Here is a 57,671-nt window from a genome sequence, read left to right as displayed (position 1 = left end):
CAATTCAATGGCTAAGAGATGGATTAAGAATGATTAATTCAGCGCCACAATCTGAAAATTATGCTGAACGTGTTGAATCAACAGAGGGTGTATATGTCGTGCCTGCATTTGTAGGTCTTGGTACACCATACTGGGACGCAAATGCACGTGGTGCAATCTTTGGATTAACACGCGGCACAGAAAAAGAGCATTTCATCCGTGCAACATTGGAATCACTTTGTTACCAAACACGTGATGTATTAGAAGCAATGGAAAAAGATTCTGGCATCAAAGTAAATAATTTACGTGTTGATGGTGGCGCAGTAAAAAATAATTTTATTATGCAATTCCAAGCTGATTTATTAAACTTAGGTGTTGAGCGTCCAGAAATTAATGAAACAACAGCATTAGGTGCAGCGTACTTAGCAGGTTTAGCTGTAGGTTTCTGGGATAGTAAAGATGAAATTGCTAATCGTTGGAACTTAGAAAAAGAATTCCAACCAGATATGATTGAAAAAGATAGAGAAAGATTATATAAAGGTTGGAAGAAAGCTGTAGAAGCAACACAAGTATTTAAATTAGAAGATGAGTAAAAAATTAGACTTAATATTGTTATATATGCTACAATACGGGTAAGTTAATAATATCGAGATGAGAAATGAGAGATTCAATTCGTACAATTATATATGTATGGGATGAATCTCTCTTTTTTTAATACTTTAGGAGGCGCTTGTTTATTATGAGTTTATCAACGTTGAAAAGAGAACAAATAAAAAAAGATTTAAAAGATCAAGAATTTGATGTCGTTATCATTGGCGGAGGTATCACTGGTGCTGGTATTGCTTTAGATGCAAGTGAAAGAGGTATGAAAGTTGCACTTGTTGAAATGCAAGACTTTGCACAAGGAACAAGCTCACGTTCTACGAAATTGGTACATGGTGGGTTACGTTACTTAAAACAACTTCAAGTTGGAGTGGTAGCTGAAACTGGTCGTGAACGTGCGATTGTTTATGAAAATGGACCGCATGTTACTACACCAGAACGTATGCTTTTACCAATGCATAAAGGCGGTTCAATGGGCAAATTCACTACTTCTATTGGATTAGCAATGTATGATAGATTAGCAGGTGTTAAGAAAGCTGAACGTAAAACAATGTTAAATGCTAAAGAAACATTAGAAAAAGAACCATTAGTTAAAAAAGCTGGTCTAAAAGGTGGCGGTTCTTATGTTGAATATCGTACAGATGATGCGCGTCTAACTATTGAAGTTATGAAACGTGCAGAAGAAAAAGGTGCGAAAGTTATTAATCATACAAAATCAGTACATTTCACTTATGATTCAAATGAAAAAGTCAACGGTATACAAGTTGAAGATCAAATCAGTAATGAAACGTATCCAATCAAAGCTAAAAAAGTCATTAATGCAAGTGGCCCATGGGTAGATGAAGTTCGCAGTGGAGACTATGCACGTAACAATAAACAATTACGTTTAACAAAAGGTGTTCACATTGTTATTGATCAATCTAAATTCCCATTAGGTCAAGCAGTTTATTTCGATACTGAAAAAGATGGACGTATGATTTTCGCTATTCCTCGTGAAGGTAAAGCATATGTTGGTACGACTGATACGTTCTATGACAACAATAAAACTTCACCATTAGCTAACCAAGAAGATAGAGACTATCTCATCGATGCTATTAATTACATGTTCCCAGATGTAAATGTAGCTGATGAAGATATTGAATCTTCATGGGCAGGTGTCAGACCGTTAATCTTAGAAGAAGGTAAAGATCCATCTGAAATTTCACGTAAAGATGAAGTATGGGAAGGTAAATCTGGTTTATTAACAATTGCCGGTGGTAAATTAACTGGTTATCGTCATATGGCACTTGAAATTGTGGATTTACTATCTAAACGCTTGAAATCAGAATTCGGTCTTAAATTTGATAAATGTGCGACGAAACACTTAACTATCTCAGGAGGAGATGTTGGTGGTAGTGCGAACTTCGATAAGTTTATTGAACAAAAAGTTGAAGAAGCAAAATCTTATCAAATTGATGAGTCAACTGCACGTCACTTTGCTTCAAAATACGGTTCAAATGCTGAAGAACTATTCAAGATTGCACAAACAGCACAATATCAAGAAACTGGTTTGCCTTTAGACATTTATACTGAATTAGTTTATTCAATCCAAAACGAAATGGTATATCGTCCAACAGACTTCTTTATTCGTCGTACAGGTAAACTATACTTCAAAATTGATGACGTCTTAAATTATAAAGAACAAGTTATTGATGTCATGGCTGGCTTATTAGGATACACAAATATTGAAAAAGAAGCTTATACAAAAGAATTACAAATTGCAATTGATGAAGCACAAACTGGTAATCATCAACCAGCAGTAAAAGAATAATTTAAAGTACTTTTTCAATAATATAATTTAAATAGAAATAGCTGCTAACTTTGCGAGGTTGGCAGCTGTTTTTTTAACCAAAAATGGTAATTTAAAGCATGATTAAAATTTGAAAATACTTTTATTAAAACAATGTTTGTACATACTGAGCTGATTGCGTACTATTTGATAACATGCTCATTTGAAGGTATATTGTATAATATACAAAAATATAAGTCGTAAAGTATGGGAGGCCTATAACATGAGTAAAAATGAATTTAAAATTACAGTTGCAGATGGCACAATGATAGAAGTTAAATTGAATAAAGCTAAAAAAACAACTATCGGTGTCGTGCATATACTTCATGGAATGGCAGAGCATATGGATCGATATGATCAGCTTGTGGAATCATTAAACCAACAAGGTTATGATGTGTTACGACATAATCATCGGGGCCATGGCAAAGATATAAATGAAGATGAACGTGGACAAATTGATGACCTGTCTCAAGTTGCGGAAGATGCATATGAAATTGCTGAAACGGTGTGTTCACATTATCAACATATCCCATATATTATTATAGGACATTCAATGGGATCAATTGTGGGACGTATATTCGCTCAAAGATATCCAGATGTAGCTAAAGGTATGATATTAACCGGAACAACGCAATACCCAACCTTTTTGAGCATTTCCATTTGTACATTACTAAAAATAATTACATTGGTGTTAGGAAAACATCGTAGATTAGATTGGTTAAACAAAATAATGTATAAATCGTTTAATAAAAATATTAATAACCAAAAAACGACAAGTGACTGGCTCTCTAGTGATGCGAATGAAGTAGAACAATTTATAAAAGATCCATATACAGGATTTTTAGTCTCAAATCAGTTGATTTATCAAGTTATGAAACAAATGGTATCAACAAGTCGAATGAAAAATATAAAACAAATGAACGCCAATCTTCCTGTATTGTTAATTTCAGGTAAAGATGATCCTCTAGGAGACTATGGTAAAGGGATTAGGAAACTGGGTAGATTATATAAAAAAGCAGGTATTAAACATATCACAGTACAACTGTATAAAAATAAAAGACATGAAGTACTTTTTGAAAAAGGCTATGTTGAAACATGGCATCATATGTATGAATGGATAGAAAAACAAATTTTAAAAAAGAAAAAGTAAATAGCAAATAAATAAAGAGAGATGATACACGTGGAAAATGACAAGCCCTTTATAGTTGTTCTTGTTGGACCAACTGCAGTAGGTAAGACTGAATTTAGTATTGAATTAGCCAAAAAATATAACGGCGAAATTATCAGTGGAGATTCAATGCAAGTTTATAAAAATATGGACATCGGCACAGCAAAAATAACACTTGATGAGATGTCTGGCATACCACATCATATGATAGACATATTAGAACCCGATGAACCTTTTTCGGCTTATGAATTCAAAAACAGAGCACAAAAATTAATCAAAGAAATTACTCATAGAGGCCGTGTGCCAATCATTGTAGGTGGCACAGGTTTATACATACAATCACTTATTTATGATTATGCCTTCGAAGATGAAACTATTTCAGAAGCGCATAGCGAAAGTGTAGAAACGCAGCTAGCGGAACTTGATCAACTATCAAATGATGAATTACATCAGTATTTGGCATCGTTTGATGAAATTTCTGCGCAAGATATTCATCCCAATAATCGAAAAAGAGTTAGACGTGCTATACAATATTATTTAAAAACAAAAAAACTTTTGAGTTCACGTAAGAAAGTACAACAATTTACAGAAAATTATGATACATTATTATTAGGGATAGAAATGTCGCGTGACATATTATATCAAAGAATTAATACACGTGTTGATATAATGTTGGAACGTGGATTATTAAGTGAAGTGAAACAGCTCGTTGAAAATGGTTATGAAACAAGTCAAAGTATGCAAGCCATTGGCTATAAAGAGATTGTACCCGTTATTAACGGACAAATCAGTCTAGATGAGGCAACTAATAAATTAAAGCAACATTCTAGAAATTATGCTAAACGACAAATGACTTGGTTTAAGAACAAATTAGACGTCTTGTGGTTAGATAGAGAGAAAATGTCACTTTCACTAATGTTAGATGAAGTTTCAGTCCAAATACAGAAAAGGAGAACATAAAATGAATACAACAGAAAACATCCAAGACAAATTCCTAGGACAATTTAAGGCTGATCAAACAAAAATAATTGTATTTTTAGTGAATGGTTTTCAAATGAAAGGTACGATTGAAGATTACGATAAATACATCGTATGTTTATTATCTCAAGGAAAACAACACCTTATTTATAAGCACGCCATAAGTACCTTCACTATTGACGAAGCAGCCACAACTGAAGAAAGGTAATTTACATTTAAAAATTATGAAAAATACTTAAGTAAAACCGAGGTTGGAACAAATAAATGTTTCAACCTTGGTTTTTTGTATAAAAAAAGCATTGCCGTGTTTAAGTAAGGATACGATAATGCTTTTTAATATCATATATGAAATTGTATTTTCAGTTATAGTAATGCTTCAATTTCTGATTCCAATTGACTTGGTTTTTTCTGTGGTGAAAAACGTTGAACTACATCGCCATTTTTATCCACTAAAAATTTAGTGAAATTCCATTTTATTTTTTCATTGAAAAATCCATTTTGAGCTTCAGTTAAAAATTTAAATAGAGGATGTTGTTGTTCACCTTTAACATCAATTTTTTCATGCATTGGGAAAGAAACACCGTAATTGATTTTACAGTTTTGAGTAGCTTCCTCACCTGTACCAGGTTCTTGGCCACCAAATTGATTACAAGGGAATCCTAAAATGATGAAATCTTGATCTTTATACTTATCATATAATGCTTGTAGCCCTTCAAATTGTGGTGTAAATCCACATTCACTAGCCGTGTTTACAATTAACATCACTTTGTTTTTATAAGCATCTAATTTATAAGCATCTCCATTTGGTTTTTGTACTTCTATGTCGTAAATAGTCATAATACTTCACCTCTTTTTATTAATTTAACATAATTTAAGTTTATAGTCTTTATTTTGGCACTATGATAGAATGGCAAAGAATACTTTGAAAAGAGGTGCATGTTATGACCCAACAACAAACATATACAACGGAACAGAGTTTAGAAACAGCAATATTAGTTGGAGTACATGCTCAAACGGATGAAGACTTTAACTTTGAGTCAACAATGGAAGAATTAGCGTCTTTATCTCAGACATGCCAATTAAACGTAAAAGCACAGTTTAGCCAAAATAGAACTAACGTAGACAATAAATTTTATGTTGGTAAAGGTAAATTGGATGAAATTAAAGCATATGTTGAATTTCATGACATAGACGTTGTTGTAGCCAATGATGAGCTTACAACTGCACAATCCAAAACTTTAAATGGTAATTTAAACGTCAAAATAATTGATAGAACGCAGCTTATATTAGAAATATTTGCTCTACGCGCACGTAGTAAAGAAGGTAAACTACAAGTAGAATTAGCGCAATTAGATTATCTTATGCCCAGATTGCAGGGTCATGGCCGAAGTTTGTCTCGACTAGGTGGCGGCATCGGAACAAGAGGTCCTGGTGAAACGAAATTAGAAATGGACCGTAGACACATCAGAACGAGAATGAATGAGATTAAACACCAATTAGAAACGGTAGTAGAACACCGTGAACGCTATCGTAATAAAAGAGAACAAAATCATGTATTTCAAGTAGCATTGGTAGGTTATACTAATGCTGGGAAATCGTCTTGGTTTAATGCATTAGCAAAGGAATCTACTTATGAAAAAAAACTGCTTTTCGCCACACTTGATCCCAAAACGAGACAGATACAGATAAACGACGGCTTTAATCTCATCATTTCAGATACAGTAGGATTTATTCAAAAACTACCAACAACACTTATAGCGGCTTTTAAATCAACTTTAGAAGAAGCAAAAAATGCAGATTTATTATTACATGTTGTCGATAGTAGTCATCCTGAATATCGCGCGCAATATGATACCGTTAATCAAATTGTAAATGATTTAGATATGGGACAAATACCTCAGGCCATCATTTTTAACAAGAAAGATTTGCATGATGGCTCATTACCAGCTACAAACAAACCTCATGTGTTTGTTTCTAGTAAAGATGAAAAAGATATAGAGAAAGTAAAATCATTGTTATTTAATCAAATTAAACAAGTGCTTACTTATTATGAAGAAAGTGTACCGAGTGCAAATGCAGATCGCTTATACTTTTTAAAACAACATACGTTGATATCAGAATTAGTATTTGACGAGATAAATGCTAATTATCAAGTTAAAGGATACAAAAAAGAATAGAAGGAAGTTATGAAAATGGAAGAGATGAAACAACTGATTGCGGACACAGAGGCTACATTAGCGCCATATTTTAAAGCAATAGAAGAAACCGCCTTTGTTAATCAGGAAAAAGTACTTAATGCGTTTCATGAAGTGAAAGCTACTGAAAGTGATTTACAAGGGACGACAGGTTACGGATATGATGATTTTGGTAGAGATCATCTTGAAGAAATTTATGCACACACGTTTAAAGCAGAAGATGCTTTAGTTAGACCTCAAATCATCTCTGGTACACATGCAATCACGATTGCGCTGCAAAGTACTTTGAAACATGGTGATGAGTTATTATATATCACTGGCAATCCTTATGATACTTTATTAGAGGTCATTGGTATCAATGGCAATGGTATTGAAAGTCTTAAAGAACATGGTGTCCAATATAATAAAGTGGATTTGAAACATGGTGATATAGATATAGAAACGGTAATGCAACAAATTCATAGTCGAACAAAAGTCATCGCTATCCAACGTTCCAAAGGCTATGACCAACGTCCTTCTATCAATTTAAATTTAATCGAAAAGGCCATACAACAAATTAAGGCGCAATATCCAGAAATCATTATTTTTGTCGATAATTGCTATGGTGAATTTGTAGAAGAACGTGAACCTATTGAATGTGGAGCGGATTTAATTGCAGGCTCATTAATTAAAAATCCAGGTGGCGGTTTAGCAAAAATCGGCGGTTATATTGCAGGAAAAAAAGATTTAATTGCACGTTGTGGTTATCGTCTAACTGCGCCTGGTATAGGTAAAGAAGCAGGTGCATCACTCAATTCGTTACAAGAAATGTATCAAGGGTTCTTTTTGGCACCACATGTTGTTAGTCAAAGTTTGAAAGGGGCTTTATTTACAAGTCTTCTTCTAGAGAAGATGGATATGCGAACAAGTCCAAGATACGATGAAGCGCGAACAGATTTAATTCAAACGGTTTCTTTTGAGAATAAAGAACAAATGATTCAGTTTTGTCAAAGTATACAACAAGCCTCTCCCATTAATGCACATTTCAGTCCTGAGCCAGCTTATATGCCAGGATATGAAGACGATGTAATCATGGCGGCAGGGACATTTGTACAAGGATCTTCTATTGAACTTTCTGCTGATGGGCCAATTAGACCGCCATTTGAAGCCTATGTTCAAGGCGGATTAACATATGAACACGTAAAATTAGCTGTCTCAAGAGCAGCGAGAAATCTAAAATCACAACAATTGATTTGATTTTTGAATGAACTTCCATATATGTTTTGTAAAAAGAGATAGTATATACATGCTATTTTAATTTATAATCCCATATATGGATTTTTTTGAATAAATTTAAGGAATTTTCTAATAATTATAGATTTAAGGCGACGAATTAACAGATGAAAGTAGTCATATCAAGGGATGAGAACTTCATGTTAGAAAACCTTACATATCTTTGAATTAATCTGATTATTATGCTAAATTTATTACAAGTTCAAAAGTAGAGGTGATCGGATTGAAGTCAAATGATACATTACGACGAAGTATGCCCGTTTTCCCTATGAGTGTTGTAACAAAATTAAGTGAATTGTCTGCTAGGCAAATTCGTTATTATGAAACACATGAACTCGTTAAGCCACAACGATCAGAAGGAAACAAAAGACTTTTTTCATTAAATGATTTAGAACGCTTACTTGAAATTAAGAAGTTAATTGAAAAAGGGTTCAATATTAAAGGTATTAAACAAATTATTAATGATGAACAAGATCACCTTACTGATGATGAACAAGAGACAAGAAAACAAATGATAGTTGAAGCTACACAGAAACCAGAGCGAGAAGCAATTCCAATAAATCGTGGTGACTTATCACGTTTTATTAAATAAAAATACGGGGGACATATATTATGCCAAAACGTTCATTTACAAAAGAAGATATTCATAAGTTTGCTAAAGAGGAAAATGTAAGATACTTACGACTACAATTTACAGATATATTAGGCGTTATTAAAAACGTTGAAGTACCAGTAAGTCAATTAGAGAAAGTATTAGATAACGAAATGATGTTTGACGGATCTTCAATTGAAGGGTTCGTACGTATTGAAGAATCTGATATGTACTTATATCCAGATTTAGATACTTGGGTTATTTTCCCATGGACTGCTGGTCAAGGAAAAGTTGCACGACTTATTTGTGATATTTACAAAACAGATGGTACACCATTTGAAGGGGATCCACGTGCAAACTTAAAACGTGTCTTAAATGATATGAGAGAATTAGGTTTTTCTGAATTGAACTTAGGACCTGAACCAGAATTCTTCTTATTCAAATTAGATGAAAAAGGAGAGCCAACATTAGAATTAAATGATGATGGTGGTTACTTTGACCTTGCACCAACGGATTTAGGTGAAAATTGTCGTCGTGATATTGTATTAGAATTAGAAGATATGGGCTTTGATATTGAAGCGAGTCACCATGAAGTTGCACCTGGACAACATGAAATTGATTTCAAATATGCAGATGCAATTACAGCATGTGATAATATTCAAACATTTAAGCTTGTAGTTAAAACAATTGCGCGTCAACATAACTTACATGCAACATTTATGCCAAAACCATTATTTGGCGTTAACGGAAGCGGTATGCATTTTAATATGTCATTATTCAAAGGTAAAGAGAATGCGTTCTTTGATCCAGATGGTGATATGCAAATGACTAAAGATGCTTTCCATTTCGTAGCAGGTATCTTAAAAAATGCACGTGGATTTACAGGCGTATGTAATCCATTAGTTAACTCATATAAACGTCTTGTTCCTGGCTATGAAGCACCGTGTTATATTGCATGGAGTGGTAAGAACCGTTCACCATTAATTCGTGTGCCATCATCTCGTGGACTATCAACACGTGTTGAGGTGCGTTCAGTAGACCCGGCTGCCAATCCTTACTTAGCATTAGCAGCAATATTACAAGCTGGCTTAGATGGTATTAAAAATAAACTTGAAGTACCAGAACCAGTGAATCAAAATATCTATGAAATGAACCGTGAAGAACGTGAAGCGGTTGGTATACAAGATTTACCTTCAACTTTATATACTGCAATTAAAGCAATGAGAGACAACGAACCAATCAAACAAGCACTTGGTAATCACATCTATCACCAATTTATTAACTCTAAATCAATTGAGTGGGATTACTACAGAACTCAAGTTTCTGAATGGGAAAGAGAACAATACATCAAGCTTTACTAGGTGCTAAACAAAGGGGTTAAACACTAGGAATATAAGCAATCCATTTATTCTTTATGAATAGATTGGGTTGCTTTTTTGCGCCCACTCATTAAAAATAACCAACTATACCTTTAGCGAGTTATAGATGGTCATAAAAATAAAATAATTATAAAACTGTATCGCTTTTTTTAAAGCATGTAATTAACCGATACACACAGTGTGTTACCAATTTGTATGTATCAATAAGAATAATAAAAAATGATCAAATATTTGAGTTATTCAAGCTATATTAGATTTATCAGATTTAATAAAAAAGATAGAATGCACTCGTAAAAGTTAACGAGCCATTCTATCTTTGAACATTAGTGATGAAACTAATGTTTAACCAAATATTGCGTGCGAAAATGGTATTAAATATAAGACGATTAATGTAAGACTTACTAAAAAGTATATAATAAACGCACGCACTTCTTTTGACTTAAAGAAGATAATCACCTCACTCATGTTTAGTGAACTTTAATTGTAGAACAAGCGAATTTATCAGTCAACTTTGACTTATTAATGGGAAGAAGATTGACTAATTACCTTTAAAATTTGTGTGCAATATAAACCTATAGTATAATATACTTAATAAAATTTACTTATCATAAGGGGATGGAATCATGCAAGAAGTAAAATTAGTAACATTAAAAGCACTTTCACTAGATGATTTAGAAAAAGAAATTAATAACTATTTAAAAACAGACGAAATATCTGGTTATAAATTATTAAATTCTACTGTACGTGAAGTTGAAGAACGTACATTTTCAGCTAACGAGCAAGAATTTCATGCATTTTTAACATTTACAAAAGATATTTAAATGGCATATCATTAATTGAAAACACTGCGTAGAAAGATTAATTTCTTTCTGCGCAGTATTTTTTTGTGCCAAAGCTAATATATAAACAACTATAATAATATTATGTAAACTTTATAATTTCATAATATTCATTTTACTTAATGACATTTGTCATATGTAATTTATGACAATATTCACTACTGTCTTTCTATTAGATTCGTCATACTTAAAGTAGGAAATGAAAGGAGTGTATAAAATGATTAAAATAAAACATTTAACTAAAACTTATAAACGAGTAAAAGTAGTTGATGATGTGACGTTTGATATAAATGAAGGTCATTGTACTGCATTAATAGGACCGAATGGCGCTGGTAAATCTACGCTTATAGACATGATTATAGGTGATCGACATGCAAATAAAGGCGAAATACTAGATACGGCACAATTATTGGATTCTAAGAATTTAGGGATTATGTTTCAAAAAACAAATTTTCCAGATTTAATAAAAGTAAAGGAACTTTACCAACTGTTTGCTCATTTATATACGGATGCCATTACTTTAAAAGAGTTTAGTGAAATTACACTTTTTAATGAAAGTCAATTAAATCAATATGCTAATAAATTATCGGGTGGGCAAAAGCGGATTCTTGATTTTGCACTCGCACTTATAGGTAAACCCCAATGTATATTTTTAGATGAACCGACGAGTGCCATGGATGTACAAATGCGTGGCCATTTTTGGGAAGTTGTAACGAAGCTGAAGGACGACGGGGTAACGATATTTTACACCTCCCATTATATAGAAGAAGTAGAGCGTATGGCTGACCGAGTAATTGTTTTGGAAAAAGGACGTGTGATTTTAAATGACAATCCGGAAACGATAAGAACACGTCAACATACATCAATCATTAGTTTACCAAGCAAATACCAAGACAAAGTTGAAACGAATTTATCTAGTAAGCACTTCGAATATACATTAGAGAATCATAAAATACGGATAACTACGACAGATGTACAAATGATCATTGAATATCTCATTTCGATACATGTCGATTTGAATGAAATAGAGATCAATAAAGCAAGTCTGTTAGAAACCGTATTTAATAAAGAAGAGGTGAAGTAGTATGTTAACTTATTACTTAAAGACAGAAATTCAATTATTATTTAGAAAGAAAGTGTATTTGGTGCTATCTATACTGGTACCACTTGCTTTATATTTATTATTTACATCTATACTGGATTTGCCTGAAGAAGCGAAAAAACCATTTTATAAAGAATATATGTATAGTATGACGGCATTTAGTTTATCGAGTTTTTGTTTAATGCAATTCCCGATAGATTTAATTAATGAAAAGACGACAGGTTGGTATAAAAATTTAATGCGTACACCACTACAGTCACATCAATATTATATGGCTAAAGTCTTTAAAATGATGTTCCAATTTATTTTAGCCATCTTACTTATTTTTATTGTCGCACACTTTATGAAAGGTGTTGAAATGTCAACTTCAGATTGGTTACTTTCCGGTTTAATATTATGGATTGGGGCGAGTACTTTTTTATCTGTTGGGGTATTGATATCACAAATCAATGAAATTCAAAAAGCAAGTAGTATTGGTAATATTTTGTATTTAAGTTTAGCTATTCTTGGCGGTCTATGGTTTCCTGTAAGTCAATTTCCTGAATGGATGCGCAAGATTGCTTATGTCACACCGACTTACCATTTGAAGCAAGTCGCTTATGAAATTGGTAAAGGAGGGACGCTAGACTATTTATCACTTTTTGTTTTAGTTGGTTATAGTATACTCTTTTTAGTAGTTGCACTTATTATTCAAAAGAGAAGAGACGTGGATATATGATTAAAAGATTGAAAGTCAATGTAATTGATTTATCGAGTTTAGTATATCTCATATTTGCAGTGATACCATTGTTTACATTTGACTTAAAAGGGCCATATTGGATGTATGTTATTATATTTATTATTTTTACAATTTCATATACTGCTTTGGCCATATTTACGGAAGTGTTATCAACGAAAATGATATATACTTTTCTAATTTTACATTATATTGGTATCACTTATTTAGTTTATAGTGTCGGGCCAGCGACGAGTTTATTCTTTTTCTTTAGTTCATTTATTTTACCATATGTATTGAAAGTGAAAATGAAATCTATAGCCTTTTTAATTTTCATTGTTGTCATGCTTATTAATTTTATTTTAATTTATGTCGCAGATCCGCTAAGTTTAGGCTTTATAGCAGTCATGCATATCGCTATATTACTTATAACGGTTGGAAACTTCAAACAGAGTGAAACAATAAAAATGAAAAATGCACTGGAAGAAAAGAATAAGCATATCAATGTACTCATTGCCGAACAAGAACGAAATCGCATTGGACAAGACTTACATGATACGTTAGGTCATGTTTTTGCAAGTTTAAGCATAAAATCAGAACTAGCAATCAAACTGATTGATAGCGATTCAGAAAAAGCAAAATTACAAATGATTGAAGTTAACAATATATCTAAGGAATCATTAAATAAAGTTCGCAGTATCGTCAATGATTTGAAAATACAGTCATTTGAAGAAGAAGTAGCTTCGATGGAAACGTTGTTAAAAAATGCAAATTTAAATTTTGAATTTTTTAATGCCGAACTAGCAAAAGGTATTAGTCCAGCTAAACAAGCTATTTTGGCGATGATTTTGAGAGAGGCAATTAATAATGTGTTGAAACATGCTCATGCAACATCGGTAACTGGTTCATTAACAGAGACACAAAATGATATTACATTGACTATTATTGACAATGGGATTGGTATGGATGATTTAAAAGAGCATGATTTGAAGAGTATTAAAGAACGTGTAGCCCTTATGAATGGATCGATTGAAATACAATCGAATCATGGCTTATGTATATCCATTAAAATATCTCGAGGTGACGCATGATGATAAATATCATACTAGCAGAAGATCAAACGATGTTAAGAGAAGCAATGGTTCAGCTTATTAATTTAAATGAACAGTTAGAAGTAGTTGGAAGTTCAGGTAACGGAAAAGAAGCGTATGAATTAATTAAAGTAAGACAACCACAGGTTGCTATCTTAGATATTGAAATGCCTGGCATGACAGGTTTAGAAATATTGAGAAATATTAAAGAACAACAACTTGATGTGAAAGTAATTATAGTTACAACATTCAAGAGACCCGGTTATTTTGAATCAGCGGTAGCAAACGATGTAGATGCTTATGTATTGAAAGAACGCTCTATAGATGAATTAGTCACAACGATTTATAAAGTATTGAATAACGAAAAAGAATATAGTGAAGCACTGATGACGTCGCTATTTAAAGAAAAAAATCCATTAACACCTAAAGAACAATTGGTTTTAAGAGAGATAGGTGAGGGCCATACGAGTAAAGAGATTTCCAAGCATCTCTTTTTATCTTATGGAACAATTAGAAATTATACATCTACGATTATTGATAAACTTGATGCCGAAAATCGATTTGAAGCATGGAATATTGCTAGAAATAAAGGATGGATTTAAATGATTTAGCACTTGCTAAATATGTTGTATGGTTCAAATTAAATAATAAAACTGCCGATAAGTCTATAACGGCAGTTTTTATTATTTACGTTTATTTTTGGATGCGATAGATTGGATAATGAAAATGATAAATCCGATTAATATGCCTAATAAAACTGCTACAACGGCAGAAACCATTAGCGGTAGTTGAAATTGGTTTTGTAAGATTAGACCTACGATGACGGCAATGACAACTGCAATAATCGTTATCATGTTTTCTTTGAAAATGCTCAATTTGTTCACTCCTATTCAAGATTATTATAGCACGAGTTATTTACATAGATAAACAATATCATGTTATTTAAAACATCAGCTAATTTATGAGTTAGTGTATAATGTGGTCTTGACGATAGTTTGCTTTTTCTATATGATAATTTGGAATATTTAAAAGAAGTGGGTGCAACAGTGAAATCTAAGAAAAAAATGACTAGTTTAGTCGTTATCGTAGTAGTGTTAGGTGTATTAGCTTTTCAATATATTAATCAAACAGGACCATTTCAAAATAATGGTGCAGATACGTCAACAGGACCACATGATTCTGAAAAAGTTCATGTGTCACGTGTTGTAGATGGAGATACATTCGTTGCTGAAAATGACAATAATGAGCAATTGAAAGTTAGACTGATTGGCGTTGATACGCCCGAAACAGTTAAACCCAATACGCCGGTACAACCTTATGGGAAAGAGGCTTCTGATTATACTAAAAAGCATTTAACAAATAAAGACGTGTATTTAGAGTACGATAAAGAAAAAGAAGACCGATACGGTAGAACATTAGCTTATGTTTGGCTTGATGATAAGACAATGTATAATGAGCAATTAGTCAAACAAGGCTTAGCTAGAGAAAAATATTATTCTCCAAATGGAAAATATAGAGAAGCCTTTGAAAAGTCTGAAGACATTGCTAAAGAGAAAAAATTAAATATTTGGAGTTAAACTTTGAATTTATAATATTATATTTTTCATAACGTATTGGCAGTAATTTGGGCCGACTCCTGTGGAAAAGCACTGGCCGAAGACTACAGGCTAAGGCTGTGTCCACGGAAAGCGTGCACAAAAAACTGCCCACAAAGACGGAGGCTTTAGCTAAAGTTTGAAGAGTCTGAGACATCTATTTTTGTCCCAGACTCTTCTTTCCTATATAGTATATTAATTTAATAAAAACGTGCTACTAATTTATCATATTGCTCTTTAGTCAATGCCTGATCTGTTGATTGAACAGTATCTCCAATAATTTGTTGTAAGGAAGATTTAGATGAGACTGTTTCAACGTAATCACCTCTTGTAGACGGGCCGTCAATAATATTTACGCTACCATCAGTGAAATAAACAAGTCCAATATTCTTGATTTGTTGATTGAGTTTCTCATATATCTTAGCCTCTAAAGCCTGTGTATTGATAGATGATTGTTCAAAAGGATCATAATTATAAAAATCATAGGTTACAGAATTATTTTTAATACGTTCAATGAATGTATACGTTGTCGAACGTGTTGATTGAAACTGACTATGAAATTGATTAGCAATATAACGTCCTACAGTTTGGTCTATATTATCATTCACTTTAGATTCATTGCTGTTTGTTGTATCTGCAGTGAAATGATAAAATGTTTTTTGCTTCCAATTTTTAACATTGATATTAAAAATGCCTTTTTCTGTAATTACAACATAATCGAAAGTTCTAGCGTACTCAAAAAGGGGATGTTTTACAGCTAAGTTACCAGTAGCTATAATATCAAAATGTTGAATGACACCTTCGTTTTTATATTGATTTAAGATACTATTTAAATCTTGCTTCGCTTTTCTTAAACCATGATGGTGCGTATCATTGTTTCCATCTATATTCAGCATTTGATTTTTTAATTGTGTATTTTCTCGAGTTACTGTACTTATTTTTGTAACTAATTGATCTTTTGAATACGTTTCAGTTTCAAGTTTATTTTGCATTACTCGATGGTCAATTATTACAATAACAATTAATAGTATTATAATTACAATTAATATTAACGGGAAAAACATATGTATCATCCTAATCTTATTTAATTTTTTATTATATCTTATTTTACGCTTTTATTTAGTTTAGCACAAATTCTATAATTTTAAATTAGTATATTAGTGCTATGACAATAGAAAGACCATTACTTACAAAAGCAATATTTTGATGTAATATTACTAAATTAATTTTATTGGTTCTTTAAAACTGTTGTGGAATTTGTATAATTCAAGTCATTAAACAGTTATAATGAATTACGCACAATATCTTTCAATGAAGAAGGTGAATAGCAAGTTGAGCAATATAAAACAATATTTTGAACATATCATAGAAACGATCCAGTGGGACGATATTATTGCATTTGATAATCATCCGTTTGCTTATAAAATGATAGATGAACTATATAAAGCAAATATAAAAATATCAGTAATAAGTTATTCTACAGATATTATAAGGTATGTATCAAAATATACAGATTTTAATATAATCATTCCAAATGGTATGGTTGATAGTGCTAGTCATGTGATACTAGGCAAAGGTGTATTAGAAACCTTTTCAAAATACCAAATTCGCTTTTATTTTGTTTCAGCACCTTTTATGAATGAAGATAAGTTATATCAAACCGTACCTGCAATAGCAGAAATACAAAATACGATAAAGAACTGTACTCATAGTGTGCTCCTAATGAATAGACCAGATCCTATTATTGGAGATTCAAATGGGCAATACATAGAAATTGGTGATTTTTAAAATTATTTGTGCTTTATTTCACATTTTTGCGCTTAATGCATTGAAAAATGCGCATACAAATTATATAATATGTATTATTGGAAACGCTTACTTTTATAGGAGGTGCACTTTTGGATAATGAAAATAATGAAAAAGTTAAAGACATTGTAAAATCTTTAAATGAAAATGTACCTAACTTATTTAAATTTAATGGTGAAGTTGCCAAACAACTATTTTTACGTGACGAATTTAACCTGAATGGTAAAGTTGATATCAGCGTTGAAAGAAAATTTTTAGGTGAGGTCTTAAAATATATTCCTAATGACAATCGTAAGGTGCTCCACGATACCAATCACGCATCATCTAATTATGACGAATTAAATTTCGAAAATATTACACATGCAGAAATATTTGATGGTGAAAAATTAATTATGACTATCATTGTCTATGATGTTGAAGATGAAGAATGGATGTTTAGATGGAATCATAATATTCGATTGCCAGAAAAAAATATTTATTTTCACTCTATTAAATGGGATGTAGACTATATTAAGCCAGAAATCGTTTTAATGTATGAATTATTAGATCCTATTGATTATCATCAATTACCAAATTATAGAATTGTTATAGATTCATTGAGTTATTATCAATTTGTAATACTACGTTTAGTAGTGGGCGATGAAAGAATTAATCAAGTGCTTATATCAGAGAAAAAAGCCATATAAAATCCTTCAAATCATTGGAAAGTTTAACCAACAGATACAATGAATTTGAAGGATTTTTGTTTGGCTTGATTTATGAAATATTATTTAAAGCGAGTTTGAATTTGTATGACTTCAATCATATCATTAAAACTACTTTAAGTATCTTTTGATTTATATAACGATAATAAAAGCTACTTAAGATTTTAAACATATGCCATTATAACAATATTCATAAGTGGATTTGACTGCTTTATCGGCATCAGAGACATGTATACCAAACATGATTGATATCTCTGATGCCCCTTGATTCATCATTTTTAAATTGATATTCGATTCAGCTAACGCGTGCGTAATTGTATTTGCAGTACCGACAATTCTATGCATACCTTCACCAACAATCATTAAGATAGCTAAATCATGTTCCACACTTAACTCATCAACATCGCAATTTTTTCGAATGTCATTTAAGACTTGTTCTTCTCTATTTTGGATTTCTTTGGAGCGCATAATAATACTAATATTATCTATACCTGATGGCATATGATCAAATGAAATACCATAATCCTCTAAGACAGCTAATATTTTTCTTGTAAAACCAACTTGTCTATTCATTAAATATTTTTTAATGTTTAAAACTGTAAACCCTTTATCACAACTAATACCACTGACAATGTTATTAGAATTTATTTCTCTATCATGGCGAATATATGTACCAATATCATCAGGTCTATTTGTATTTTTTATGACAACTGGAATTCTATCTTTGTGTAAAGGTTGTAAAGCTTCATCGTGAAACACTCCAAATCCAGCATAAGAAAGTTCACGCATTTCTCGATAGGTAATTTCATCGATGACTTCAGGATTTTTAACAATCGTAGGATTTGCTCTAAAAATACCAGAGACATCAGTGAAATTTTCATATAAGTCTGCCCGTACACCTCTAGCTACTATAGCACCTGTGATGTCAGAGCCACCTCTTGGAAATGTAACAATATAATTTTGTCGTGAAACCCCAAAGAATCCAGGAATTATGAGTTTTTCATTATATTCACGTAATTTATATAGCGTATTATAAGATTGCTCTAAGATTTGTGCATTTTGTGGTAAATCAGTAACTTGAATGCCTGCCTCACCAGGAGATACATATCTTGTAGGAATACCTTGGCTATTGTTATATTCTGCAATGAGTTGCGCATTAAAATCTTCTCCACAGGATAGTAATGCGTCTAATAAACGAGAAGGTTTATCTTTTAATGTAGCAATGTATGACTCTAATGTTTCATCAATTGAAGTTAGTAAATGATAATCCATGTTTAATTCATCTATGATATCTGCGTATCTTTGAATGATTTCTTTCTTTTTAGACGTGTAATCTAATCTATCAATCACTTTTTCATACAAACGAATTAGTAAGTCCGTTGTTTTTACATCTTCGCTGTGACGTTTACCCGGTGCTGATACGATGATAATTTTCCGATCAACATCTGAATTTACGATATTTAATACTTTTTTAATCTGTTCTGCATTAGAAACAGAACTTCCTCCAAATTTAGCTACTTTCATTGTAAATACCAACCTTTCTAAAAAATCAGAAAATTTTGTTTAGTTTTTATCACGGGAGTGATAGGATAGATATACGATTAAATATTGAACCTTTACAAAAATAATGAATGAATTTATACTATACCATATTCAAGTATTTTTCAACTGTACAATTGTATTTTTAAGAAGAACAACGGAGGAATGAAGTTATGAGAGAATTAAACGTAGCCTTACTTGGTTTAGGAACTGTAGGTTCTGGTGTAGTTAAAATTATAGAAGAGAATAGAGAACAAATTAAAGAAACAATGAATAAAGATATCAATATTCGACACATTTTAGTTAGAGATAAATCAAGACAAAGACCAATAAATGTGTCGAGTTATCATTTAACAGAAGATATTGATGAAATATTAAATGATGATTCAATTGATATCATTGTAGAAGTTATGGGTGGTATTGAACCAACTGTGGATTGGCTAAAACGTGCATTAAGTCAGAAGAAACACGTCGTAACAGCAAATAAAGACTTATTAGCAGTCCATTTAAATGTATTAGAAGATTTAGCGCAAGAAAATGATGTTGCGTTGAAATATGAAGCAAGTGTTGCAGGTGGTATTCCTATTGTAAATGCTATAAATAATGGGTTGAATGCAAATAACATTAGCAAATTTATGGGCATACTGAATGGTACGTCTAATTTTATTTTAAGTAAAATGACTAAAGAGCAAACAAGTTTTGAAGCTGCCTTAGACGAGGCTAAAGCATTAGGTTTTGCAGAAGCAGATCCTACAGATGATGTAGAAGGTATTGATGCGGCAAGAAAAGTGGTCATTACTTCTTATTTATCATTTAACCAGGTTATTAATTTAAATGATGTCGATAGACGTGGTATCAGTGATGTTGAATCTGAAGACATTCAAGTTGCAGATCAATTAGGTTACAAAATTAAATTAATCGGTAAAGGAACATATGAAAATGGACAGGTACAAGCTTCAGTTGCACCGACGTTCATTAATAAAGCGCACCAACTTGCAGCGGTAGAAGATGAATTTAATGCAATTTATGTTATTGGCGATGCTGTTGGAGAAACAATGTTTTACGGAAAAGGTGCAGGCAGTTTAGCAACTGGTAGTGCTGTAGTCAGTGATTTATTAAATGTCACATTGAATTTTGAAACTAACTTGCATACATTACCGCCTCACTTTGAATTAAAAACTGAAAAAACCAAAGAACTGATGGATGAATCAGAAACTGTTTCACTTAAAGAGAAAGAAAGTTATTATGTTGTAGTTCAAACTGATGGTGAAGAAGTAAATAAAGTTGAAACGTTACTTAAAGGTCAATTACCGTTTCATAAATCATTGGCCGTAACTGAGCGAGATGCTCATACGGTTGGTGTTGTAATTGTTGGTATAGATGAAAATCCTGAAGCATCCATCACAGAATCTGGATATATCGTTAAGAAAATTTATCCAGTAGAAGGAGTTTAATAACTATGAAAAACTGGCAAGGTTTAGTTGAAGAATTTAAAACATATTTACCTGTAAATGAAGCAACACCATCACTAACATTAAATGAAGGACATACGCCACTCATATATTGTGAACGGATGTCTGAAAAATTAGGCATTGAACTCCATGTGAAATATGAAGGTGCGAATCCTACAGGCTCTTTTAAAGACAGAGGTATGGTTATGGCGATGGCCAAAGCCAAAGAAGAAGGGAAAAAAATCGTAATCTGTGCATCGACAGGTAATACGTCAGCATCTGCAGCTGCATACGCTGCTCGAGCTGGCTTAAAAGCAATCGTAGTAATTCCTGAAGGTAAGATTGCACTAGGTAAATTATCACAAGCTGTTATGTATGGCGCAGAAATTGTTTCAATCGAAGGTAATTTTGATGAAGCATTAGAAATCGTGCAAGAAGTTGCAAAAAATGGAGAAATCGCATTAGTTAATTCAGTCAATCCTTATCGACTTGAAGGTCAAAAAACTGGCGCATTTGAAGTTATTCAACAATTGGGTGGTTCGGCGCCTGATATACTCTCTATACCGGTTGGTAATGCAGGAAATATTTCTGCATATTGGAAAGGTTTTAAAGAATATAGTGATAAAAATGGCACTCAATTGCCTAACATGTATGGTTTTCAAGCAGAAGGTGCCTCTCCTATCGTTCAAAATAAAGTTGTTAAAAATCCTGATACAGTGGCAACAGCAATTAGAATTGGTAATCCAGCAAGTTGGGATAAAGCGACGAATGCACTAGAAGAATCAAATGGTTATATTGATAGTGTGACAGATGAAGAAATTTTAGAAGCATACCAATTAATGGCTCGCAATGAAGGTGTATTTAGTGAACCAGCAAGTAATGCATCAATTGCAGGATTGATAAAATTACATCGCGCTGGTAAATTGCCTCAAGGCAAAAAAGTTGTTGCAGTTCTAACAGGTAATGGACTGAAAGACCCTGATACAGCCATTTCACTATTAGATAATCCAATTAAACCATTACCAAATGATAGACAGAGTATTTTAGATTACATCAAAGGGGCACTATAGCATGAAAGAAGCGTTACATTTAAAAATTCCGGCATCTACAGCTAACTTAGGTGTCGGATTTGATTCTATAGGAATGGCTTTAAATAAATTCTTATATTTAGACGTTACTGTGAACGATGAAGATCAATGGTCTTTTAATCATATTGGACCTAATGTAGATGAACTGCCTAATGATGAGAGCCACTACATTTACCAAATCGCACAAAAAGTTGCTGAAACATATGAAGTTGAATTGCCAAATTTAAATGTAGAAATGAGAAGTGAAATTCCTTTAGCAAGAGGATTAGGTTCATCTGCTTCGGCTTTAGTGGGTGCATTGTATATCGCTAACTACTTTGGAGATATTGAACTATCTAAATATGAACTATTACAACTTGCGACGGATTTTGAAGGGCATCCAGATAATGTAGCGCCAACAATTTATGGTGGTCTTGTGCTTGGTTATTATAACGGTGATACAAAAGTTACAGATGTCTCCTACATTGATACACCTAAAGTTGATATTATTATAACGATACCAAGTTATAAATTAAAAACAATTGATGCAAGAAACGCATTACCTGATACATTTTCTCATGAAAAGGCAGTTCAAAATAGTGCAATTAGTAATACGATGATTAGTGCATTAATTCAACATAATTATGAATTAGCTGGAAAAATGATGGAACAAGACGGTTTCCATGAACCTTATAGACAACATTTGATTCCAGAATTTCAAACAATTAAAGGTATTGCGAAACAACATCTAGCATACGCAACAGTAATTAGTGGTGCCGGCCCAACAGTACTCACATTAATAGCACCTGAACGAAGCGGCGAATTAGTACGTGCACTAAAGCGTGAATTTAAAGATTGTAGATCAGAACTTGTTACAATCAATGAAACAGGTGTAACGACTAAAGTATTGTACCAACGTTAATAATCTGTTGTAATATAGAATATAGACGTTGAAGGGAGGTTAGCAACATGGGTAAGTATAAAATGGTAGTCATGGACATGGATGACACATTGATGAATAATGAAAATCAAATGAGTCCAGAGACAGAATCTTATTTATTAGATATACAAAAACAAGGATATAAAGTCGTATTAGCATCTGGTAGACCTACTGAAGGCATGTTACCAACTGCTAAAAAATTAAAATTTGATACATATCAAAGTTATGTAATTAGCTATAATGGTGGTAAAACTGTCAATGTGAATACTGAAAGTGTAGAAAAAAGTCGAACGGTAACTAAGGAAAATTTCGATTTAATTGTGGATTATTGTCGCAAAAATAATTTATTCATTTTAACATATGAAGATGGTCATATTGTTTACGAAGGTGAACATGAATATATGAATATAGAATCGGAATTAACTGGGTTACCTATGGAACATGTAAATGATTTAAAGGATTTCATCCAGGATGACGTGCCTAAAGTAATGGGTGTAGATTATGTATCAACTATCTCAAAACTTAACACTGACTTAGCTGGTCACTTTAATGAAGATATAGATGTGACAACAAGTAAGCCGTATTTCTTAGAATTTATGGCACAGGGTGTTTCTAAAGGTAATGCAGTAACAGATTTATCTAAAAAATTAGATATTGCATTATCTGAAGTAGTTGCATTCGGAGATAGTTCAAACGATATTTCTATGCTGCAAGTGGTCGGTCATGCTGTTGCTATGGGCAATGCCAATGACCAGGTGAAAGCAGTTGCTGATGAAATTACATTGAGCAATAGTGACAATGGCATTCCACATACATTGAGACAGATTTTATAAAAGTTAAAGCGTTTAATGTATTAATATCGTTTTTGTAATTATTTGTTTGTATGCGCACTGAAATTACGATTTGTAGTAGTTATTAAAAAAGAGGTTAGAACTTTAAATAAAAGTCCTAACCTCTTTTTTAATAGATGTATTTATTTTGCAGTATGTGTCCATTCATTTTTACCTCGATGTCGTTTTACATGTGCATAGACATGGTCTGCAGCATAATCTAGGTTTGTATAAACAGTGATTGAAAATGCGGACTGATCCTCCTCAAATGTTTCTTCTAAAAATAGGTCTTTTAAATGTTCAAAGAGGCTTTCCATTTGTGAATGCTCTAAACTACTGTATTCTCTTAGTGTGCGTTTGATTAAGCGTTGATGCTTTTCCTCAAGTGATTGCACAACTATAACGAAACGTTCTTCAGTCTCTAATATGTCATCAAATAAATTCGTTTGTCCAACCATAGTTTCCACCTCTAGGTTAAGTCATTATTATATGTTATTATACTACACTTCTTGACCAGTGAAAATATCCTTACTTCTATAATTAAATTGTTAGCAAATTAAAAAACATCGGAATAAACACATAACAGTTTATTCCGATGTTTTAATTTTAATTATAATCGTGTCTCTTCAAATCCATCTCACTGAGTTTGACGATTTTAGTTTTCTTAATAAATTTGTGAACGATATAAATTACAAATAAAATAATCATAGGTGCTAAATTTCTAAATAGTGCGGCAAAATCTCCAGATAAAGCAGCATCTAACGAGTTACCAACAAATAAGAATAATAACGCTATAATGACAATAATTGGTCCAAATGGATAAAACGGTGCTTTGTAAGGCAACACTTCATTTGGATCTTTATTTTGTTTCTTAATAGCAGAGCGTAACCTAATTTGTGATAAGATACTAGACGCCCAAATCACAATAACGAGTGATCCTATAATATTTAATAACGAGAACACTATATCTGATTTGAATTGCGCTAGTATTATGATGAACAATACAATTACAAATGTAGCAATTAATGCAGTCATTGGTAATTTTGTAGTCTTGTTTAATTTAGATAAGAACTTAGGTGCTTGTCTATCTTCTGCCATAGAGAATAACATTCTACTTGTAGTATAAATCCCAGAATTAGCTGCTGATAATAAAGAAGTTAAAATAACTGCATTTATTACTGAAGCTGCAAATGCAATGCCAACACGATCAAACACAATGGTAAAAGGGCTTTGAGAAACCGATTCGTTTTTATTCAATAACATTGGGTCTGTATAAGGGATAATTGCTGATATAACTGCGATTGATAATACATAAAAGAGTAAAATTCTCCAGAAAACTTGTCTGATAGCTTTTGGCATTGAGCGATCAGGGTTAGAAGATTCGCCTGCAGTAACAGCAACGACTTCCGTACCTCCAACTGAAAAGCCTGCTACCAAGAGGACGCCTAGAAAACCTGAAATACCACCAACAAATGGTGCCTCACCAGTTGTGTAATTCGATAATCCATAAGTTTTCCCACCTAATATTCCTACAATCGTTAATACACCAATGAGAATAAACACGATGATGGTTACAACTTTGATGAGAGATAACCAAAATTCTGTTTCACCGAATGCTTTAACAGAAAATATATTTAATAAGAACAGTAAGCATAAGAATATAATGCTCCATGTGACAGGACTGAAAAATTGAAAAGCATCCCAGTAATAAAGTACACTTGAAGAAATAATAATATCAACGCTCGTTACAAGTAGCCATATTGCCCAATATAGCCACCCCATGGTAAATCCTAATGATTTATCTACAAACCTTGTAGAATAAGAACTAAACGATCCAGAAACAGGATAGAAAGTTGCTAGCTCCCCGATTGATGACATTAAGAAATACAACATAATTCCAATAATTAAATAAGCTAATATAGCGCCACCAGGTCCTGCTTGAGAAATGACATTCCCAGTTGCAACAAAAAGTCCAGTACCAATGGCACCACCAATTGCAATCATTGAAATATGACGAGAATTTAGACCGCGATTCATATTGTTTTGTGCCATAAAAAGTCTCCTATATTCGATTGAAATTTTATATATACAATACATTTTAATGCTTTTACTGAATACAAGCAATGCTTTTTGTGAGTAATAATTACAAAATGTTTAAATATTGCGAAAATTGTCATTAAAATTAGTGAGCCAATGTTTGCTTTTACGTGGAGGATACATTAAAATAAATACTAGATAATAATTATTATTATCTAGATGAAGTAAGGGGGAAGTAAAATGAGCAATAATAAAAAATTGACAAGCCTTTTCGGTGCGCCAGTCTCAGATAGAGAGAACAGTATGACAGCGGGTCCAAGAGGACCGTTATTAATGCAAGATTGGTACTTTTTAGAACAAATGGCACACTTCGATAGAGAAGTGATTCCGGAGCGCCGTATGCACGCTAAGGGTTCAGGTGCTTTTGGTACTTTTACGGTAACAAATGATATTACACAATATACTTCAGCAAGTATTTTCTCTGAAGTAGGTAAACAAACAGAAATGTTCGCACGTTTTTCAACAGTAGCTGGTGAACGTGGTGCAGCTGATGCAGAACGTGATATTCGTGGTTTTGCATTGAAATTCTATACGGATGAAGGTAACTGGGACTTAGTTGGTAATAACACACCAGTATTCTTCTTTAGAGATCCGAAATTATTCGCAAGTTTAAACCACGCAGTTAAACGAGATCCTAGAACAAATATGCGTAGTGCTCAAAACAATTGGGACTTTTGGACATCATTACCAGAAGCTTTACATCAAGTAACAATCTTGATGACAGATCGTGGTATTCCAAAAGGCTTTAGAAATATGCATGGCTTTGGTTCACATACGTACTCAATGTACAATGATAAAGGTGAACGTGTTTGGGTTAAATTCCATCATAGAACACAACAAGGTATTGAAAACTTACAACCGGATGAAGCGGCACGAACAATTGCAGAAGATAGAGAATCTTCACAAAGAGATTTATTCGAAGCAATTGAAAATAAAGATTATCCAAAATGGAAAACGTATATCCAAGTAATGACTGAAGAACAAGCAAGAAATCATAAAGATAATCCTTTTGACTTAACTAAAGTATGGTATAAAGGCGACTATCCACTAATCGAAGTTGGAGAATGGGAACTTAATCGCAATCCAGATAACTATTTCCAAGATGTAGAACAAGCAGCATTTGCACCAACTAACATTGTACCTGGTATTGACTTCTCTCCAGATAGAATGTTACAAGGACGTTTATTCTCATATGGTGATGCACAACGTTATAGATTAGGTGTGAACCATTGGCAAATTCCAGTAAACCAACCTAAAGGTGTAGGGATTGAAAATATCTGTCCATTTAGTAGAGATGGTCAAATGAGAATTCTGGATAACAATCAAGGTGGTAGTACGCACTATTATCCAAACAGTGAAGGTGCATTTGAAGATCAACCTGAATTTAAAAAACCTGGATTAAAAGTAGAAGGCGAAGCTTACGAATATGATTTCCGTGAAGATGACGATAACTACTTCGAACAGCCAGGACGTTTATTCAGATTACAATCTAAAGAACAGCAAGAGCGTATTTTTGAAAATACAGCGAATGAAATGCAAGGTACAACATTAGAAGTACAACACCGTCATATTCGTCATTGTTATAAAGCGGATAGTGAATATGGTAAAGGTGTAGCTAAAGCATTAGGCATTGACATTAATGATGTTGATCTTGAAGTTAAAGACTAATTTAACACAATTTAATAATAAAATAAGCACAAGTTGAATAAACATCATATTTAAAGCCAACGAAATTTATTTCGCTGGCTTTTTTGAGGTGAGGCTTAATTTTATTAACAAAAGTAGGATGACTAGGATTGAAAAGTTTTCAGAGCTGAAGCGCATGTATAAGTCTACTAGCATTTTTATGCATAAGAACTACTAATTTTCATAAATAGAAGTAGTAGTTCTTTAAAGCAGTGGGACTTTACATTTTCTATTCAGTCATCTACTGCCTAAACGAAAAAGAGTCTGAGACATCTATTTTTGTCCCAGACTCTATTGTTCAAAACTCAGAACATTAGACTAATATGCTGCTTTTTAAATTAAAAAAACAACATATATTACAAATTCCAATTTTTAAATGTCGTATTTAAAAGATAAGTAATGAAATGTACTACTTAGTTTCACGATGTAACGTATATTTATTTAATCTTGGACAAAACTTTTTAAGTTCAATACGTTCAGGATGATTACGTTTGTTTTTTGTAGAAATATAATTACGATCGCCACATTCAGTACATGCTAATGTAATATTTACGCGCAAAGTTAACACCTCTTTCCAAATAGTAATGATTACGTTTTATAATATTACCATATAAAATTTAATCTTTCAACATTTTAATAATGTGCAATTTGAAGAATTACATTAAAATACATATCCACTAAAAATTAATTAAAGATTAAAGATTGAATAGATAGAAAAATATGTTATGATATAAAACGTAATAATTACGATTTGTAAAAGGGAGAGGAAAATAGATGGCAAAAAAATCTAAAATAGCAAAAGAGCAGAAAAGAGAAAAGTTGGTTGCACAGTATTACGAATTGAGAAAAGAGCTAAAAGATAAGAGCGATTATGAAGCTTTAAGAAAATTGCCAAGAGATAGTTCTCCTACGAGATTAACAAGAAGATGTAAAGTAACTGGCAGACCTAGAGGTGTTTATCGTAAATTTGGTATGTCACGCATTGCATTAAGAGATTATGCACATAAAGGGCAAATTCCAGGAGTGAAAAAATCTAGTTGGTAATTTACGACTAAAGTCAGTTTACATTTGATATAAAACAATGTATATTATCTATTGGAAAAGATAAATAAAAAAGTTATTGTTCGGAAAAATGATAAAATTATCAATTATTTCAATGATAATGCTCATTAACATCATGAAAATCTTACCATTATATAAAAGTTTTATTAAAAATGTTAGGGGTTTGTTAAAATGAAAATTTTTGATTATGAAGATATACAACTTGTACCAAATAAATGTATTGTAAACAGTCGTTCGGAATGTGATACAACAATTCAATTTGGACCTAGAAGTTTTAAACTACCTGTAGTACCGGCAAATATGCAAACAGTAATGAATGAAACATTAGCGGAATGGTTCGCTGAGAATGATTATTTCTATATTATGCATAGATTTGATGAAGAAGGTCGTATTCCTTTTATTAAAAAGATGCAAGAAAAAGGTTTATTTGCTTCAATTTCAGTTGGTGTTAAAGAACGCGAATTTGGTTTTGTTGAATCATTAGCTGCTGAAAACGTGATTCCTGAGTATATTACGATTGATATCGCTCATGGACATTCTGATTCAGTTATCAATATGATTAAACATATTAAAAAACATATTCCAGAAGTATTTGTAATTGCTGGAAATGTAGGTACACCAGAAGGCGTACGTGAATTAGAAAATGCAGGCGCTGATGCAACAAAAGTAGGTATTGGACCAGGTAGAGTATGTATTACTAAAATTAAAACTGGATTTGGTACAGGTGGTTGGCAATTATCTGCTTTAAATCATTGTAGTAAAGCAGCGCGTAAACCAATAATAGCAGATGGTGGTATTAGAACACATGGTGATATTGCAAAATCAATTCGTTTTGGTGCATCAATGGTTATGGTAGGATCATTATTTGCTGCACATGAAGAATCACCAGGTGAAACAGTGGAATTAGATGGCAAAATGTATAAAGAATATTTTGGTAGCGCATCTGAATTCCAAAAAGGTGAACATAAAAACGTTGAAGGTAAAAAAATGTTTGTTGAACATAAAGGCTCACTTTTTAATACTTTAACTGAAATGCAACAAGATTTACAAAGTTCAATTTCATATGCAGGTGGCAAAGACTTAAATTCATTAAGAAAAGTAGATTACGTTATCGTAAGAAACTCAATTTTTAATGGTGATAGAGACCAAAATTTATAGTAGGTGTTTAAAATCAGAAGACTTTTATTATATATAGTCATTTTTTTGATCATTGTATTAGTCGTCCCTATCAAAGAAACGGCACCTATGACATCGTTACAGCAGCAACTCAAATCGAGTGTTGATAGTTGGACTTCAAGCGAAACAGCAACGAACGATGAACTGAAAGTACCTAATAAACAAGATTTTGCTGTGAATAATATTCAAATGAATATGTCAAAACAGGACGTCGATAACAAACTTGGCAAAGCTAAACGAGTGACATCAAATGAATATGGCACACAGTGGCATACGTATTATTCTGATGATTATAGAGCATTTGTAATGGTAAGTTATATTGATGATAGAGTGAATGCACTTTATAGTAATCAAAATCTAATTTCTTCTAAATCGAAAATTAAATACGGTACACCTAAACAAATTGTGCGAGATAGACTTGGCGAACCAATTAAAGATAAACAAAAAGGTAACGTAAAATTTGATGTTCAAGACGATGAATATGATAATTTTCATAAAGACAGCATTTATACAACGGCATTTTATGATAAACATGAGAACAATAACTTAACTGCGCTTTTACAGGTTAGTGACAAAATGGAAAATCGTTTACAACAACAATATGGTGCACCTTCTGATAATTTAGCCCAAAGTTTCGAACTACAAAACTTTGATTTAGTAAATGCTGAAAGGGTTCAACATAATTTAAATACATTAAGCTATTCATCTAGTATTTCAGATACTGCCAGAAAACACAGTAAAGATATGGCTGATAATAACTATTTTGATCATAACAATTTATCAGGAGAATCTCCTTTTGATAGATTGGAGGCAGATGGTCATGATTTCAATGCAGCAGGAGAAAATTTAGCATATGGTCAAGCAAGTAGTATTTATGCACACCAAGGTTTAATGAATTCATTAGGTCATAGAAAAAATATACTTAAAAAAGAATTTAATACTCTTGGTGTGGGTGTCGATTTTAATAAAAATAGGCAACCTTACTGGACAGAAAATTATACAGGCTAATGTTTTATTATAGTTGTATACGGGTATCCATGATTTGTGAGGATGGATAAGTTATGACAACAAATAAAAAAGATAAAACAGAAGATATACTTGAAAAAGTTAAAGAAGTTTTAGAAAAGAATAGAAAAAAATAGGCGAATGCGCAATTGCGCATTCGCTTATTTTTTTGAGAGTGTCTTAAATTGCTCTAAATTACCAATTACATTTCTCTAAATAATCCGACCACTTTTCCTAAGACAGTAACTTGATCTAAATAAATAGGGTCCATTGAACTATTTTCTGGTTGTAGACGGTAATGTGCTTTTTCCTTAAAGAAGCGTTTGACTGTAGCTTCATTTTCTTCAGTCATAGCGACAATAATATCACCATTTTCGGCAATTGTTTGGCTTCTAACAATGACTTTGTCTCCATCAAGAATACCTGCTTCAATCATACTATTTCCAACTACATTTAAAATAAAAATATCACTATTGTGTGTAGATGTGAAATGTTCTGGTAAAGGGAAGTACTCTTCAACATTTTCAAAAGCAGTTATTGGTATACCTGCTGTTACTTTGCCAATTACAGGAACATGAATTGTTTCTTCCATATTAATAGGTTCACCTAATTGTTCAGTTACTATTTCAATGGCACGTGGTTTAGTAGGATCTCTTCTAATATAACCTTTTTCTTCTAATCTAGATAAATGACCATGAACTGTTGAGCTAGATGCGAGACCAACAGCTTCACCGATTTCTCTAACACTTGGTGGGTATCCTTTAGCGTGAACAGTTTGTTTTATATATTCAAAAATCTCATTTTGTCGTTTAGTTAACTCTCTCATAATAGGCACTCCCTAATCTAATTTAACCTAATTATAGCATGTGTATATCCGTTTTACAAACGTTTGTTCGTTTCGGTGTTGACATAGAACAAATGTTCTGATAAAGTAACTATACAAACAAACGTTCTAGGAGTGACTATAAATGATAAAAATATATAAATCTCAAATAAAAGCTTATACAATGGTGTTAATTGCAACTATGGTTCTTTGCGCAATTTTTATATTAAGTGCTTATAACAACGCTAATTCAGAACAGACGTACGAAATGACAGATCACCAAATGACGCAACAATCTAACAATAGCGAACAAAACAATACTAAATTGGAGCAGAAAAGCGAACAAGATTCACAACCCGTAATGGCATCAATGTATTAAAATATATATAAAAGACAATGATTAATGATGATAATAAGGTTGGGTTAAGGTGAGCGAAACAATTTAGTTTCGTTCACTTTTTTGTTATATTTTTTATATTAATAATAACGGAGGTTTATAATGTCTCAAAAAGATGGTGTAGATATAAAAAGAATTAATGAATTAGCAAAAAAGAAAACGGAACAAGGACTTACAGAAAATGAAGCTAAAGAACAATCGAAATTGCGAAAAGCTTATCTAGAATCTTTTAGAAAAAACTTTAAACAACAAATTGAAAGTACAAGAGTCATTGATCCTGAAGGTAATGATGTCACTCCGGATAAAGTGAAGAAAATTTTAGATGCGAAAGAGAAAGAAGATAAATAGAAAATCAATATTTTGTTAAATAGATATTAAATAAGGTATAATGATATAGAATCTTGTTAGAAGAAAGGAAGTCATTTAGATGAATAAAGAAAAAGATCAATTAGCGGTTGATACGATTAGAGCATTGAGTATCGATGCTGTTGAACAAGCCAATTCAGGACACCCTGGATTACCAATGGGTGCTGCTCCAATGGCATATACACTATGGACACGCCATTTAAATTTTAACCCCCAATCAAAAGATTTCTTTGATAGAGATCGCTTTGTATTATCTGCTGGACATGGTTCTGCTTTATTATATAGTTTATTACATGTTTCAGGTAGTTTAGAATTAGAAGAGTTAAAACAATTTAGACAATGGGGTTCTAAAACACCAGGACACCCAGAATTTAAACATACAGATGGAATTGAAGTAACAACTGGTCCACTTGGACAAGGTTTTGCTATGTCTGTAGGTATGGCGATGGCTGAAAAACACTTAGCTGGTAAATTTAATAAAGAAAATGCTAACGTTGTTGATCATTACACATATGTTCTTGCTTCTGACGGTGACTTAATGGAAGGTATTTCTCATGAAGCAGCTTCTTTAGCAGGTCATAATCAATTAGATAAATTAATCGTTTTATATGATTCAAATGATATCTCGTTAGATGGAGATTTAGATAAAGCATTCTCTGAAGATGTAAAAGGTCGTTTCGAAGCTTACGGTTGGAAACACATTTTAGTTAAAGATGGCAATGATTTAGATGCAATTGATAAAGCTATTGAAGAAGCTAAATCACAAGATGTTCCAACAATTATAGAAATTAAAACTGTAATCGGTTTCGGTGCGCCTAATAAAGAAGGTTCTCACGGTGTGCACGGTGCGCCACTTGGAGAAGATGAAAGAAAATTAGCGTTAGAAAACTATGGTTTAGATCCAGAAAAACGCTTTAATGTACCAGAAGAAGTTTATGAAATCTTCCAACAAAGCATGTTAAAACGTGCAAATGAAAAAGAAGAAGCATGGAATAAACTTGTAGAAACTTACAGTAAAGATTATCCTGAGCTTGCAGAAGAATTTAAATTAGCAATCAGTGGTAAATTGCCTGTCAATTATAGTGAAGCATTACCTCATTTTGAAGCTGGACACAGTGGCGCGTCACGTGCAGACTCAGGTGAAGTGATTCAAGCATTAAGTAAAACAGTGCCTTCATTCTTTGGTGGATCAGCAGATTTAGCTGGTTCAAATAAATCAAATGTTAAAGATGCACCTGATTTCGATAAAGAAACACCAGAAGGTAAAAATATTTGGTTTGGTGTACGTGAATTTGCAATGGGTGCCGCTGTAAATGGTATGGCTGCTCACGGCGGATTACATCCATATGGCGCAACATTCTTTGTATTTAGCGACTACTTAAAACCAGCATTACGCTTATCATCAATTATGGGTCTAAATTCAACATTTATCTTTACACATGACTCAATCGCTGTTGGTGAAGATGGTCCAACTCATGAACCAATCGAACAATTAGCTGGTTTGCGTGCAATTCCAAATATGAACGTCATTCGTCCAGCAGATGGTAACGAAACACGTGTTGCTTGGGAAGTTGCTTTAGAATCAGAAGGCACACCAACTTCATTAGTATTAACACGTCAAAATCTTACAACTATGGATCTTTCTAAAGAAACTGTAGAAGAAGGTGTTCGTAAAGGTGCTTATGTAGTATTTGAATCAGATAAAGCACCAGAATTCTTACTATTAGCTACTGGTTCTGAAGTTAACTTAGCTATAGAAGCTGCTAAAGATTTAGAAGCTCAAGGTAAAGGTGTACGTGTTGTTTCTATGCCAAACTGGAACGCTTTTGACCAACAAACTGATGAATATAAAGAATCTGTATTACCATTATCAATTACTAAACGTGTTGCTATTGAAATGGCATCACCACTTGGTTGGCACAAATATGTAGGTACAGAAGGTAAAGTAATTGGTATCGACGGATTTGGTGCTAGTGCTCCTGGAGACTTAGTTGTTGAAAAATATGGCTTTACTAAAGAAAATGTATTAAATCAAATTCAAACATTTTAATTAGTGTAGTGAAAATTGATTTTGTTGGTATGAGAACTTAAGTTCTCATACCATTTTTTATTTTATAATTAAAATAAGCTTATATTTACAAATTGATTTTGAAATTGATATAATACATGAATCGATAATTTATATAAATAGAGTTGCTCTTGAAAATGAGCACTAATTTTAGTAAAATTCATTAGGATAGGAAAGTGGGTGAAACAATGGCAACTTGGTTAGCAATCGTATTAATCGTGTTAGCATTAATTTTAGGTTTAGTAGGTGGATTTTTCCTTGCAAGAAAATATATGATGGATTATCTTAAAAAGAACCCACCAATCAATGAAGAAATGCTACGAATGATGATGATGCAAATGGGTCAAAAACCTTCTCAAAAGAAAATAAATCAAATGATGACAATGATGAATAAAAATCAACAAGATCAATTGAAAAAATCTAAATAGAACATCATTAAAGGGCTGGGAGCTACTTGTAAAAAGTAACTTTCAGCCCTTATTTTTTGCTCTGGCAACACAGTGGCAAAATGACTATGAATTTTTAAATCACATTTATAAATACATTGTTTAGTATTTCATAACTTCTTTTTCATTATTCGGGTACAAAATTATGAATTAAAAGCATTTGGAATGTTTTTGAAAATAATAATTTCAGATGATGAAAATATACCTTTTCTTAATACTACAAATGTAGATAATAAAGGTTATGAAAGTGCATCAAAAAATCAAAGGAAGTGGTTGCTCGATGGTAACACTCAATTCCCAAATTCGATTCAAGTTGCAAAGGTTAACTTCACAGCTGTAACTGATGAAAAAGATAAAATTCACTACCCAACAGATAGTGTAAGTCAAAAGTTATAAGATGAATATATGAATGAGGATATTGAGAATTTTAAAAATAAGTTATATAACATTCTTTTTGAAAAATAAGAATACAATAATCAATTTACAATATATTCTTATAGGTAATTTATAGAATGAATACGTAATTAGTGTAGGAGAGTATAACAATAAAAATTCGAGTATTCAGAAAAATAATTGATTATAGATTGTAATTTGTTATAATATGAATATAAGGGAGGTAGTAATAAGTGAAGGATGCTTATGCCATGGAAGATAAAGAAGTACTTGATCGACTAGCAAATATGCATATTAACTTTCCGACCGACGAAGCATTTAAGAAATATCATAACGCGATGCAATTACATGATATGAATTATCTTAGATACACTTTAAACGATGCATTGTCCGCATGTACACAAACAAATGCAATATAAATAAACATGTAGTAAAATCAGCTTAAATATAAGCTGGTTTTATTTTGTGTATATTGTGAATAAACATTTGACTATGTCGTTTTCTACATAACTAAAAGACATGATATGAACATTAAGCCTTAAATTTTGAAGATTAAATAATAAATTAGGCTATAAATACTGATTATTAATTTATTAAGTGATATACTATCCAAGGTAAATATCATCTTGTAGAAACACAAAGAAGGTGTAAGCATGTTGTATTTAGTATTTTCAATAGTTTTCGCATTTTTAATGGGTATTGGTGTCATTATAGTCAGAATGAAAGCACAACAATTTCCCGTAAATGAAAAGAAAATTATACTACCTCCATTTTTTATGGCAACAGGTGCATTGATGTACGTGGTACCTTATTTTAGATTAACTGGAACTGAGATTTTAGAATGTATCATTATGGGGTTATTATTTTCTACCATATTAATTTGGACATCTAGATTCGAAACACAGGGTAGTGAAATTTACATGAAACGTTCAAAAGCGTTTCCAATTATTCTTATATCATTGTTGTTAATTCGTACAGTAATCAAAATATTTATAAGTAACCAAATTGATCCAGGGGAAATTGCAGGTATGTTTTTCTTATTAGCATTTTGCATGATTGTACCTTGGAGAATAGCAATGTTATATAAATTCAAAAAAGTTAAAAGTAATTTAATTCAATAAATTATTGCCGTTTATCTATAAAGGTAAACGGCTCTTTTAATATACTTGAAGCGTTATGAAAAATATAATAAACTATTAATACGAACAAACGTTCTAAGAGAGGGCGATATAATGAAAATCATACATACTGCGGATTGGCATTTAGGGCGAATATTAAATGGGAAGTCGTTACTAGAAGACCAAGCGTATATACTAGATAAATTTATTGAGGCAATGAAATTAGAACAACCCGACGTTATTGTCATTGCGGGTGATCTATATGACACAAGTTATCCAAATAAAGATGCGATTCAATTACTTGAACAGACAATTGATATATTAAATTTAGAAATGAGTATTCCTTTAATTATGATTAATGGTAACCATGATAGTAAGGAAAGATTAAATTATGGCTCAAAATGGTTTGAAAAATCACATATGTACATACGTACTGACCTTAATGATATGAATAAACCAGTAACGATTGGGAACGTTGATTTTTACACAATGCCTTTTGCCACTATAAATGAAATGCAATATTTCTTTGATGACAAAGCTATAGAAACACACCAACAGGCTTTAAACAGAGTGTTGGCATATATGCATGAAGTCATAGATGAGAATAAAGTGAATATTTTTGTTGGTCATTTAACAGTACAAGGTGGAATTCGCTCTGAATCTGAAAGGCCGTTGACTATAGGTACAGTTGAGTCAGTTGATGAGAATCTATTTAATCAGTTTGATAGAGTTATGCTTGGACATTTACATCATCCTTTCAGTATTGAATCTAATTTTATAAATTACAGTGGTTCATTGTTACAATATTCATTTTCAGAAACGAAACAACCAAAAGGTTATAAAATAGTAGAAATTAAAAATCAAAAAATAACAGACAAATTTATACCATTAAAGCCTCTAAGACAATTAGAAGTGATTGAAGGTAATTATGAAGATGCAATACAAGAAAAGTTAGAAGTAAAACATAAAGAAAATTATTTACATTTTAAATTAAAGCATATGTCACATGTGAGTGATCCTATGATGCATTTGAAGCAAATTTATCCTAATACTTTAGCGTTAACCAATCAGACGTTTGATTTTAATACATCTATACACCATGAAAATATTGAAATTCAAAAATTAGATGATGAAACAATAATTGATAATTTTTATAATAGTATAACGGGTGAACATTTAACTACGAATCAAAGTAAAAAAATAGAAAAAATTATGACAGCATTACTTGAGGAGGGTTCTAAATAAATGAGACCCATTAAACTGAATTTAACTAATTTCGGTCCCTTTTTAAATGAAACAATTGATTTTAATAATGTAGAAAATAACCAACTCTTTTTAATCAGTGGAAAAACTGGTTCAGGCAAGACGATGATATTTGATGCTATTGTGTTTGCATTATTTGGTGAAGCTTCCACAAAAGATAGAAAAGAAAGCGATTTAAGGAGTCATTTTGCTGAAAGTAAAAAACCAATGGTTGTCGAATTTGAATTTAAATTAAGAAATCAATATTTTAAAATTCAAAGACAAGGTGCATTTATAAAGGAAGGTAATAAAAATAAAACACTAGGGCAACTAGCAGTTTATCAATATGAACAAGATGATTATGCACTTAGAGAAAGTAAAATTAATAGTGGTAATCAATTTATCAAAGCGCTACTAGGTGTGAATGCTGAACAATTTCGACAACTGTTTATATTACCACAGGGTGAATTTAAACGATTTTTACTCTCGAAAAGTGTGGAAAAACAAGATATATTAAGAACACTGTTTAACAGTCAGAGATTTGAAGAAATTCAAAAAAAATTATCTGATGATGTAAAAGAAGTAAGAGAGCAAATAGAAAAAAGGTACAACGATTTAGAAAATCATTGGAAAGAATTGGAAACTTTTGATGATGAAACATTATGCGAGCATAAAGTAATAAGTGCTAGACAAACGAACAATATCATTAAGGTATTACCAGATTTTAAAATGAAAGCACAAATAATACGAGATGACTTTGAACAGAAAAAAGAAATATTAAAAAATAAAGTCAACAGTACAGAAAATGCTTTAAATAATAATATTAAATTAGAGGATGCTTTAAATAAGCTCAATGAAAATCAACAAAAATATGAAGCATTATTAGTTAATGAACACGAAATCCAAGAAAAAGTTAAGCGTGTAACAGAAATCAACGAAGTAAGACCCATTACGAATTTATTAGAAGTAAAAGAAAATACAATTTCCAAAAAAGGTAAAGTAGCGCAAAGTATTGAAGAAAAATCTAAAAGTATCTTTGATTTGGAGGATAAGATAAAACAAAGTAACCTTGAAGCGGATAACCTTAAAGAGAAGCAAGATGATATTGAGGAACTAAGGCGTTTTATTGAACAGACGCAATTGTTTTTTGAAAAAGCAAATAAATATAAAGATGCCTACAACAATTATCAGTTCACGAAAACAGCATTTACAGATTTAGAAGCGCATTTAACTCAAAAAAATGAGGAAATCAAAGATACTACAGCTAAATTAAATCAACGTCAGCCTGATTATCGAAAGATAGAACAAATTACGGAAGCAATATACAACCTTAATAATAATATTAAACAATTGAAGCAAAATGAAAAAGATAAAATTGAGTATGATGCATTAGAGAAAAGAAAAATGCAAAAGCAACGTAATCTTAAAGATTTAAGTCAAAAGCGTGTGCAACTCAATGAGGAATATAATAATATTGATAAATCTAAATTAGATTTAAACAACAAACAAGATGTAATTGCAACAGTACAAGCAGCTCTACATACTGGTGAAACTTGCCCAATCTGTGGTAATGAAATTCATACATTATCGAGTCACGTGGATTTTGATGAAATAATGGAAAGACATCAACAGCTCACGCTATTAGAAGAAAAAATAGCTACTGTAAAAGGAGATATTATTAAATGTGAAAGTGAATTGTCACACATTGAGGAGCAATTATCAAAATATACTATAGCTTCATTGGAAAATATAAATTATGAAGCTCTAGAAGATGAAGTTGAGAAGAAATATCAAGAAAAGAAAAAAATAGATGAAGAAAATAATGAAATAGAAAAATTAAAAGACCAATTACAACAATATGAAAAAAGTTCACATGATTTACAGATGAATATTCAAAAAAAAGAACACATATTAAAAGAAAATGAAACTGCGATAAACGATTTTGAAAATACAACAGGTTATAAACGGGTTGATGAATTTTTAACAAAATTTGAAGATGCTTATAATCAAATACGCCAATTTGATCAAACGCTAAATGAAATTGAACAAAAAATACAAAATTATAAGAGTACTTTAGCAATAGAAAAAAATAGTGTAACTTATTTAAAAAATAACCTTGCTGAAATAGAAACTGAAATCAATGAGACTGATATGAAAATCAATGAGGAAATGCAACGTATTGGTTTTACATCAATAGAACAAGTTGAAAAAGTAACAGCACAAGCATCAGAAAAGCAAAATTTAGAAAAAGAAATTGAAACTTTCAAAAAAGAGAAACAATCTTACGAATTATATATAGCGCAACTAAAAGCTGAAACAAATAATAAGAAGCTAGATGATACACAACAACTAAAAGAACGATTTGAAGAAATGCAACAAGTATATGAAACAGCTTCAACTGAATTAAGTCAACATGACTATAAAATGGAGTTTAATTCTAAAAAAATAACTGAAATAAATAAAATTATAGATGAGTTAAATAGTGAATTGCAATCTCAACAAGAAGTATTTCAATTAGCAGAAATTTTAGCAGGGAAAAATGAACAAAAATTAACGTTGGAAAATTATGTATTAATATATTACTTGGAGCGTATTCTTACTCAAGCTAATCAGCGCTTAGCAATTATGACGGGACAGAGATACCAATTAACGAGACGAGCTCAAATATCTCAAGGCTATAGTGGACTAGAAATAGATGTGTTCGATGCACATTCAAATCAATCACGCCACATTACATCGTTATCTGGTGGAGAAACATTTCAGGCATCATTAGCATTAGCATTGGGATTAAGTGAAATTGTGCAACAAGAATCAGGTGGGATTTCACTTGATTCAATGTTTGTAGATGAAGGATTTGGTACTTTAGATCAGGAAACACTAGAAACTGCACTAGATACATTGCTAAGTTTAAAATCAACGGGTCGCATGGTTGGGATTATTTCTCACGTAAGTGAACTCAAGCAAAGAATACCGCTTATATTGGAAGTAACCACAGAACAGTATCAAAGTACAACACATTTTAAAAAACAATAGAGTATAAAAAAAATATATTTAAATAAGAAAAAAGCCAAGACATTTTGAAATGTCTTGGCTTTTTTGATTTAAACTAGAGCGAACTATGAAAATTTTAAAAAAGCTTAATTTTTTTCGCTTTATGCTAATTAAATCGAATTAATTTTTTTCACGTAATAAGTCGCGGATTTCCGTTAATAATACAGTGTTTTCTTCGATTTCTTCTTCCTCTTCTTTCTTCATTAACGTATTAGCAATTTTAACGAAAATGAATAAAGCGAATGCAATGATGATGAAATCAATAATTGATTGAACGAACATACCATATTTAATACCCATAAATGACCAGCTTTCAGCAAAGTCAACAGTACCGAAAATTAAACCAATTAATGGCATGATAATGTATGAAACTAAAGCAGTAACAATTTTATTAAATGCTGCGCCCATAACTACAGCAACTGCTAAATCTAAAACATTACCTTTAAGTGCAAACTCTTTGAATTCCTTTAACATATAATTAACTCCTCTTAATTAAATTTAAAATTTATTATACATTATATGTAAAGTTTAGAAAATAGTTTATTTAATGAAATTTGATATTAACTCATTGTTTTGTTATTGTAATACGTGGCTATTACATAAAATAGTAGTGTTTAGAAATTCTAATCATTCTAATTTAGATTCGAAAAATTTAATATGATAAGAAAGGGAGTAATTAATTATGAATTCTTCTAGTAACCAACCTAATGGTAAGAAATTATCTCCAGTTTTTATCTATAGTGCGATTATCGTAGCGATTGTTGTTATTATCGGCGCAGTGTTACCGGAACAATTTGATCATGTTACGAATACAATTAAACTATGGATTACTGATAAACTAGGATGGTATTACTTAATTCTTACAACGTTTATTGTATTCTTCTGTATTTTCCTAATCTTTAGCCCGATTGGTAAATTGAAGTTAGGTAAACCGAACGACAAACCTGAATTTAATACAATTTCATGGTTTGCTATGTTGTTCAGTGCTGGTATGGGTATTGGGCTTGTATTCTATGGTGCAGCAGAACCAATGGCTGACTTTGCAGCGCCGCCAAATGCGGATCCGAAAACTGCAGCAGCTTATACCGAGGCCTTACGTTCAACGTTTTTCCATTGGGGATTCCATGCATGGGCAATTTATGGCGTAGTTGCATTAGCGCTCGCTTATGCCCAATTTAGAAAAGGGGAACCTGGATTAATTTCTAGAACATTACGTCCTATCTTAGGAAATAAAGTTGAAGGCCCAATTGGGACAATCATTGATGTGCTTGCTGTATTCGCTACAGTAGTAGGTGTTGCCGTATCACTAGGTATGGGCGCATTGCAAATCAATGGTGGGCTTCACTATTTATTTGGCATACCAAATAATGTTTGGGTACAAGCAATTATTATTGTAGTTGTAACTATTCTATTTATTATGAGTGCTTGGTCTGGTTTAAGTAAAGGCATCCAATATTTAAGTAATTTAAATATTAGTTTAGGTGCAATTTTAATGATTGCTGTTTTAATCATTGGACCGACAGTATTGATTTTAAATATGATGACAAGTTCTACAGGTAGTTTGTTGAACTCATTCTTATTAAATACGTTTGACACTGCAGCTTTAAACCCTCAAAAACGTGAATGGATGTCTAGTTGGACACTTTACTATTGGGGTTGGTGGTTAAGTTGGAGCCCATTCGTAGGTATTTTCATTGCACGTGTATCTAAAGGACGTTCTATTCGTGAATTTATTGCTGGGGTACTTTTAGTACCAGCGTTAGTAAGTTTCGTTTGGTTCAGTGTATTCGGTGTACTTGGAATTGAAACTGGTAAGAAAAATCCAGAATTATTCGATATGACTGCTGAAACACAACTCTTTGCTGTGTTCAATGAAATTCCACTAGGTATTATACTATCTATTATTGCATTAGTATTAATCGCATCATTCTTTATTACCTCTGCTGACTCAGCAACATTTGTATTAGGTATGCAAACGACAAATGGTTCATTAGAGCCTTCTATTATGATTAAAGTTACATGGGGTATCGCACAATCATTAATTGCATTCGTATTATTATTTGCTGGTGGAGGTAATGGTGCTGAAGCATTGAATGCGATTCAAAGTGCCGCCATCATAAGTGCCTTACCGTTCTCCTTTGTAGTGATCATGATGATGATTTCATTCTACAAAGATGCGAACCAAGAGCGTAAGTTCTTAGGACTTACTTTGACACCAAATAAACATAGATTGCAAGATTATGTACAACATCAACAAGAAGATTATGAAGATGATATTATTGAAAAACGTACACCATTAAGAGATGCAGAAAAAGCAGAAAAATAATATTGATTAATAGTCAAAAACTGAGAATCCAATTGGGTTCTCAGTTTTTTTGTAGGATAATGAAATTAGCTGATAATGATTCTCAACTGATAATAATAACTTATTACACCTGCATTTAGCAATAAGTTTTGCTTATGTATACTGATTGAAAAATCAAATCTAATTTAGCCATGTTTCTGGCTCTATCTAGTTGTTTTAAACTACATATAATTATACAATTTAACTAACGGCATATATTAAAAAAATTCAAGGGGGATTTATATGGCTTCTAATATTAAACAGCAAGCGAAAAAATCGTTTGACTTAAATGGGAAATCATACACGTATTATGATTTAAACACTTTAGAAGAACAAGGTTTAACTAAAGTAGCGAAACTGCCATATTCAATTAGAGTATTACTAGAATCTGTTTTAAGACAAGAAGATGGTTTTGTAATTACAGATGAACACATCAAAGCGTTATCTGATTTTACTGAAGGTGCAGAAGGAGAAGTTCCTTTCAAACCTTCACGTGTAATTCTACAAGATTTCACAGGTGTACCTGCTGTCGTAGACTTAGCTTCATTACGTAAAGCCATGAATGATGTAGGTGGCGACTTAAATAAGATCAATCCAGAAGTGCCTGTTGATTTAGTTATCGACCACTCAGTACAAGTAGATAGCTATGCTAATCCAGAAGCGCTAGAACGAAATATGAAATTAGAGTTTGAAAGAAACTATGAACGTTACCAGTTCTTAAATTGGGCAACTAAAGCATTTAATAATTATAGTGCTGTTCCACCAGCAACGGGTATCGTACACCAAGTTAACTTAGAGTACCTAGCTAACGTTGTACATGCACGTGAAGTTGATGGTGAAACTGTTGCATTCCCAGATACATTAGTTGGTACCGATTCACATACGACAATGATTAACGGTCTTGGCGTATTAGGTTGGGGTGTCGGTGGTATTGAAGCCGAAGCTGGTATGTTAGGTCAACCTTCATACTTCCCAATTCCTGAAGTTATTGGTGTTAGACTATCAAATGCTTTACCACAAGGTGCTACTGCAACGGACTTAGCATTACGTGTAACACAAGAGTTACGTAAAAAAGGCGTTGTAGGCAAATTTGTTGAGTTCTTCGGTCCAGGTGTACAACATTTACCATTAGCTGACCGTGCAACAATTGCTAATATGGCTCCTGAATACGGTGCTACTTGTGGTTTCTTCCCAGTAGATGAAGAAGCATTAAAATATATGCGTTTAACAGGTCGTTCTGAAGAACAAATTGACTTAGTTAAAACATATTTAGAAGAAAATAGCATGTTCTTTACTGTAGAAAAAGAAGATCCTGAGTACACAGATGTTGTAGAACTTGATTTAGCTACTGTTGAAGCTTCATTATCAGGTCCTAAACGTCCACAAGATTTAATCTTCTTGAGTGACATGAAAAAAGAATTCGAAAAATCAGTAACTGCACCAGCGGGTAACCAAGGTCATGGTTTTGATAAGAGTGAATTTGATAAAACTGCAACAATTGAATTTAAAGATGGCACTTCAACAACTATGAAGACGGGTGATTTAGCGATCGCTGCGATTACTTCATGTACGAATACATCTAACCCATATGTTATGTTAGGTGCTGGACTTGTTGCTAAAAAAGCAGTTGAAAAAGGTCTTAAAGTACCTGAATATGTTAAAACATCATTAGCTCCAGGTTCAAAAGTTGTTACTGGTTATTTAAGAGATTCTGGTTTAAATGAATATCTTGATGACTTAGGATTCAACCTTGTTGGTTATGGTTGTACAACATGTATCGGTAACTCTGGTCCATTATTAGAAGAAATTGAAAAAGCGATTGCTGAAGAAGATTTACTTGTTACTTCTGTTTTATCAGGTAACCGTAACTTTGAAGGTCGTATTCATCCATTAGTTAAAGCTAACTATTTAGCATCACCACAATTAGTGGTTGCTTATGCTTTAGCTGGTACAGTAGATATTGACTTACAAAATGAACCACTTGGTAAAGGTAAAGATGGCGAAGATGTATATCTAAAAGATATTTGGCCATCAATCAAAGAAGTTTCAGACACAGTTGATACTGTTGTTACACCAGATTTATTTAAAGAAGAGTACGAAACTGTATATAACAATAACGAAATGTGGAATGAAATTGATGTAACGGATCAACCTTTATATGATTTTGATCCAGAATCAACTTATATCCAAAATCCTTCATTTTTCCAAGGTTTATCTAAAGAACCAGGAACAATTGATTCATTAAATAATTTACGAGTAATGGGTAAATTTGGTGATTCTGTAACGACAGACCATATTTCTCCAGCAGGTGCGATTGGTAAAGATACACCAGCAGGTAAATATTTAATTGAACATGGCGTGCCAATTCGTCAATTTAACTCATATGGTTCTCGTCGTGGTAACCATGAAGTTATGGTGCGTGGTACATTTGCGAATATTCGTATTAAAAACCAACTTGTACCTGGTATTGAAGGTGGCTATACTACTTACTGGCCTACAGGTGAACAAATGTCTATATTTGATGCAGCTATGAAATATAAAGAAAACGGTACTGGATTAGTTGTATTAGCAGGTAACGACTACGGTATGGGTTCTTCACGTGACTGGGCAGCCAAAGGTACAAACTTATTAGGCGTTAAAACAGTTATTGCGCAGAGTTACGAACGTATTCACCGTTCAAACTTAGTAATGATGGGCGTATTGCCGCTACAATTCCAAGAGGGCGAATCAGCTGATAGTTTAGGTATCGATGGTACTGAAGTTATCTCTGTAGACATTGATGAAAATGTTAAGCCACACGACTTAGTTAAAGTCCAAGCTAAAAAAGACAATGGTGAGGTAATTGAATTTAAAGCTATTGCTCGTTTCGACTCAAATGTAGAAATGGATTACTATCGTCATGGTGGTATCTTACAACTTGTATTAAGAAATAAGCTAGCTGGACAACAATAAAAAAACAAACCTGTATAATTAGTATACTGATGGACTGGCCATATGCTAGTCCATCTTTTTTATGTTAATATTTAAGGTATGATATGTATCAGTAGAAATATTGAAAAGAGGATGCAAAAATGATTTACAGTATGACACAAATTGAAGCACGTTATTCAGAAACTGATCAAATGGGTGTAATCTATCATGGTAATTATCCTACGTGGTTTGAAGTAGCAAGAACAGATTATATTTCTAAACTAGGTTTTAGTTATAAGGATATGGAAGATAGTGATATTATTTCGCCAGTAATCGATTTAGATATCAAGTATATTAAATCGATCTTTTATCCGGAAAAAGTAACAATAAAAACATGGGTTGAAAGATATTCACGTTTGCGATCCATATATAAATATGAAATCTATAATGAAGCAGGGGAACTTGCAACAACAGGTTCAACGGCATTGACTTGTATAAAAAAAGAAGATTTCAAACCAATTAGATTAGATAAATATTTCCCTGAGTGGCATGCAACTTATAGTGAAGTTGATAAAAGAAACAAGGCTGGAGAGTGCTTAGAGGTCATAAACGGCTTATAAAACGAAGTGGTTAATATCTATATCTATATATAATAAAAAGCGTCTGACACTTGAGCCAGGCGCTTTTTATTATATAGGTTATTTTGTAGCATATGAAATTTCATCAATGCCATCATTTACGTCAATAAATAAATTATGGTCTTCAAAATACCATAAATCTTTTTCAGCAATTACGACATCTAAACCGTCGTAATGATTTTCATAACCAATTTCAACATCCTCTTTTTTGTCAACGCTAAATGCAGGACTGAATCCTTGTTTTAATTGGAATTCGCCACCATAACGTACAAAGAATTGTAAGACTTTGTCACCTTCAGGTAATTCAAGTTCTTCTTTAAACCAAGACACGGCATTATTTGAAAGTTCTATTTCCATAATAAAAGTCTCCTTTCGGTTCACAAGTACTTAACTTATGACTATTGGCAACTAAATTGAATTAGTATTTTTATATATTACCCACTTTCAGTAATATTAAAAGTAGTATAACATAATTTTTCAATTAGTTATGTCAAATCATTCTACAATGCGGAGAAATATATATAACGCATGATAATGATACATATAAGTAGTATAATAGAATTAATGATCATAAAGCTGTGTTTAAATCTTACGATTCAATATGTGATATAAAAAAGCTGGAGGCATTAACGCCCCAGCTCAAATTTTGTTTACAACATATTATTTTGTAGAACGACTATTGTAATAGTTACATCCATTTAATTTTAGGTTCTTCACCCTTAAATATCCTTACAATATTAGTTCGATGTCTAATAATGAGCAATACACCGACACCAATACTAACAATAAATAGGATATAGTCTCGAATTAATAATGCACCAATGACGCAACAAATAGATGCAATGATACTTGATAACGATACATATTTTGTTAAATATAATATTCCAAAGAAAATTGCTGCTAATATTAATAATAAGACAGGATTGACACCTAGTATGACACCAGCACTTGTTGCAACGGCTTTTCCGCCTTTGAATCCAAGATAAACTGGATATACATGGCCTAAAATTGCAAAAGCACCAACAATAAGTCCATTTGTGAAAAATGTAGTTATTGGGCCTTCAGCTTGGACAGGTAACCATAGTGGAAAGAACACTACAATGAACCCTTTAAATATATCTAGGAAAGTTACAAGAAATCCAGCAGGTTTTCCTAATACTCTAAAGCTGTTTGTTGCCCCAGTGTTACCACTTCCGAATTGACGGATATCTTTTTTGAAAAATAGTTTACCTATTACATAGCCACTTGGGAAAGCACCGATAAGGTAACTTAGTATTAACATGATTACAATCATCATATATAATCCACATCCTTTAATGACATTAAAATTATTTTACCATATAAGCATAGGATAATACGAATGAAAATTTAAAATGGGTATTATTTCTCAATTGAAAATTCATTTGATACTTGCATTTTATCAAGATTTATATAAGAATAACTAATGTATAGTTTTAAAAACGAACGTACGTTTGTAGGAGGGCGAAACGATTGGCAATGAATAAGAAAAATAATTATTCGGATGATTCCATTCAGGTACTTGAGGGATTAGAGGCCGTAAGAAAAAGACCTGGGATGTATATTGGTTCTACCGATAAACGTGGATTACATCATCTAGTATATGAAGTTGTCGATAATTCCGTCGATGAAGTATTAAATGGTTTTGGTAGCGAAATCCAAGTTACAATTAATAAAGATGAAAGCATTACAATTGAAGATAATGGTCGTGGGATGCCAACAGGTATACATACATCTGGAAAACCTACAGTACAAGTCATTTTCACAATACTTCATGCTGGTGGAAAATTTGGACAAGGCGGATATAAAACATCAGGTGGATTACATGGTGTTGGTGCCTCCGTTGTTAATGCATTAAGTGAATGGTTAGAAGTAGAAATATACAGAGATGGCAATATCTATACTCAAAGTTTTGCACAAGGTGGTAAACCAACAACTGGTTTGGTTAAACACGGGAAAACTAAAAAGACTGGAACTAAGGTGACATTTAAACCAGATCCAGAGATATTTAAATCAGCAACATCTTTTAATTATGATGTTTTAAGTGAGCGACTTCAGGAGTCAGCTTTTTTACTTAAGCGTCTTAAAATAACATTGAAAGACTTAAGAGCTGGAAAAGAACGTGAAGATGTTTTTCACTATGAAGATGGTATTAAAGAATTCGTTGCTTATGTTAATGAAGGCAAAGAAGTTTTACATGATGTAGCCGACTTTTCTGGTGAAGCTAATAATATCGAAGTTGAAGTTGCATTCCAATACAATGATCAATATTCAGAAGGTATTTTGAGCTTCGTTAATAATGTGCGTACAAAAGACGGGGGTACACATGAAGTTGGCTTCAAATCTGCAATGACACGTGTATTTAATGATTATGCACGCCGTATTAATGAACTAAAAGAAAAAGATAAAAATTTAGATGGAAATGATATTAGAGAAGGGTTAACAGCTATTATTTCCATCCGTATTCCGGAAGAGTTACTTCAATTTGAAGGACAAACAAAGTCTAAATTGGGTACACCAGAAGCTAGAAGTGCAGTGGATTCTGTAGTAGCAGACAAACTTCCATATTATTTAGAAGAAAAAGGTCAGTTATCAAAATCACTTGTTAAAAAAGCGCTGAAAGCACAACAAGCTAGAGAAGCTGCGCGTAAAGCTCGTGAAGATGCACGTTCCGGTAAGAAAAATAAACGTAAAGATACTTTACTTTCAGGTAAATTAACGCCAGCTCAAAGTAAAAATACTGAGAAGAAAGAACTTTATCTTGTTGAGGGTGACTCAGCAGGTGGTTCAGCAAAATTAGGTAGAGATCGTAAATACCAGGCTATTCTGCCTTTAAGAGGTAAAGTCATTAACACAGAAAAAGCACGTCTAGATGACATATTTAAAAATGAAGAAATTAATACGATTATTCATACTATTGGTGCTGGTGTTGGTAATGAATTTAAAATTGAAGATAGTAATTATAACAGAATAATTATTATGACTGATGCGGATACGGATGGTGCACATATACAAGTACTGTTATTAACATTTTTCTTTAAATATATGAAACCACTTGTAGAAGCTGGAAGGGTATTTATTGCCTTACCCCCCCTCTATAAATTAGAAAAAGGGAAAGGCGCCTCAAGAAAAATCGAATACGCATGGACTGATGAAGAATTAGAAAAATTACAAAAAAAATTAGGCAAAGGTTTCTCATTACAACGTTATAAAGGTTTAGGTGAAATGAACGCTGATCAATTATGGGAAACGACAATGAACCCAGATACAAGAACACTCATCAGAGTTCAAGTTGAAGATGAATTACGTTCTTCTAAACGTGTAACAACATTAATGGGTGACAAAGTTGCGCCTAGACGTGAATGGATAGAAAACCATGTTGAATTTGGATTACAAGAAGAACAAAGTATATTAGACAATAATGAAATCCAAATTTTAGAACAGGAACATCCTAATGAGGAGGAAATCAATTGAGTGAAATAATTCAAGATTTATCGCTAGAAGATGTTATTGGCGATCGTTTTGGTAGATATAGTAAATACATCATTCAAGAGCGTGCATTGCCAGACGTTCGTGATGGGCTCAAACCTGTTCAAAGACGTATTTTGTATGCTATGTATTCTAGTGGTAACACATATGATAAAAATTTCCGTAAAAGTGCTAAAACAGTCGGTGACGTAATTGGACAGTATCACCCTCATGGCGACTCATCTGTGTATGATGCTATGGTAAGACTCAGTCAGGGATGGAAGCTGTGTCATGTGCTCATAGAAATGCAAGGGAATAACGGTAGTATCGACAATGACCCGGCTGCAGCAATGCGTTATACAGAAGCTAAGTTAAGTCGTATTTCTGAAGAACTTTTAAGAGATATTAATAAAGAAACAGTACCATTCATGCCAAACTATGATGATACTACTTTGGAACCGATGGTATTACCAGCAAGGTTACCTAATTTATTAATTAACGGAAGTACGGGTATTTCTGCTGGTTATGCAACAGATATTCCACCACATAATTTGGGTGAGGTGATTCAGGCTACACTTAAATTTATCGATAATCCTGATATCACAGTAGCTCAGTTGATGAAGTATGTTAAAGGACCAGATTTCCCAACAGGTGGCATTATACAAGGTATAGATGGTATAAAAAAAGCTTATGAAACTGGTAAAGGTAAAATTATTGTTCGTTCAAAAGTCGAAGATGAAGAATTAAGAAATGGCAGAAAGCAATTAATTGTTACTGAAGTCCCATATGAAGTGAATAAGAGTTCACTTGTTAAAAAGATGGATGAATTACGTGCTGATAAAAAAGTGGATGGTATTGTTGAGGTAAGAGATGAGACAGACCGTACTGGATTACGTATTGCCATTGAATTGAAAAAGGACGTAAATAGTGAAGCTGTATTAAATTACTTATACAAAAATACAGATTTACAAGTTGCTTATAACTTTAATATGGTTGCTATTAGTGAAGGTAGACCAGTATTAATGGGGATTCGTCAATTTATTGATAGTTATTTAAATCATCAAATTGATGTTGTGACTAAACGTACACGTTATGAATTAGATCATGCTGAAAGCAGAATGCATATTGTTGAAGGTCTTATGAAAGCATTATCTATTTTAGATGAAGTTATCAAGTTAATTAGAGCTTCTAAGAATAAAAAAGATGCTAAAGACAACTTAGTCGCTGAATTTGATTTTACAGAGGCACAGGCCGAAGCGATCGTAACACTACAATTATATCGTTTAACGAACACAGATATTGTGCAACTACAAGAAGAGCACGATGAATTAAAATCACTAATTGGACGTTTAAAAAATATTTTAGATGATCATAGTGCACTTTTAAATGTAATAAAAGAAGAATTAACAGAAATTCGCAATCGTTTTAAACAAGGGCGTTTGTCTTCAATAGAAGCAGAGATTTCTGAAATTAAAATTGATAAAGAAGTTATGATTCCTAGTGAAACGGTTATTATGAGTGTTACAAAACACGGTTATATAAAACGCACTTCATTACGTAGTTATAATGCCAGTGGCGTAAATGAAATTGGTGTAAAAGACGGTGATGTACTTATGAAACATCAAGAAGTCAATACACTTGATACTGCATTGGTCTTTACTAATAAAGGGCGTTATCTATTTATTCCAGTACATAAATTAGCTGAAATTAAATGGAAAGAATTAGGTCAACATGTTTCTCAAATTGTGCCACTTGATGAAGGTGAATTTATCATCGATGCGTATTGCGAAAGTGATTTTAAACCAGACGCATTTTATATTTTAGCTACGCGTCATGGAATGATTAAACGCAGTAATGTTTCTATGTTTAAAACATCACGATTCAATAAACCTCTCGTTGCAATGAAAGTGAAAGATGATGACGAAATTATTAATGTCATGCGCATAGACTCTACTCAATTAATTACTGTTATTACAAATAAAGGTATGTCATTAACCTATAGTAGTGATGAACTCTCTGATACAGGATTGAGAGCAGCTGGCGTTAAATCAATTAATCTAAAAGATGAAGACTTCGCCGTGTTAACACAGGTCATTAGTGCAAACAACTCAATTTTAATGGCAACACAACGAGGATCACTAAAACGTATTGGTTTCAAAGTACTACAAACAGCCAAACGTGCACAACGTGGAATTACATTACTGAAAGAATTGAAAAAGTCACCGCATCGTATTGTAGCGGCTGACGTAATTCAACCTGAGCACACGACTTACACAATTTATTCTGATAAACAACAAGAATCTGGCGCCATTAAAGATATTCATTTGTCTGAACAATATACAAATGGCAGCTTTATTGTAGATACAAGTGAATTTGGTGAAATTATTGACTTAGAAGTTAATTAGGGGTAATTTTTTAAAAATTATTAGTAAATACAACTATATAGTGATAAAATACCAGTTAGGTGCAATAAATTATTAAAAAAGAGGTTTATAGCAGTGTGAAAAGTATCGTATTAGGCGTATGACTAGGGCGTACTTTTTCATCATTTTATAAGTGGCATGTAATGAAATGTTACAATTCCTTATAAGACTGTCTATAAATCTCTTGCTCTAATTTGAAATTAAATATTACATAGATGAGAGGGATTAAATTGAAAGATTTTGATAGTTTAATTCCAGATTGGTTCAAAGCTTTTGTTCAAGTCGGGAATGATTTAATCTGGTCACAATATCTAATTGGACTTTTAATAACAGCAGGTATATTCTTTACTATCGGCTCTAAATTTGTGCAATTAAGATGGATTCCAGAAATGTTTCGTGCTATTGGTGAAAAACCTGAAACATTAGATAACGGTAAAAAAGGTATTTCTCCATTCCAAGCATTTGCGATAAGTGCTGGTTCTAGGGTTGGTACTGGTAATATAGCGGGTGTTGCTACAGCTATAGTACTTGGTGGTCCTGGTGCAGTCTTTTGGATGTGGGTTATTGCATTTATAGGTGCAGCGAGTGCGTTTATTGAAGCAACTTTAGCACAAGTATACAAAGTGCCTGATGAAGAAGGCGGTTACCGCGGTGGACCAGCTTATTACATAACTAAAGGTTTAAATCAAAAATGGTTAGGTATCGTGTTTGCTGTATTAATTACGGTTACTTTTGCTTTTGTATTTAATACAGTTCAATCTAATACAATTGCTGAATCATTGAAAACACAATATAATGTAGATCCTATAATAACAGGCATTATTTTAGCGGTACTTACTGCTATCATTATATTTGGTGGTGTACGTAGTATCGCCAATTTATCTTCAGTTATTGTACCTGTTATGGCTATTATTTATATCGGTTTAGTTCTAGTGATTCTTATCATGAACTATGATCAAATTATTCCAATGATTTCTACAATTATTAAAAGTGCATTTGGATTTGAACAAGTAACAGGTGGTGCAGTTGGTGCTGCCATACTACAAGGTGTAAAACGTGGTCTATTTTCTAATGAAGCTGGTATGGGTTCTGCGCCTAACGCAGCAGCGACAGCAGCACCACCACACCCTGTTAAACAAGGTTTAATTCAAGCACTCGGTGTATTCTTTGACACGATGCTAGTTTGTACAGCAACGGCTATTATGATATTGCTTTATAGCGGTTTAGAGTTTGGTGAAAATGCATCACAAGGTGTTGCCGTAACGCAATCAGCTTTAAATGAGCATCTTGGTAGTGCTGGTGGTATATTCTTAACGATTGCCATTACACTCTTTGCATTTTCTTCAGTAGTTGGTAATTATTACTACGGCCAATCTAATATTGAGTTCTTATCAAAAAATAGAACGATATTATTTATCTTTAGATGTTTAGTTGTCGTATTAGTGTTTGTTGGTGCAGTAATTAAGACAGAAACTGTTTGGAGTACTGCAGATGTATTTATGGGATTGATGGCGATTGTCAACTTGGTAGCAATCATAGGTCTTTCAAACATTGCATTTGCTGTTATGAACGATTACCAACGTCAACGTAAAGCTGGCAAAAAACCAGTTTTCAAACCAGAAGAATTAGAAATCAATTTATTTGGTATTGAAAGTTGGGGCATGAAAAAATAATCAAATTGATAATTAGTTCATAAATATCAAAGCTTAAAGCGTCTTTTAAGATTGTCACGATAAAGTGACATCTTAGAGGCGTTTTTTGTTTTTTTAATTAACTCGTAAGGTATATTTATTAATTAAAATAGAATAATTCTTTCATTTTATAATTAGTCACTATATAATATTGAGTAAGATAAAGATAAGGATGATTGATGTGAATGATTTCTTAATAACTAAGGTTCTCAATAATAATGTGATTATTTGTACAAAAGCACAAGCGGAATATGTATTAATTGCAAAAGGCATTGGGTTTAATAAAAAAAGTGGCATGATTTTACAAGAGAATCAAACGATAGAAAAAATATACATATTGGATCAAAAATCACAGCAAGACCATTATAAAACATTAATGGAGCTAGCAAATGATACTTTAATTCAAGCAGTGATAGAAGCAGTTAATATTATTAAGAATTCGGAAATGAAGGTAGATAACCAAAAATTAGTCATTTCATTAACCGATCATATTATTTTTGCTTATAAGCGGTTGAAGCAAAATCAGTTGATTAATAATCCTTTTATTGTAGAAACTAAACAGTTGTATAGCAAAGAATACAAAATAGCTGAAAAAGTAATTGAACGTTTAAATCACGTATTGGAGGTTCACTTTCCTGAAGATGAAATTGGTTTTATTGCATTACATATTGCTTCGAATACTGAATCATTGTCCATGCGTGAGATGGATTTAATCAACGAACTGATTAATAAGAGTGTTTTTATTTTAGAAAATGATTTGAAACAAACGATAGATAAGGATACTATTCAATATCAACGTTTTATAAGACATATTCAATTCTTAATTAAACGATTACGAAATGGTGAATCATTAAAGAAAACCAATGCTTTTGAAGCACTACTCAAAGAACAATATCCATTATGTTTTAATATTGCATTGAAAATCATGCGACTTTTACAACAAGAATTGAAAATAAAAGTGTATGAGGCAGAGGTTATCTATTTAACGCTACATGTCTACCACTTTATGGAAAACCATAAATCTTAACAAGATAGTAGTTAAACAGAAAGTCATATATAAAGTGGATTGATAATTGAATGTATAATAAAAACAAACCAGATGCTATATTTGCCATCTGGTTTGTTTTTTGTATTTGTGAATCATATCCATAAATGATAGGCGTCATAGGATATAACAATTTAGTTATTTATTAGTTAGCGCTGGCGTGAAGACTGATATGAATGTTTTTGCCATAATTTTGTTGGTCATATGTATTTATAGGTTTATTTAGTACAATTTCTATTTGTTTTGGTTGTTTTTGTGAATCTAATTTAGTGAATGCATAGCCACGTTTCTTAGTACCTGAGTCTAACTCATCTACTAGAGTGGTTGATTTTGGCATATTTAATTTTGTTTTTTTATCTAATATGATTTTTACATCACCAGTATATTTTATAGATACTGGTGTTTCATTTATAACGTCACCAAAATATCCTAAATAAAGGTCATGTGTCTTTGTATTTTCAATTAGTAAATAGGAAAATGCTGTTCTAAAAGTTTTGTTATTTGTTGATGTTATACCTGTTTTAGATGAATGGTTATTTGTATATTTTTGAACTGATTTATAAGTAGTATCATTATTTTTAGAATAAAATGTGTTACCTATCTCAGCTTTAGCAAATATCAGTGGATCTGTCATTTGCTTTTTTGAACTTTTGGTATAACTGTAACCAGCTAAACCGATTAGAAGAATTAATATAATGACTATTGTCTTTTTCAATGAAATGCTCCTATTTTAAGTTGTGTATTATATGTGTAATTATATTATACGATTATAAAATGAATAAATAAAGATGATTAATGAAAAATAATATATTAATTGGTGTAAAACTAAAGTAAAATGATTAATGTTTGTTAATTGTGTGTAATGTAATTATTAAGATTTATAATTTGATTGTAAATTCTATTTACAAGTATATTGAATCATCTTATACTTGGTGTTCTGTCTGATTTGAATTTAGGGGGACGTACGTGTATGAAGTATTATGATGAGGTACCGATAATAAGATCTGTTGCCGCTATGTTAGTTGTGGCGATACATACAGTTAATAGTATAGCCTTGTCAGGAGGGACATTTACATCAGATGGCTTAGGTTACGTTAACCAAATAGCAAGGTTAGGAACGCCTATATTTGCTGTAATAAGTGCGTTTTTATTAACAATCTCAGTAGTGAATAAAGGGTTTAATTTAGATTATTTTGTTAAATCACGTTTTAGTAAAATATTTATTCCTTATATCATTTGGACAGTATTTTACTTATTATATAGAGCCTTTTATTTACATAATCTTGAAGATGATGGGAAATTATTGAATTACTTTGTGTATGGAAAAGCAAATTTCCACTTGTATTTTATTTTGACTGTTATTCAGTTTTACTTTTTATTTCCGTTATTACAGAAATTCAAAAAAGGTTGGCCTATTATTATAGTGTATATATTAGCGACAATCGCTAATATCATTTGGATTAGAATGGGGCCAGTTTCATTAGGTGGCGGTGGTGTCGAACGTTTTGTGAATGATAAATTATTCATTATGAATTGGATATCATTCTTTATGTTAGGTATTGTATATGCTAAATTTTACAATGAAATTAGAATCCTCATCTTTAAGCACAAAGCCATATTATCTACTATTATAGGTATATTATTTATCGATTTCCTATTGAGTATTGATTTGGATCATTTACAAAGTTCAATTACTGTGTCGAATATGATTTATATTCCATTTTTCATTGTGTTTCTAAATTATTTATATGAACATGTTAAAAAGAATCACACCATTTTAAAAACCTTAACCTTAATTGGTAATTATTCTATGGGAATTTATTTAGTGCATTACGTTGCAATTCAATTCGTAAAACGTTTGCCTATAATTGAAGATATCGTGCCACAAAGTAAATTTATGGGCGTATTTATATTAACAGTAGCAGTATCTGTATTGATTGTTTATCTAATAGGTAAAATCCCCTATGGTAACTATATTGTTCCAATTCCAAAGAAAAAAGCAACGCAAACCACAGATGTAGACAAAAAGAAAGTTACTCAAAGCAAAAACACACCTAATTATAATTCATGAGCATATTATAAAATAAAGTCTGAAGCATTGATGATAAATGTTTCAGGCTTTTTTATGCGAAAAAGGGTATGACAATGGTTTTATATTATTGGGGATATATTTAAACTAGAATTATTAAGACGTATGAATTAGGGTACATATATGTTATAAAAATAGATATGTGAAATGTTAATAATGTGATATGATGAGGATTAGTAATTAAGACGATTAAAGCATTCTATGATATAATTTTGTACAGTATTTTTTTATCTGGTAGATTATATGATTATAATTTTTAAGAATTAAGTTAAGGTATGGTGAGTTATATATGTCGAATGAAGACAATGTTAGACAAGAAACAAAAAATAAAAAAGAAAAATTGAGACTTAGTTTTCCAGAGACCCGCTTCATGAAATTTATGGGAGGCAAAGATTTATTATTCGCCTTAATCATGCTGATACTCATTGGTATTGCGATATTT

55 protein-coding genes (2 of these 55 running past the window's edge) are annotated in these 57,671 nt (G+C 32.1%); 43 read left to right on the top strand and 12 right to left on the bottom strand.

Going from position 1 to position 57,671, the window contains the following annotated elements:
* The 5 genes from glpK to hfq all read left to right on the top strand — a co-directional run.
* Positions 1-572: the final stretch of a glycerol kinase GlpK gene (glpK, locus tag ACM6UH_RS08565; protein ID WP_011303228.1), read on the top strand. 931 nt of this gene lie to the left of the window's left edge; 572 of the gene's 1,503 nt are visible here — the last part of the coding sequence; the start codon falls outside the window, past its left edge; it ends in the stop codon at positions 570-572.
* Between the two features lie 146 nt (positions 573-718).
* A complete protein-coding gene (locus ACM6UH_RS08560) occupies positions 719-2,392 on the top strand; it encodes a glycerol-3-phosphate dehydrogenase/oxidase (RefSeq protein ID WP_011303227.1) in 1,674 nt (557 codons plus the stop codon).
* Between the two features lie 241 nt (positions 2,393-2,633).
* On the top strand, positions 2,634-3,560 hold the full coding sequence (locus ACM6UH_RS08555) for an alpha/beta hydrolase (RefSeq protein ID WP_433911952.1): 927 nt from the start codon (positions 2,634-2,636) through the stop codon (positions 3,558-3,560).
* 21 nt (positions 3,561-3,581) lie between these two features.
* Positions 3,582-4,538 (top strand): tRNA (adenosine(37)-N6)-dimethylallyltransferase MiaA, encoded by a 957-nt coding sequence (miaA, locus tag ACM6UH_RS08550; RefSeq protein ID WP_037538505.1) that lies wholly within the window; start codon positions 3,582-3,584, stop codon positions 4,536-4,538.
* Position 4,539: 1 nt separating this feature from the next.
* Positions 4,540-4,764 (top strand): RNA chaperone Hfq, encoded by a 225-nt coding sequence (gene hfq / locus ACM6UH_RS08545; RefSeq protein WP_011303224.1) that lies wholly within the window; start codon positions 4,540-4,542, stop codon positions 4,762-4,764.
* Between the two features lie 155 nt (positions 4,765-4,919).
* Here hfq and ACM6UH_RS08540 read toward each other — a convergent pair whose 3' ends face one another.
* On the bottom strand, positions 4,920-5,396 hold the full coding sequence (locus ACM6UH_RS08540) for a glutathione peroxidase (protein ID WP_370445200.1): 477 nt from the start codon (positions 5,394-5,396) through the stop codon (positions 4,920-4,922).
* A 101-nt stretch (positions 5,397-5,497) separates the two neighbouring features.
* On the opposite strand from ACM6UH_RS08540, the gene hflX reads away from it, so the two are divergent.
* The 9 genes from hflX to ACM6UH_RS08495 all read left to right on the top strand — a co-directional run bounded on the left by hflX (position 5,498) and on the right by ACM6UH_RS08495 (position 14,343).
* Positions 5,498-6,733 carry a GTPase HflX gene (gene hflX, locus ACM6UH_RS08535; RefSeq protein WP_047503666.1) on the top strand — a complete coding sequence of 412 codons (1,236 nt, stop codon included), beginning with the start codon at positions 5,498-5,500 and terminating at the stop codon, positions 6,731-6,733.
* A 15-nt stretch (positions 6,734-6,748) separates the two neighbouring features.
* Positions 6,749-7,987, top strand: coding sequence for an aminotransferase class I/II-fold pyridoxal phosphate-dependent enzyme (locus ACM6UH_RS08530; protein ID WP_011303221.1), 1,239 nt, complete (start codon positions 6,749-6,751; stop codon positions 7,985-7,987).
* 259 nt (positions 7,988-8,246) lie between these two features.
* Positions 8,247-8,615 carry a MerR family transcriptional regulator gene (locus ACM6UH_RS08525; RefSeq protein ID WP_011303220.1) on the top strand — a complete coding sequence of 123 codons (369 nt, stop codon included), beginning with the start codon at positions 8,247-8,249 and terminating at the stop codon, positions 8,613-8,615.
* Positions 8,616-8,635: 20 nt separating this feature from the next.
* Positions 8,636-9,976, top strand: coding sequence for a type I glutamate--ammonia ligase (glnA, locus tag ACM6UH_RS08520; protein WP_011303219.1), 1,341 nt, complete (start codon positions 8,636-8,638; stop codon positions 9,974-9,976).
* 641 nt (positions 9,977-10,617) lie between these two features.
* Positions 10,618-10,815, top strand: a complete 198-nt coding sequence (locus tag ACM6UH_RS08515; RefSeq protein ID WP_002483408.1) for a hypothetical protein — start codon at positions 10,618-10,620, stop codon at positions 10,813-10,815.
* Positions 10,816-11,050: 235 nt separating this feature from the next.
* Positions 11,051-11,917, top strand: a complete 867-nt coding sequence (locus ACM6UH_RS08510; protein WP_048787413.1) for an ABC transporter ATP-binding protein — start codon at positions 11,051-11,053, stop codon at positions 11,915-11,917.
* A gap of 1 nt (position 11,918) precedes the next feature.
* Positions 11,919-12,653: an ABC transporter permease gene (locus ACM6UH_RS08505; RefSeq protein ID WP_011303217.1), complete on the top strand. Its 735-nt coding sequence runs from the start codon at positions 11,919-11,921 to the stop codon at positions 12,651-12,653.
* Positions 12,650-13,741 carry a sensor histidine kinase gene (locus ACM6UH_RS08500; protein ID WP_047503672.1) on the top strand — a complete coding sequence of 364 codons (1,092 nt, stop codon included), beginning with the start codon at positions 12,650-12,652 and terminating at the stop codon, positions 13,739-13,741. Before ACM6UH_RS08505 ends, ACM6UH_RS08500 begins: the two co-directional genes overlap by 4 nt.
* Positions 13,741-14,343 carry a response regulator transcription factor gene (locus ACM6UH_RS08495; RefSeq protein WP_037538489.1) on the top strand — a complete coding sequence of 201 codons (603 nt, stop codon included), beginning with the start codon at positions 13,741-13,743 and terminating at the stop codon, positions 14,341-14,343. Before ACM6UH_RS08500 ends, ACM6UH_RS08495 begins: the two co-directional genes overlap by 1 nt.
* 81 nt (positions 14,344-14,424) lie before the next feature.
* On the opposite strand, the gene ACM6UH_RS08490 is transcribed toward ACM6UH_RS08495, so the two are convergent.
* On the bottom strand, positions 14,425-14,616 hold the full coding sequence (locus ACM6UH_RS08490; protein WP_011303215.1) for a hypothetical protein: 192 nt from the start codon (positions 14,614-14,616) through the stop codon (positions 14,425-14,427).
* 171 nt (positions 14,617-14,787) lie between these two features.
* Between ACM6UH_RS08490 and nucI the strand changes: the two genes are divergently transcribed.
* Entirely contained in the window at positions 14,788-15,318 is a 531-nt protein-coding gene (nucI, locus tag ACM6UH_RS08485) for a thermonuclease NucI (protein WP_011303214.1), read from the top strand.
* A 218-nt stretch (positions 15,319-15,536) separates the two neighbouring features.
* Here nucI and ACM6UH_RS08480 read toward each other — a convergent pair whose 3' ends face one another.
* Positions 15,537-16,400: an NERD domain-containing protein gene (locus ACM6UH_RS08480; protein ID WP_037538486.1), complete on the bottom strand. Its 864-nt coding sequence runs from the start codon at positions 16,398-16,400 to the stop codon at positions 15,537-15,539.
* 268 nt (positions 16,401-16,668) lie between these two features.
* Between ACM6UH_RS08480 and ACM6UH_RS08475 the strand changes: the two genes are divergently transcribed.
* Together ACM6UH_RS08475 and ACM6UH_RS08470 are read left to right on the top strand one after the other, a co-directional pair.
* Entirely contained in the window at positions 16,669-17,124 is a 456-nt protein-coding gene (locus tag ACM6UH_RS08475; RefSeq protein WP_011303211.1) for a hypothetical protein, read from the top strand.
* Positions 17,125-17,234: 110 nt separating this feature from the next.
* Entirely contained in the window at positions 17,235-17,828 is a 594-nt protein-coding gene (locus tag ACM6UH_RS08470) for a hypothetical protein (RefSeq protein ID WP_011303210.1), read from the top strand.
* A gap of 174 nt (positions 17,829-18,002) precedes the next feature.
* On the opposite strand, the gene ACM6UH_RS08465 is transcribed toward ACM6UH_RS08470, so the two are convergent.
* The gene (locus ACM6UH_RS08465; protein ID WP_048787415.1) at positions 18,003-19,370 is read right to left on the bottom strand and encodes an aspartate kinase; all 1,368 of its coding nucleotides are present in this window, start codon (positions 19,368-19,370) and stop codon (positions 18,003-18,005) included.
* A 188-nt stretch (positions 19,371-19,558) separates the two neighbouring features.
* Between ACM6UH_RS08465 and ACM6UH_RS08460 the strand changes: the two genes are divergently transcribed.
* The 4 genes from ACM6UH_RS08460 to ACM6UH_RS08445 are packed head-to-tail and all read left to right on the top strand — an operon-like array spanning position 19,559 to position 23,676.
* Positions 19,559-20,839: a homoserine dehydrogenase gene (locus ACM6UH_RS08460; RefSeq protein ID WP_011303208.1), complete on the top strand. Its 1,281-nt coding sequence runs from the start codon at positions 19,559-19,561 to the stop codon at positions 20,837-20,839.
* Between the two features lie 5 nt (positions 20,840-20,844).
* The gene (thrC, locus tag ACM6UH_RS08455; RefSeq protein WP_011303207.1) at positions 20,845-21,906 is read left to right on the top strand and encodes a threonine synthase; all 1,062 of its coding nucleotides are present in this window, start codon (positions 20,845-20,847) and stop codon (positions 21,904-21,906) included.
* Between the two features lies 1 nt (position 21,907).
* The gene (thrB, locus tag ACM6UH_RS08450; RefSeq protein WP_002483395.1) at positions 21,908-22,825 is read left to right on the top strand and encodes a homoserine kinase; all 918 of its coding nucleotides are present in this window, start codon (positions 21,908-21,910) and stop codon (positions 22,823-22,825) included.
* Between the two features lie 47 nt (positions 22,826-22,872).
* Positions 22,873-23,676 (top strand): Cof-type HAD-IIB family hydrolase, encoded by an 804-nt coding sequence (locus ACM6UH_RS08445; RefSeq protein WP_011303206.1) that lies wholly within the window; start codon positions 22,873-22,875, stop codon positions 23,674-23,676.
* Positions 23,677-23,816: 140 nt separating this feature from the next.
* Here ACM6UH_RS08445 and ACM6UH_RS08440 read toward each other — a convergent pair whose 3' ends face one another.
* Both ACM6UH_RS08440 and ACM6UH_RS08435 read right to left on the bottom strand, forming a co-directional pair.
* Positions 23,817-24,131 carry a hypothetical protein gene (locus ACM6UH_RS08440; RefSeq protein ID WP_011303205.1) on the bottom strand — a complete coding sequence of 105 codons (315 nt, stop codon included), beginning with the start codon at positions 24,129-24,131 and terminating at the stop codon, positions 23,817-23,819.
* Positions 24,132-24,279: 148 nt separating this feature from the next.
* Positions 24,280-25,725 carry an amino acid permease gene (locus tag ACM6UH_RS08435; protein WP_037538480.1) on the bottom strand — a complete coding sequence of 482 codons (1,446 nt, stop codon included), beginning with the start codon at positions 25,723-25,725 and terminating at the stop codon, positions 24,280-24,282.
* Between the two features lie 225 nt (positions 25,726-25,950).
* On the opposite strand from ACM6UH_RS08435, the gene ACM6UH_RS08430 reads away from it, so the two are divergent.
* Positions 25,951-27,438 carry a catalase gene (locus tag ACM6UH_RS08430; protein WP_047503682.1) on the top strand — a complete coding sequence of 496 codons (1,488 nt, stop codon included), beginning with the start codon at positions 25,951-25,953 and terminating at the stop codon, positions 27,436-27,438.
* Between the two features lie 427 nt (positions 27,439-27,865).
* Here the strand turns inward: ACM6UH_RS08430 and rpmG are convergent, their stop codons facing one another.
* A complete protein-coding gene (gene rpmG, locus ACM6UH_RS08425; protein ID WP_011303194.1) occupies positions 27,866-28,015 on the bottom strand; it encodes a 50S ribosomal protein L33 in 150 nt (49 codons plus the stop codon).
* 215 nt (positions 28,016-28,230) lie between these two features.
* On the opposite strand from rpmG, the gene rpsN reads away from it, so the two are divergent.
* From rpsN to ACM6UH_RS08410, 3 genes are all read left to right on the top strand, one after another.
* A complete protein-coding gene (gene rpsN, locus ACM6UH_RS08420) occupies positions 28,231-28,500 on the top strand; it encodes a 30S ribosomal protein S14 (RefSeq protein ID WP_048787416.1) in 270 nt (89 codons plus the stop codon).
* Between the two features lie 189 nt (positions 28,501-28,689).
* Positions 28,690-29,676, top strand: coding sequence for a GMP reductase (gene guaC, locus ACM6UH_RS08415; protein WP_011303192.1), 987 nt, complete (start codon positions 28,690-28,692; stop codon positions 29,674-29,676).
* A 3-nt stretch (positions 29,677-29,679) separates the two neighbouring features.
* Positions 29,680-30,702 carry a CAP-associated domain-containing protein gene (locus ACM6UH_RS08410; RefSeq protein WP_011303191.1) on the top strand — a complete coding sequence of 341 codons (1,023 nt, stop codon included), beginning with the start codon at positions 29,680-29,682 and terminating at the stop codon, positions 30,700-30,702.
* A 199-nt stretch (positions 30,703-30,901) separates the two neighbouring features.
* Here ACM6UH_RS08410 and lexA read toward each other — a convergent pair whose 3' ends face one another.
* A complete protein-coding gene (gene lexA / locus ACM6UH_RS08405) occupies positions 30,902-31,525 on the bottom strand; it encodes a transcriptional repressor LexA (RefSeq protein ID WP_069822220.1) in 624 nt (207 codons plus the stop codon).
* Positions 31,526-31,667: 142 nt separating this feature from the next.
* Here lexA and sosA point away from each other — a divergent pair, with 142 nt between their 5' ends.
* From sosA to sbcC, 9 genes are all read left to right on the top strand, one after another.
* Entirely contained in the window at positions 31,668-31,901 is a 234-nt protein-coding gene (gene sosA, locus ACM6UH_RS08400) for a DNA damage-induced cell division inhibitor SosA (protein ID WP_041784811.1), read from the top strand.
* A gap of 120 nt (positions 31,902-32,021) precedes the next feature.
* Entirely contained in the window at positions 32,022-32,267 is a 246-nt protein-coding gene (locus ACM6UH_RS08395; RefSeq protein WP_048787417.1) for a DUF896 domain-containing protein, read from the top strand.
* Positions 32,268-32,346: 79 nt separating this feature from the next.
* Positions 32,347-34,335, top strand: a complete 1,989-nt coding sequence (gene tkt, locus ACM6UH_RS08390) for a transketolase (protein ID WP_048787418.1) — start codon at positions 32,347-32,349, stop codon at positions 34,333-34,335.
* 206 nt (positions 34,336-34,541) lie between these two features.
* On the top strand, positions 34,542-34,781 hold the full coding sequence (locus ACM6UH_RS08385; RefSeq protein WP_011303187.1) for a YneF family protein: 240 nt from the start codon (positions 34,542-34,544) through the stop codon (positions 34,779-34,781).
* A gap of 183 nt (positions 34,782-34,964) precedes the next feature.
* Positions 34,965-35,195, top strand: a complete 231-nt coding sequence (locus ACM6UH_RS08380) for a hypothetical protein (RefSeq protein ID WP_048787419.1) — start codon at positions 34,965-34,967, stop codon at positions 35,193-35,195.
* A gap of 230 nt (positions 35,196-35,425) precedes the next feature.
* A complete protein-coding gene (locus ACM6UH_RS08375; protein WP_047503688.1) occupies positions 35,426-35,611 on the top strand; it encodes a hypothetical protein in 186 nt (61 codons plus the stop codon).
* A gap of 234 nt (positions 35,612-35,845) precedes the next feature.
* On the top strand, positions 35,846-36,313 hold the full coding sequence (locus ACM6UH_RS08370; protein WP_002483379.1) for a CcdC family protein: 468 nt from the start codon (positions 35,846-35,848) through the stop codon (positions 36,311-36,313).
* 111 nt (positions 36,314-36,424) lie between these two features.
* Positions 36,425-37,555, top strand: a complete 1,131-nt coding sequence (gene sbcD / locus ACM6UH_RS08365; RefSeq protein ID WP_011303184.1) for an exonuclease subunit SbcD — start codon at positions 36,425-36,427, stop codon at positions 37,553-37,555.
* Complete coding sequence (sbcC, locus tag ACM6UH_RS08360) at positions 37,556-40,585, top strand: exonuclease subunit SbcC (RefSeq protein WP_069793611.1); 3,030 nt, start codon at positions 37,556-37,558, stop codon at positions 40,583-40,585.
* A 138-nt stretch (positions 40,586-40,723) separates the two neighbouring features.
* On the opposite strand, the gene mscL is transcribed toward sbcC, so the two are convergent.
* Positions 40,724-41,077 carry a large conductance mechanosensitive channel protein MscL gene (gene mscL / locus ACM6UH_RS08355; protein WP_011303182.1) on the bottom strand — a complete coding sequence of 118 codons (354 nt, stop codon included), beginning with the start codon at positions 41,075-41,077 and terminating at the stop codon, positions 40,724-40,726.
* Positions 41,078-41,285: 208 nt separating this feature from the next.
* On the opposite strand from mscL, the gene ACM6UH_RS08350 reads away from it, so the two are divergent.
* From ACM6UH_RS08350 to menI, 3 genes are all read left to right on the top strand, one after another.
* On the top strand, positions 41,286-42,929 hold the full coding sequence (locus ACM6UH_RS08350) for a glycine betaine uptake BCCT transporter (protein ID WP_048787421.1): 1,644 nt from the start codon (positions 41,286-41,288) through the stop codon (positions 42,927-42,929).
* Positions 42,930-43,190: 261 nt separating this feature from the next.
* Entirely contained in the window at positions 43,191-45,899 is a 2,709-nt protein-coding gene (gene acnA, locus ACM6UH_RS08345; RefSeq protein WP_433911951.1) for an aconitate hydratase AcnA, read from the top strand.
* Between the two features lie 119 nt (positions 45,900-46,018).
* Complete coding sequence (gene menI, locus ACM6UH_RS08340) at positions 46,019-46,477, top strand: 1,4-dihydroxy-2-naphthoyl-CoA hydrolase MenI (RefSeq protein WP_069822218.1); 459 nt, start codon at positions 46,019-46,021, stop codon at positions 46,475-46,477.
* A 78-nt stretch (positions 46,478-46,555) separates the two neighbouring features.
* On the opposite strand, the gene ACM6UH_RS08335 is transcribed toward menI, so the two are convergent.
* Positions 46,556-46,852 (bottom strand): HesB/YadR/YfhF family protein, encoded by a 297-nt coding sequence (locus tag ACM6UH_RS08335; RefSeq protein ID WP_002483372.1) that lies wholly within the window; start codon positions 46,850-46,852, stop codon positions 46,556-46,558.
* Positions 46,853-47,183: 331 nt separating this feature from the next.
* The gene (plsY, locus tag ACM6UH_RS08330; protein WP_002483371.1) at positions 47,184-47,792 is read right to left on the bottom strand and encodes a glycerol-3-phosphate 1-O-acyltransferase PlsY; all 609 of its coding nucleotides are present in this window, start codon (positions 47,790-47,792) and stop codon (positions 47,184-47,186) included.
* Between the two features lie 200 nt (positions 47,793-47,992).
* On the opposite strand from plsY, the gene parE reads away from it, so the two are divergent.
* From parE to glcT, 4 genes are all read left to right on the top strand, one after another.
* Entirely contained in the window at positions 47,993-49,987 is a 1,995-nt protein-coding gene (gene parE / locus ACM6UH_RS08325; RefSeq protein ID WP_103301490.1) for a DNA topoisomerase IV subunit B, read from the top strand.
* Positions 49,984-52,386: a DNA topoisomerase IV subunit A gene (parC, locus tag ACM6UH_RS08320; RefSeq protein WP_011303177.1), complete on the top strand. Its 2,403-nt coding sequence runs from the start codon at positions 49,984-49,986 to the stop codon at positions 52,384-52,386. The genes parE and parC overlap by 4 nt, the downstream gene beginning before the upstream one ends.
* A gap of 248 nt (positions 52,387-52,634) precedes the next feature.
* Positions 52,635-54,077 (top strand): alanine/glycine:cation symporter family protein, encoded by a 1,443-nt coding sequence (locus ACM6UH_RS08315; RefSeq protein WP_011303176.1) that lies wholly within the window; start codon positions 52,635-52,637, stop codon positions 54,075-54,077.
* A gap of 199 nt (positions 54,078-54,276) precedes the next feature.
* Positions 54,277-55,122 carry a glucose PTS transporter transcription antiterminator GlcT gene (gene glcT, locus ACM6UH_RS08310; RefSeq protein ID WP_061050609.1) on the top strand — a complete coding sequence of 282 codons (846 nt, stop codon included), beginning with the start codon at positions 54,277-54,279 and terminating at the stop codon, positions 55,120-55,122.
* A 163-nt stretch (positions 55,123-55,285) separates the two neighbouring features.
* On the opposite strand, the gene ACM6UH_RS08305 is transcribed toward glcT, so the two are convergent.
* Entirely contained in the window at positions 55,286-55,855 is a 570-nt protein-coding gene (locus tag ACM6UH_RS08305; RefSeq protein WP_048787424.1) for a hypothetical protein, read from the bottom strand.
* Positions 55,856-56,110: 255 nt separating this feature from the next.
* Between ACM6UH_RS08305 and ACM6UH_RS08300 the strand changes: the two genes are divergently transcribed.
* Both ACM6UH_RS08300 and ACM6UH_RS08295 read left to right on the top strand, forming a co-directional pair.
* Positions 56,111-57,211 carry an acyltransferase gene (locus tag ACM6UH_RS08300; protein ID WP_048787425.1) on the top strand — a complete coding sequence of 367 codons (1,101 nt, stop codon included), beginning with the start codon at positions 56,111-56,113 and terminating at the stop codon, positions 57,209-57,211.
* Positions 57,212-57,518: 307 nt separating this feature from the next.
* Positions 57,519-57,671 carry the 5' end (the start) of an AI-2E family transporter gene (locus ACM6UH_RS08295; protein ID WP_011303172.1) on the top strand. The gene runs 1,074 nt beyond the window's last position, so the window shows 153 of its 1,227 coding nt (coding positions 1-153); the start codon lies at positions 57,519-57,521; the stop codon falls past the right edge of the window.

Origin of the sequence: Staphylococcus sp. LKG4-2 (assembly GCF_050955665.1) — a bacterium.
Lineage (GTDB): Bacteria > Bacillota > Bacilli > Staphylococcales > Staphylococcaceae > Staphylococcus > Staphylococcus saprophyticus.
Note: the sequence above shows the minus strand (reverse complement) of the source record. Positions and strands in the feature narration are given on the sequence as shown.

Excerpts from the sequence above, each read along its gene's own strand:
- sosA (WP_041784811.1), top strand. The coding sequence starts at position 31,668 with ATGATAAAAATATATAAATCTCAAATAAAAGCTTATACAATGGTGTTA.
- lexA (WP_069822220.1), bottom strand. The coding sequence starts at position 31,525 with ATGAGAGAGTTAACTAAACGACAAAATGAGATTTTTGAATATATAAAA.
- ACM6UH_RS08465 (WP_048787415.1), bottom strand. The coding sequence starts at position 19,370 with ATGAAAGTAGCTAAATTTGGAGGAAGTTCTGTTTCTAATGCAGAACAG.
- glnA (WP_011303219.1), top strand. The coding sequence starts at position 8,636 with ATGCCAAAACGTTCATTTACAAAAGAAGATATTCATAAGTTTGCTAAA.
- ACM6UH_RS08380 (WP_048787419.1), top strand. The coding sequence starts at position 34,965 with ATGTTTTTGAAAATAATAATTTCAGATGATGAAAATATACCTTTTCTT.
- ACM6UH_RS08370 (WP_002483379.1), top strand. The coding sequence starts at position 35,846 with ATGTTGTATTTAGTATTTTCAATAGTTTTCGCATTTTTAATGGGTATT.
- ACM6UH_RS08495 (WP_037538489.1), top strand. The coding sequence starts at position 13,741 with ATGATAAATATCATACTAGCAGAAGATCAAACGATGTTAAGAGAAGCA.
- ACM6UH_RS08480 (WP_037538486.1), bottom strand. The coding sequence starts at position 16,400 with ATGTTTTTCCCGTTAATATTAATTGTAATTATAATACTATTAATTGTT.
- ACM6UH_RS08560 (WP_011303227.1), top strand. The coding sequence starts at position 719 with ATGAGTTTATCAACGTTGAAAAGAGAACAAATAAAAAAAGATTTAAAA.
- ACM6UH_RS08435 (WP_037538480.1), bottom strand. The coding sequence starts at position 25,725 with ATGGCACAAAACAATATGAATCGCGGTCTAAATTCTCGTCATATTTCA.
- acnA (WP_433911951.1), top strand. The coding sequence starts at position 43,191 with ATGGCTTCTAATATTAAACAGCAAGCGAAAAAATCGTTTGACTTAAAT.
- ACM6UH_RS08440 (WP_011303205.1), bottom strand. The coding sequence starts at position 24,131 with ATGGTTGGACAAACGAATTTATTTGATGACATATTAGAGACTGAAGAA.
- ACM6UH_RS08500 (WP_047503672.1), top strand. The coding sequence starts at position 12,650 with ATGATTAAAAGATTGAAAGTCAATGTAATTGATTTATCGAGTTTAGTA.
- ACM6UH_RS08530 (WP_011303221.1), top strand. The coding sequence starts at position 6,749 with ATGGAAGAGATGAAACAACTGATTGCGGACACAGAGGCTACATTAGCG.
- ACM6UH_RS08335 (WP_002483372.1), bottom strand. The coding sequence starts at position 46,852 with ATGGAAATAGAACTTTCAAATAATGCCGTGTCTTGGTTTAAAGAAGAA.
- tkt (WP_048787418.1), top strand. The coding sequence starts at position 32,347 with ATGAATAAAGAAAAAGATCAATTAGCGGTTGATACGATTAGAGCATTG.
- guaC (WP_011303192.1), top strand. The coding sequence starts at position 28,690 with ATGAAAATTTTTGATTATGAAGATATACAACTTGTACCAAATAAATGT.
- thrC (WP_011303207.1), top strand. The coding sequence starts at position 20,845 with ATGAAAAACTGGCAAGGTTTAGTTGAAGAATTTAAAACATATTTACCT.
- ACM6UH_RS08385 (WP_011303187.1), top strand. The coding sequence starts at position 34,542 with ATGGCAACTTGGTTAGCAATCGTATTAATCGTGTTAGCATTAATTTTA.
- mscL (WP_011303182.1), bottom strand. The coding sequence starts at position 41,077 with ATGTTAAAGGAATTCAAAGAGTTTGCACTTAAAGGTAATGTTTTAGAT.
- ACM6UH_RS08510 (WP_048787413.1), top strand. The coding sequence starts at position 11,051 with ATGATTAAAATAAAACATTTAACTAAAACTTATAAACGAGTAAAAGTA.
- sbcD (WP_011303184.1), top strand. The coding sequence starts at position 36,425 with ATGAAAATCATACATACTGCGGATTGGCATTTAGGGCGAATATTAAAT.
- ACM6UH_RS08430 (WP_047503682.1), top strand. The coding sequence starts at position 25,951 with ATGAGCAATAATAAAAAATTGACAAGCCTTTTCGGTGCGCCAGTCTCA.
- ACM6UH_RS08555 (WP_433911952.1), top strand. The coding sequence starts at position 2,634 with ATGAGTAAAAATGAATTTAAAATTACAGTTGCAGATGGCACAATGATA.
- rpsN (WP_048787416.1), top strand. The coding sequence starts at position 28,231 with ATGGCAAAAAAATCTAAAATAGCAAAAGAGCAGAAAAGAGAAAAGTTG.
- parE (WP_103301490.1), top strand. The coding sequence starts at position 47,993 with ATGAATAAGAAAAATAATTATTCGGATGATTCCATTCAGGTACTTGAG.
- ACM6UH_RS08460 (WP_011303208.1), top strand. The coding sequence starts at position 19,559 with ATGAGAGAATTAAACGTAGCCTTACTTGGTTTAGGAACTGTAGGTTCT.
- menI (WP_069822218.1), top strand. The coding sequence starts at position 46,019 with ATGATTTACAGTATGACACAAATTGAAGCACGTTATTCAGAAACTGAT.
- hfq (WP_011303224.1), top strand. The coding sequence starts at position 4,540 with ATGAATACAACAGAAAACATCCAAGACAAATTCCTAGGACAATTTAAG.
- ACM6UH_RS08395 (WP_048787417.1), top strand. The coding sequence starts at position 32,022 with ATGTCTCAAAAAGATGGTGTAGATATAAAAAGAATTAATGAATTAGCA.
- thrB (WP_002483395.1), top strand. The coding sequence starts at position 21,908 with ATGAAAGAAGCGTTACATTTAAAAATTCCGGCATCTACAGCTAACTTA.
- sbcC (WP_069793611.1), top strand. The coding sequence starts at position 37,556 with ATGAGACCCATTAAACTGAATTTAACTAATTTCGGTCCCTTTTTAAAT.
- ACM6UH_RS08505 (WP_011303217.1), top strand. The coding sequence starts at position 11,919 with ATGTTAACTTATTACTTAAAGACAGAAATTCAATTATTATTTAGAAAG.
- plsY (WP_002483371.1), bottom strand. The coding sequence starts at position 47,792 with ATGATGATTGTAATCATGTTAATACTAAGTTACCTTATCGGTGCTTTC.
- ACM6UH_RS08515 (WP_002483408.1), top strand. The coding sequence starts at position 10,618 with ATGCAAGAAGTAAAATTAGTAACATTAAAAGCACTTTCACTAGATGAT.
- miaA (WP_037538505.1), top strand. The coding sequence starts at position 3,582 with ATGATACACGTGGAAAATGACAAGCCCTTTATAGTTGTTCTTGTTGGA.
- ACM6UH_RS08300 (WP_048787425.1), top strand. The coding sequence starts at position 56,111 with ATGAAGTATTATGATGAGGTACCGATAATAAGATCTGTTGCCGCTATG.
- ACM6UH_RS08445 (WP_011303206.1), top strand. The coding sequence starts at position 22,873 with ATGGGTAAGTATAAAATGGTAGTCATGGACATGGATGACACATTGATG.
- ACM6UH_RS08350 (WP_048787421.1), top strand. The coding sequence starts at position 41,286 with ATGAATTCTTCTAGTAACCAACCTAATGGTAAGAAATTATCTCCAGTT.
- hflX (WP_047503666.1), top strand. The coding sequence starts at position 5,498 with ATGACCCAACAACAAACATATACAACGGAACAGAGTTTAGAAACAGCA.